Raw genomic sequence first — 54298 nt, 5'->3', positions numbered from 1 at the left:
CGCCGTTGCCCGCCTTCGGGAAGTACGGATCCCGCAACCCCGAGGCACCCGGCCGCCCGTGCACGGGGCTGCCCGTACACCCCGCGACCAGGGCGAGCAGGGCCGCGGCGGCGGGCACGGCGAGGCGGCGGCGGGTGAGCCGGGCGGGACGGGCAGACGCGCGGATATGCACGGAGCCGATCCTAGGGGGCGCCTTGTCGTACTACGGTCCGGTTCGGCCTCGCGGGGGCGAGGCCGAACCGGACCGAGGGGAGCCCAGAAGGCGGAGGCCGGGGGAGGTGGCGGGAGGGGACTACTTCTCCAGGGCCTCGACGCCCGCCTTCGCGTACTTCTCGTCCAGGTCCCCGCTCGGCGCGCCCGCCACACCGATGCCCGCCACCGGCGCACCGCCCGCCTGCACCGGCGTGCCACCGCCCAGGAACAGCGTCCCGGGAATGTCCTTCAGGTTCGGGGCCTGGGCCAGCCGCCCCACCAGCACCGACGTCGGAGCGTTCCACGACACCGCCGTGAAGGCCTTGCGCTGCGCCGACTCGTACGACTGCGGGCCCGCACCGTCACCGCGCAGCGTGACGATGGTGTTGCCGTTGCGGTCCACGACCGCGACCGTCACCTTCTGGTTCTCCTTGCGGGCCGCCTCCAGCGCCGCCTGCGCCGCACGAGACGCCGCGTCCACGGTCAGGTGCGTCGTGGTGGTGAAGTTCTTGTCGCTCACCTCGCCGTCCTTCTTCGCCACGGCGGCCGCCGGAGCCGACTCGGGCTGCGCGGCACTGGCGCTGACCGCGCCGAAGGTCCCGGCGCCGAGCGCGACGGCGAGGGCGGTACCGGTCAGAACGCGGGTGCGGGTCTTCATCTCTGCTGCTCCTGCTGGGTTGCCGGGTGCGGGGACATCGGGTCCTTGTGCTGCATCCAGCCTCGCCCCGAAACCCCCGCCCGCCCGTCCCCGTACCGGCTCGCACCCGCTGCCCCACCGGTCGACCCCCGTATCGTCCGATCGGCTGATGCGCACCCGCCCGCCGCCCCGCTTGGCTGGACGGCGCCATCGCCCGCCGCCGGGCACGATGGAGCAAGAGACCGACCCGGGAGCCCGCCGTGACCCACGTGACCCGAGCGCCGTCGCGGAAGGCCGACACCCGCATGCTGGCCACCGTCATGCACACGGCGTTCTTCCTGCTGCTCGGCGCATCCGTCGCCCGCTTCCTGCTGCGCCACCCCGGCTCCCCGAACACCCCGTGGATCATCGCCCTCAGCGCCGCGCTCGCCCTGCTGTACGTCCTCGGCCCCGCCCTCGGCCCCGCCCTGGGAGCCACACCCACCCTCCGCCGGCTGACCTGGCTCGGACTGGTCGTCACCGCCTGGGTCGTCCTCGTCGTCCTCGCCCCCAGCTTCGCCTGGTGCGCCGTCCCCCTCTTCTACACCGCCCTGCGCACCCTCCCACCCCGCGCCGCCATCGTCCTGGTCGCCCTCCTCACCGTCTTCGTCGTCGCCGCCCAGCTGAAGCTGTCCCACGGCTTCGACCCCAACCTCCTCCTCGCCCCACCCGCCATCGCCGCACTGGCCACCGCCGTCTTCGTCCACATGGAACGCCAGGCCCAAGCCCAGCGCGCCCTCATCGACGACCTCATCCGCACCCGTCGCGAACTCGCCGCCACCGAGCGCCGCGAAGGCACCCTCGCCGAACGCCAGCGGCTCTCCATGGAAATCCACGACACCCTCGCCCAGCACCTCTCCAGCCAGCAGATGCTGCTCCAGGCCGCCGACCGCGTCTGGGACGGCGACCCCGCCACCGCCCGCGCCCACGTCCGCACCGCCACCGGCATCGCCGCCCGCGGCCTCGCCGAAGCCCGCCGACTCGTCCACGACCTCGCCCCGCCCGAGCTCGCCGGCGGCGCAGGCCTCGCCGACGCCCTGCGCGCCCTCGACGCCGGCCCCGACATCGACGTCCGCTTCCACCTCGAAGGCACCCCCGCACCCCTGCCCGACCGCGTCCAGTCCGCCCTCCTGCGCGTCGCCCAGGGCGCCCTCGCCAACGTCCGCGAACACGCCCACGCCCGGAACGCAGCCCTCACCCTCAGCTTCCTCGGCGACCAGGTCGTCCTCGACATCGCCGACGACGGCCACGGCTTCACCGAACCCCGCACCCCAGGCAGCGACGACCGCGGACACGGACTCCCCGCCATGCGGGCCCGCGTCGGCCAGCTCGGCGGCACCCTCACCATCGAATCCACCGCCGGCGAAGGCACCGTCCTGTCCGCAGCCATCCCCCTGGAGCACCACCCGTGACGACCCTCCTGCTCTGCGACGACCACGCCGTCGTCCGCGCCGGCCTGCTGGCCCTCCTCGGCAGCGCCCCGGACATCGAAGTCCTCGGCGAGGCCGGCAGCGGCGAGGAAGCCGTCGCCCTCGCCGCCCGGCTCCAGCCCGACGTCGTCCTCATGGACCTCCAGCTCGGCGAAGGCATCGACGGCGTCGAAGCCACCCGCCGCATCACCACCGCCGAAAACCCGCCCCACGTCCTCGTCCTCACCACCTACGACACCGACGCCGACATCACCCGCGCCATCGGAGCCGGCGCCACCGGCTACCTCCTCAAAGCCGAACGGCCCGAGGAACTCTTCGCCGCCATCCACGCCGCCGCAGCCGGCCGCACCACCCTCTCGGCACCCGTCGCCAGCCGGGTCATGGCCGCCATGCGCGGCACCCGCCCCACCCTCACCGACCGAGAACTCGACATCCTGGGCCAGCTCGCCCGCGGCCTCGGCAACCGCGACATCGCCCGCGCCCTGTTCATCAGCGAAGCCACCGTCAAAACCCACCTGGGCCGCATCTACGACAAACTCGGCGTCGACACGCGGGCGGGCGCGGTGGCGGTGGCAAAGGAACAACGACTCCTGCCGTAACGGGGGGCCGGGGCGCACACTCCCCCACCCCCGCCAGCAGACCCGGCCCCGGGCCGGCCCGACATCCCAGGCCTAGGCCCCCTGCAGCCGGCCGCACCGTCCGCAGGGGCCGACCGGCGCCCGGACCGGGACCGCCGCCCGGACCGGGACCGCCCCCCGCCCACTCCCGCACCCACCCGTGACACCATCGGATACGTGCTCGACATCGGCTACTCCCTCTCCCGGCGCTTCCCGGACCCCCCGCAGACCGACTACCGCTCCGCGGACGTCCACTCCCTGCGCCACGACCTCTTCTGCGGGGACGTCTACCTCGCCGACACCGTCTCCGACCGGGAATTCTCCACAGCCTGGGGATGGGTGCCCGTACTGGACTTCGCCTGGGCCCTGTGCGACATCGTCGAGCGCCTCGACGAGGACCCGCGCGGCAGCCGCTCCGCCGACCGGCGCTTCGCGGAGCTCGACTTCACCGAGTCGACGGACCGCATGCTCTTCGAGCGGCGCTTCGGGTGGGTCGACATCGAGGCGGACTGGATGCCGCCCGAGGAAGAACCGCTGACCTTCAGCCACAAGCTGCTGCGCCGCGAGGCCCGCGACTTCCTGCACGACCTGATCGCCGACCTGATCGACATGCACGAGTCCCTGGCCGACAACCCCATCATCTGGACCCTCCAGTCCCGCTTCCCCCGCGTCCCGGCCTGACCGAACCCGCACCGGGGCCCCCGGCCGGGCCTGGACCCGGCCCGAGCGCGCGGGGGGCGCCGGCGCGGCGCTGGCCGAGTACGGCACGGCCCGAGTGTGGCGCGGGCGCGACCCGAGCACGGCCCGAGTCCGCGGGGCGGGCGCAGACACGGTCACGGGTACCTGGGCCGGTGCGGGGACGGGGTGCAGCCGCGGGTACGCGTCCGGCGCGGGTACGCGTCCGGCGCGGGTACGCGTCCGGCGCGGGTACGCGTCCGGCGCGGGTACGCGTCCGGCGCGGGTACGCGTCCGGCGCGGGTAAACCGCTGCGCGGAGCCGCTTCCCCACCCCGCCCCTTCCCGCTGTGCCCGATAGCGGCTTCGCCGCGTGCGGGGCCTGCGGCCCCGGCCCCGCCTGGGGCCCGGGCTCCGCCCGGCCCCCGTTCCGTGCGCTCCGCGCCGGGTGCGCTCAACCGCCGCGCGGGCTGGATCTCCCGCTCCGTGCCGGTGCGCTCAACCGCCGCGCGGGCAGGGTGCCCCGCCCAGCGGCCCAGCCGCCACCAACGGCCAATCTCCAGCCGACCTGCACACCCACCCCGAGGACACGCCCAATCCCCCCACCGCGCCGCCTGAGACGAGCGTCCAGCAAATCCACCCCCGTCGGCGATTGAGGCGCGGGGTCCGGGGCGGAGCCCCAGCAAGCCCGGGTGCAGCCCCGCCCCACAGCTGGGGCCACGGGCCAGCGCATCCAGCCGTGGCCGACGCTCGAAACGGGCCCGGCAAACTCAGCCTCGCCGGCGATTGAGGCGCGAGGTCTGGGGCGGAGCCCCAGCAGCCCGGGCGCAGCCCCGCCCCACAGCCGGGCCAGGAGGCCAGCGCATCCACCCCCGGCCGACGCCCGAGACGGGGCCCGGCAAACTCAGCCCCGCCGGCGATTGAGGCGCGGGGTCCGGGGCGGAGCCCCGATCTTTGAGCCCCGCCGGCGGTTGAGGCGAGCGGGGGCCGGGGCGGAGTCACGGGATACGGAGAAAGGGTGGGGCGGGGACGGGCTCCGCGCAGCGGCCGGCACCGCCATCCGCACCGGCCGGGCTACGGGACGACCCGGAGGCCCAGCTGGGCCGCCAGGGCCGGGGCCAAGTCCAGGAGTTGGGCCGGGGTGATCACCGCCCCGGCTAACGACTCGACACCCCGCACAACCTCCAGCTCCACCGCCCCCCGCACATCCACATCCACCATCCGCGCCCCCGCCACGTCCGCCCCCCGCACCACACACCCCCGAAACTCGACCCGCTCCAGCACCGCCCCCGCAAAATCCGGCTCCACGAGCACACACCCCTCGAACACCACATCCCGCAACCGCGCCTGCCGCAGGTTCAAGCAGTCGATCTTCCCGCCCCGGAACACCACCCGCTCCAACACCGCCCCGTACAGCTGCACCCCACCCAACCGCGCATCCACCAGCTCCACGTCCCGCAACGAGGCCCCGGACAGGTCCGTCCCCACACCCCGGACCCCCTCCCACACCGAGTCCAGCACCCGCGCCTTCGCCAACCCCGTCCCGTCCAGCACGCACCCCCGCAGCGCGCAATCCATGAACCGCGCCCCGACCCCCTCTTGCCCGCTCAGGTCCGCCCCCGCGAACTCCACCGCGTCGTAATCCCCCTCCGGCTCCAGAACGCCACCGGCCGGCCACCCGCCCAGCTCCGGCAGCCGCACCTCCGGTCGCCGCGCCTTCTTCACCGTCTGCTGCTGCCCGCGTCGCGTCGCCATCCCCCCATCGTGCCCGCCACCACCGACAACGCCCCCCACACACAGCCGCATCAGCCGCATCAGCCGCACCTTGACCTCGACTCCACTTGAGGTCGGAGGGTGGCCTCCATGAACACCACCACCACCGCCACCACCATGCGCGCCGTCCGCCTCCACGCCTTCGGCCCCGCCGACAACCTCACCCCCGAACACACCGAAGCCCCCACCCCCGCCCCCGGCCAAGTCCGCATCGCCGTCGCCGCCGCCGGCGTCCACCTCCTCGACACCACCCTCCGCCAAGGCATCCAGGGCCCCGCCCCCACCCTCCCCGAACTCCCCACGATCCCCGGCCGCGAAGTCGCCGGCACCGTCGACGTCCTCGGCCCCGGCACCGACCCCGCCTGGCTCGGCCGCCCCGTCGTCGCCCACCTCGGCTTCGCCCCCGGCGGTTACGCCGAATACGCCGTCACCGACGCCGCACGCCTCCACCACATCCCGCCCGGCCTCGACGCCGCCCAGGCCGTCGCCATGATCGGCACCGGCCGCACCACCATGGGCATCCTGCAGTTCGCCGACCTCGGCCCCGACTCCATCGCCCTCGTCCCCGCCGCCGCCGGCGGCATCGGCACCCTCCTCGTCCAGTACGCCCGCCACGCCGGCGCCACCGTCATCGCCCTCGCCGGCGGCCCCGCCAAAACCGCCACCGCCACCGCCAACGGCGCCCACCTCGCCCTCGACTACACCCGCCCCGACTGGCCCACCGCCGCACGCGCCCACCTCGACGCCCTCGGCCGACCCGGCGCCACCGTCCTGTTCGACTCCGTCGGCGGCACCACCGCCCGCGCCGCCCTCGGCCTCCTCGCCCCCGACGCCCGCCACCTCGTCTTCGGCTGGTCCTCCGGCGCCCCCGCCCCCCTCACCGACACCGACCGCGCCGACCTCGAGACCCGCCGCATCACCACCCACAACGTCCTCGGACCCGCCATGCTCCAAAAAGCCGGCACCGACAACCCCCTCCGACTCCTCGAAACCCGCGCCCTCGCCGAAGCCGCCGCCGGCCGCCTCCGCCCGGCCCTCCAGCGCTACCCCCTCGACCGGGCCGCCACCGCCCACCACGACCTCGAAACCCGCGCCACCACCGGCAAAGTCATCCTCGAACCCTGAAGCCGCCCCTCAGCCGGAACCCAACCGCCGCAACGCCCCCTCCGCCAGCCGGTACACCGTCCACTCGTCCTGCGGCCGCGCCCCCAAGGCCTCGTAGAAAGCGATCGTCGGCTCGTTCCACTTCAACACCGACCACTCCAGCCGCTCATACCCCCGCTCCACACACAACCGCGCCAACTCCCCCAGCAACGCCTTCCCGTACCCGCCCCCACGCGCCCCCGGACGCACGTACAGATCCTCCAGATAGATCCCGTGCACCCCCCGCCACGTCGAGAAGTTCAAGAACCACAACGAGAACCCGACCGGCTCCCCCTCCCCCGACACCGCCACATGCGCAAACGCCGCCGGCCGCTCCCCGAACAACGCCTGCCGCAACTGCTCCTCCGTCGCCCGCGCCTCGTGCGGCACCCTCTCGTACTCCGCGAGCTCGCGGATCATGGCATGGATGACGGGAACGTCTTCGACCTCAGCACAACGGATCATCCCCGCAGCCTAGGCCCGCCCCCCGGGCCTCCACAGGGCCCACCCCGCCCGCCCCCGCACCCACCAAACCGCCAGGTCCCCGCCCCCGAAACCCGACACCCCGACCCTGGACGCCCCTCCAGAACCCCGTGTACCAACTCCCCCATGACCATCAACGGCGGCATCTCCTTCTGGCACGCGACGACCGCCACCCCCACCCGGCCGCCCCGCACCCCCCTCACCGGCGACACCACCGCCGACGTCGCCATCGTCGGCGGCGGCTACACCGGCCTGTGGACCGCCTACTACCTCAAGACCTCCGCCCCCGACCTCCGCATCACCGTCCTCGAAGGGAAGTTCTGCGGCTACGGGGCCTCCGGCCGCAACGGCGGCTGGCTCTACAACGGCATCGCCGGCCGCGACCGCTACGCCCGCCTCCACGGCCACGCCGCCGCACAACGCCTCCAACAGGCCATGAACGCCACCGTCACCGAGGTCATCGACACCGCCGCCAAAGAAGGCATCGACGCCGACATCCACCACGGCGGCGTCCTCGAAGTCGCCCGCACCCCCGCCCAACTCACCCGCCTCAAAGCCTTCCACGCCGCCGAACTCGCCTTCGGCGAAACCGACCGCCAACTCCACGACGCCGCCGCCACCCGCGCCCGCATCGACATCGCCGACGCCGTCGGCTCCACCTGGACCCCCCACGGCGCCCGCATCCACCCCCTCAAACTCGTCGACGGCCTCGCCGCAGCATGCGAACGCCTCGGCGTCGTCATCCACGAGTCCACCCCCGTCACCGACATCGCCCCCCGCCGCGCCACCACCCCCTACGGCACCGTCCGCGCCCCCTTCGTCCTGCGCTGCACCGAAGGCTTCACCGCAGGCCTCAAGGGCCACAAGCGCACCTGGCTCCCCATGAACTCCTCGATGATCGTGACGGCCCCCCTCCCCGACTCCACCTGGGACCGCATCGGCTGGACCGGCGCCGAAACCCTCGGCGACATGGCCCACGCCTACATGTACGCCCAGCGCACCGCCGACGGCCGCATCGCGATCGGCGGCCGCGGCGTCCCGTACCGCTACGGCTCCCGCACGGACCACGACGGCACCACACAACCCTCGACCATCGCCGCGCTCACCCGCCTCCTGACCGACTTCTTCCCGGCCCTCGCGGGCGTGGAGATCACCCACGCCTGGTCGGGCGTCCTCGGCGTCCCCCGCGACTGGTGCGCCACCGTGGCCCTGGACCGCGCCACGGGCCTCGGCTGGGCCGGCGGCTACGTCGGCTCGGGCGTCGCCACCTCGAACCTGGCGGCCCGCACCCTGCGCGACCTCGTCCTGAACGACACCACGGAGCTGACCGCCCTGCCCTGGGTCAACCACCGCGTCCGCCACTGGGAGCCGGAGCCCTTCCGCTGGCTCGGCGTCCAGGCCCTGTACGCGGCCTACCGCGAGGCCGACCGCCGCGAGGCCGCCACCCACACCCCGACGACGACCCCACTGGCCCGCCTGGCAGACCGCATCTCGGGCCGGCACTGACCACGTCCGCACAAGCGGAAGGCCCCGGATCTTTGATCCGGGGCCTTCCGCTTGTGTACGAATTTCCTGGCCCGGCAAGCCGCTGACCTGGGATGGAGCCCCCTGTCGGATTCGAACCGACGACCTACGCTTTACAAGAGCGCCGCTCTGACCGGACTGAGCTAAGGAGGCACATGTGACACTGCACAGCGCAGAATCGCCTTCACTTTACACACCCCAGAGCCCTGACCGCGAAGAACTTTCCGGCCTCCGTAACCTCTCGCCCTCCAGTTCGTTATCCGTACTGAAGTGCACGTCCGACTATCGGAGTGTCGGGCTGGGGAGGGGCCGTGACGGAAGCTGCAGCTCAAGGAACCCGCATCGTGGGAGACGAGGCCCCTACCCGAACGAGTCCCAAGCAGAGCAGTTGAGGAGGACGTTCGGAGCCTGTCGGTGGGTCTCCAACGAGGGACTGGCCCTGCGGGTGAGCGCCTGGCAAGAGCACCACGTATCGGTCGGCTTTGCCGAGACATCGCGGGCGTTGACCGGCTGGCGGCGCGCCAGCGAGACCTCCTGGCTCCAGGACGTCTCCTCGACCGTGCTCCAACAGGCGCTGCGTCACCTCGATACTGCCTTCACCCGCTTCTTCAGGGGCATGGCGAACTACCCGAAGCCGAAGCGCAAGCATCGATCCCGAGACTCGGCCACCTACGTCCGTACGGGCTTCCGCTGGCACGAGGATCCCGAGCGGCCCGGGACCGGGCTTCATAGCCCTGGCCAAGCAGACCGAGCCCCTCGACATACGGTGGTCGCGCCCGCTCCCCGCCGGGGTGCACCCGGTGAAGCTCACGGTGACCCGTGACCGCGCCAGCCGATTCTTCCTGTACGTCCTCGTCGAGGAGCAGATCCGCGAGAAGATCGCCAAGCTCTACGCCTTGATCAGCGACGTACGCAAGGACCAACTCGACCAGCTCACCACCCGCCTCGTGCGCGAGAACCAAGTGCTCGTGGTGGAAGGCCTGGCGGTCGCCAACTGATGCGGTCCGCTTCCGGTCCGGGCAGGCGACGGAAAGCGAAACTCAACCAATCGATCACCGACGCGGCGTGGGGAACGATTCTGGCCATGCTTCGCTACAAGTGCGAGTGGTACGGTCGCACGCTGGTGATCGTCGACCGCTTCTTTCCCTCGACCCGTCGCTGTTCGGCGTGCCACGCGAGGGGTAACCGGCTCGATGTGTCGATCCGCTCGTGGACCTGCGGGAAGTGTGGGACTGTCCACGACCGCGACGTCAACGCCGCCCTGAACCTGCGGGACGAAGGCCTTCGGTTGTACTGGTCGGTGGCGATGGCCCTCCCGCCGGGCCGGGTGCCGCCGGCCGTGATCCGGGCCTCGGAACTGCCAGAGTGTGTGGTCGCCTGAACCACGCAAGAGAACAGGCCGGCGGGCCGTCGGTTTCAGCCTGTGGAGTTCGCGTCAGTCCACGTGGTGGGGTCCTCAGGGCCTCGTCTCACGGCAGCGGACGGCGAAGCAGGAAACGTTGCTCGCGAGTGCGACGACTGGGTCCAAGAGCGGTGCTCTTGCCCAGAAGGTCAAAAGGGATCTGCTCTGCCCTTGCTGAACCATTCCGGCAGAGGTGGAAGTCACCCCGGGTCGGGTGCTGACAGGAGGCGCAGCGGCAGGTAGCGTCGGGCGGAAGTCCGCTTCTGTGGACTAGACCCATTACTTCCTTCCACTCGGATCGTCCGGCACGTTCCTGCCGGTAGAAGGGATGCATCACCATGGCTTCCGTCACCTTCGACAAGGCGACCCGGCTCTACCCCGGCGGGGACAAGCCCGCCGTCGACGAGCTCGACCTGCAGATCGAGGACGGCGAGTTCCTCGTCCTCGTCGGCCCCTCCGGCTGCGGCAAGTCCACCTCCCTGCGCATGCTCGCGGGCCTGGAGGACGTCAACGGGGGCGCCATCCGCATCGGCGACCGCGACGTCACCCACCTGCCGCCCAAGGACCGGGACATCGCGATGGTGTTCCAGAACTACGCGCTGTACCCGCACATGACCGTCGCCGACAACATGGGCTTCGCCCTGAAGATCGCCGGCGAGGACAAGGCCACCATCCGCCGCAAGGTCGAGGACGCGGCGAAGATGCTGGACCTCACCCAGTACCTGGACCGCAAGCCCAAGGCGCTCTCCGGCGGTCAGCGCCAGCGCGTCGCGATGGGCCGGGCCATCGTCCGCAAGCCGCAGGTCTTCCTGATGGACGAGCCGCTGTCGAACCTCGACGCCAAGCTCCGCGTCTCCACCCGTACGCAGATCGCCGCGCTCCAGCGTGACCTGGGCATCACCACGGTGTACGTCACGCACGACCAAGTCGAGGCCATGACGATGGGCGACCGGGTGGCGGTGCTCAAGGACGGCCTGCTGCAGCAGGTGGACACCCCGCGGAACATGTACGACCGTCCGGCGAACCTGTTCGTGGCCGGGTTCATCGGCTCTCCGGCCATGAACCTGGTCGAGGTTCCGATCACCGACGGGGGCGTGAAGTTCGGCGACAGCGTCGTCCCGGTGTCGCGCGAGGCGCTCGCGGCGGCCGCGGACGCGGGCGACCGGACCGTGACGGTCGGCGTGCGTCCGGAGCACTTCGACATCGGTACCGAGGGCGGTCTGACGATCACGGTGAACGTGGTCGAGGAGCTCGGTGCGGACGGGTACGTGTACGGCAGCACCTCCAAGGCCGACGGCGGCCAGGACATCGTGGTCCGCGTGGGCGGCCGCCAGGTCCCGGAGAAGGGTTCGAGCCTGCACGTGGTGCCGCGGGCCGGTGAGATCCACGTGTTCTCGACCTCGTCCGGGCAGCGGCTGTCCGACTGATCCCGCGCAGAGGCAGACGCGCAGATGCACTCGAAGGGGCGCTCCCGCCGGGGCGCCCCTTCGGGCATGCTGTGCCGGGTGGGCGGATCGGGCATTCGCCGCCGGTCGTCAACCCGGGATTCGAAAGATCACGTCGAACGATCCCCCGACCGGGTGACCAACTGTCGCCATGCCATCACCGAACGCTACTCTCGCCTTCGTGACCCACACTGCCCGCCGAATCGGCCGTTCCCTCGCCCTGGTCCTGCCCGTCGTCCTGGTCCTGTCCGGGACCCTCGCGGTCACCATGGTTCCCTGGGCGGACAATTCTTCGTCCAGGATCCTGACCGCCTCCGCCGAGGACGTCTCCGTCCCCGCGAAGCCGCGCGCGCCGCAGGACGTGCTGCGCGACAAGCTGCTGGGGGAGCTCCAGCAGGGCGAGACGCCGGGTGACGTCCTGACGCACCTGCAGCAGGAGGTGGACAAGCGGCCGTCGCTGGCCGGCCACTGCATGGGGATCGCGCGGGCGCTGGGGCGGGCCGCGGTGGAGGCGTACGGGCCGACGAAGGCGCAGTCGTTCGCGCGGCCCGTGTGCGACACCTCGTACGCGACCGGTGTGGCTTCCATGGGCTGAGGGCCTGGTTGCGGGGCTGGGCCTCTACGCTGGCGCCCATGACCGACGTACCTCCCGCTCCCCGTTCCGATTCCGATGCTTCCGCGGCCGCGATTCCGGCCGCCCTGTCCCAGGCGCCCACGCAGGCGGTGGTCCTGGCGGGCGGCCAGGGGTCGCGGCTGCGGCCGTATACGGACGACCGGCCGAAGCCGATGGTGGAGATCCCGGGGACCGGGGTGCCGATCATCGGGCACCAGCTGGCGTGGCTGGCCGCGGAGGGGGTCACCGATGCGGTGGTCTCGTGCGGGCACCTGGCCGAGGTACTGCAGGACTGGCTGGCCAAGGCCGATCTGCCGTTGCGTGTGACGACGGTGGTGGAGGCGGAGCCGCTGGGTCGCGGTGGAGGTCTGAAGTACGCGGCGCGGCATCTGCCGCATCCGGAGCGGCCGTGGTACGCGACGAACGGGGACATCTGGACGCGGTTCTCGTTGCGGGAGATGGCGGCGTTCCATGCGGAGCGGGGGGCGACGGCGACGCTGGCGTTGGCGCGGCCGCGGATCCCGTGGGGTGCGGTGGAGACGAACGAGTTCGGACAGGTGCTGGATTTCATCGAGGCTCCGCCGTCGCCGTATCTGATCAATGCGGGGGTGTACGTGTTCGCTCCGGAGTTCACGGCGTTGCTGCCGGATCTGGGGGATCACGAGCGGACGACGTTTCCGCGGTTGGCGCGTGAGCGGCGGTTGGCGGGTTTCCCGCTGCCTCAGGGCGCGTACTGGCGGGCGATCGATACGGCGAAGGATCTGACGGAGGCGGCGCGGGAGTTGGCGGGGCAGGGCGGTTCCTGAGGTCTCCTGAGGGCTCTTGAGGGCTCTTGAGGGCTCTTGAAGTCTTGGACGACTCTTGAGGTCTCCTGACGCCTCTTGAGGCCTTCTCAGCTCCCTGCGTGCGTGCGTTGCGTGCGTATGTGGGAAAGGGCCGGGGCCCGGTGCGCTGTTGCGCGCCGGGCCCCGGCCCTTGGTGGTGCGGGGGGTGTGTCAGCCGAGGAGGCCGCCGACGAGGCCGGGCTTCTTGGAGGGGGTTTCGCCGCCCGAGGTGCTTCGGGTGCCGCTGCTGGAGGAGGTCGGGGCCTTGGGGGCGGTCTGCTTGGTGGTGGTGCCGCTGGTCTGGCTGCCGGCGGCGCCGCGGCTGGCGGCGGGCGACTGCGAGCCGGTGCCGGTGGTTTCGCGGGTGGTGCCGGCGGTGCGGCCCGGCTTGGTGGAGGGGGCGGTGGCGCTGGGGGTGGGTTCGGCGGGCTTGGTGGGCTGCTGGCTGGTGGGCTGCTGCTGGGGCTTGCCGGGTGCCTTGGGCAGCGGGGAGCCGGGGAGGTAGTTGCTGGGTTCCTGGCCGGGTCCGGGGACGGTGACGACGGTGCTGGAGCGGACGGCGCCGCCGAGGAGGGAGCCGGTGAGGAGGGTGAGTCCGCAGACGACGGTGGCCATGACGGCTCCGCGGCGCAGGACGCGGCGGCGCAGGGTCCAGAGGTCGGAGCGGGGTCCGAGGGTGCGCCAGGCTTCGCCGGCGAGGCGTCCGTCGAGGGAGTAGACGGGGGCGCCCGCGATGATCAGGGGGCTCCAGGCGGCGAGGTAGATGATGTCGGGCGCGTCGTAGGCGGGGACGGTCTTCCAGCTGACGGTCATGAGCAGGGCGGCGGACAGGAGTGCGCCGAAGCAGGCGGCGAAGCGCTGCCAGAGGCCGAGGACGGTGAGGACGCCGACGATGACCTGGAGGAAGGCGACGGTGAGTCCGGCGCCGACGGGGTGGGCGAGGGCGAAGTCGCGCAGGGGTTCGGCGAGGGCCCAGGGGTGGAGGGTGCGCAGCCAGGTGACCATGGATCCGCGTTCGCCGCCGTCGAAGTAGACGGGGTCGCAGAGTTTGCCCATGCCGGCGTAGATGGAGATGAAGCCGAGGAAGACGCGCAGGGGGAGGAGGACGACGCCGAGGTTCATGCGGCGGCCGGGGTAGTAGGAGGCGTGGCCGCGGTTGTCGGTGGCGGTGCGGCGGGTGGCGTCCTGCGGGGGGCCGTCGGTGTACGGGGTGTCGGTGTACGGGCCGGCGTGGTGGGCGCCGTCGTCGTACGCGTCGTGGTCGTACGGGTCGTGGTCGTACGGGCTGTGGCCGTACGGGCTGTGGCCGTACGGGGTGTGGCCGGCGGGGCCGGCGGGGTGGGGCAGGTCGCGTGCGGCTGTGAGGGGGCGGGTTTCGTCCGCTTCGCGGTCGCGGTAGCTGCGTTGTCCGATGACGGTGGGGGTGGGGACGGTGTCGCCGGCGAGGTCGTGGGCGAGGTCGACCCGGGGGATGACCTGGGTGGCGCCGCCGTCGTAGTCGTCGTGTCCGCGGCCGTGTTCGCGGACGGCCTGGAGGAGTCCGCCCATGGCGGCGGTGTCGCCGGGGGCGGATTTGCCGCTCCAGACGACGGGGGCGCGGCGGCGGGCGGCCCCCGCGCCGGCGGCGGCGCCGACTGCGGTGAGGGCGCCGCCGAGGGCGGGGACCCGGCCGGGTGCGTTCGCGGGCTTGGAACGCGCGCTCGGGCTCGGTGCGAGCCGCACGCGGAAGCTGGCGTGGTTGACGATGACCTGTGCGGGGTCGCACGGCACCTTGACCATGCTCAGCGCGGGCTGGTCGTCGAACCCTGACGTTCTGGTGTCCACACTCATCTAACCGAGTGATCAGTGTTTAGGACACTGCCTTGACGGCAGGGATGTGTCCGAGGCCCGTCAAGATCAAGCCACCCCGCCCGGAACGGGCGGGGTGACACGCTCACGGGTCACGGTGCGTGAGCCAAGTGGCACAACCTGCGGGGGCCGGGACGTGCCGGTGGGCTCGTGCGGCGGCCGGTTCAGGCGCGGCGGCGGGCGGCCTCGTAGAGGACGACGCCCGCGGCGACTCCGGCGTTGAGGGATTCGGCGCCGCCGGGCATCGGGATGCGGACGAGGTAGTCGCAGTTCTCGCCGACGAGGCGGCCGAGGCCCTTGCCCTCGGAGCCGACGACGATGACGACGGGGCCGGCGAGGGCGTCGAGGTCGGCGACGGAGTGCTCGCCCTCGGCGGCGAGGCCGACGATGGCCAGGCCGGCCTTCTTGTACTCCTGCAGGGCGCGGGTGAGGTTGGTGACGCGGGAGACCGGGGTGCGGGCGGCGGTGCCTGCGGAGGTCTTCCAGGCGCCGGCGGTCATGCCGGCGGCGCGGCGCTCGGGGATGACGACGCCGTGGCCGCCGAAGGCGGAGACGGAGCGGACGATGGCGCCGAGGTTGCGCGGGTCGGTGACGCCGTCGAGGGCGACGATGAGCGGGTCCTCGCCGTTGTCGTAGGCCTCGGCGGTGAGGTCCTCGGGGTGGGCGTACTCGTAGGGCGGGACCTGGAGGACGAGGCCCTGGTGGTTGAGGCCGCCGGTCATGCGGTCCAGCTCGGGGCGGGGGGCCTCCATCAGGTTGATGTTGCCGCGCTCGCCGGCCAGCTTGAGCGCCTCGCGGACGCGCTCGTCGTTGTCGATGAACTGCTGGACGTACAGGGTGGTGGCGGGTACGCCGTCGCGCAGGGCCTCGAAGACGGGGTTGCGGCCGACGACCATCTCGCTGGTGCCCTTGGGGCCGCCGCGGCGGGGGGCGGGGCGGCGCTTGGCGGCCTGCCTGGCGATGGCGTTGGAGATGCGGAAGGCCTTGTGGCCCTTGCGGTCCTCGGCCTTGGGCGTGGGGCCCTTGCCCTCCAGGCCCTTGCGCCGCTGACCACCGCTGCCGACCGTGGCGCCCTTCTTGTTGGACGTGCGGCGGTTCCTGCGCTGGCTGTTCCCGGCCATGACCTCTACCTGTTTTCGTTGGTGCTGCGGTACGTACGTATGAAGAGTGTGCCGCCCGGAGGCCCGGGCGGCACAACAGAGCTGGTCCGGGCGGTGTCGCCTCAGCGGGGGCCGAGGGTCCAGCGGGGACCGGTGGGGCTGTCCTCGATGACGAGACCGGACTGCTGGAGCTGGTCGCGGATGGCGTCGGCGGTGGCCCAGTCCTTGCGGGCGCGGGCGGACTCGCGCTGCTCGAGGACGAGCCGTACGAGGGTGTCGACGGCGCCGTGGAGCTCCTCGCCGCGGTCGGTCTCCTCGGACCAGTGCGGGTCGAGCGGGTCGAGGCCGAGGACGCCGAGCATGGCGCGGACCTCGGCCAGGCGGGCGATCGCGGCGTCCTTGTCGTCGGCGGCGAGGGCGCTGTTGCCCTGGCGGACGGTGGTGTGGACGATGGCGAGGGCCTGGGGGACGCCGAGGTCGTCGTCCATGGCCTCGGCGAAGGCGGGCGGCACCTCGGGGGCGGGGTCGACGGTCTTGCCGGCCTTCTCCACGACGCGCTGGCAGAAGCCCTCGATGCGGGCGAAGGCGGACTCGGCCTCGCGCAGGGCCTCCTCGCTGTACTCGATCATCGAGCGGTAGTGCGGGGTGCCGAGGTAGTAGCGCAGGACGATGGGGCGCCAGGTCTTGACCATCTCGGAGACGAGCACCGAGTTGCCGAGGGACTTGGACATCTTCTCGCCGGCCATGGTGACCCAGGCGTTGTGGACCCAGTACGTGGCGAACTCGTCGCCGTAGGCCTTGGCCTGGGCGATCTCGTTCTCGTGGTGCGGGAAGATCAGGTCCAGGCCGCCGCCGTGGATGTCGAAGGCCTCGCCGAGGTACTTGTGTGCCATGGCGGAGCATTCCAGGTGCCAGCCGGGGCGGCCGCGGCCCCAGGGGGTCTCCCAGGAGGGCTCGCCGGGCTTGGCGGCCTTCCACATGGCGAAGTCGCGGGCGTCGCGCTTGCCGGTCTCGCCCTCGCCGGAGGGCTGGAGCAGGTTGTCGAGCTCCTGGTTGGACAGGCTCAGGTAGCCGGGGTAGGAGCGGACGTCGAAGTAGACGTTGCCGTCGGCCTCGTAGGCGTGGCCGCGCTCGATGAGGCCGCGCATCATCTCGATCATCTCGGGTACGTGGCCGGTGGCGCGGGGCTCGTAGGTCGGGCGCAGGCAGCCGAGGGCGTCGTAACCGCTGTTGAACGCGAGTTCGTTCTCGTAGCCGATGGACCACCAGGGGCGGCCCTGCTCGGCCGACTTGGCGATGATCTTGTCGTCGATGTCGGTGACGTTGCGGATGAAGGTGACGTCGTGGCCGCGGTAGGCGAACCAGCGGCGCATGATGTCGAAGTTGAGGCCCGAGCGGATGTGCCCGATGTGCGGGGCCGCCTGCACGGTGGCACCACAGAGGTAGATCGAGACGCAGCCCGGGACGAGCGGGGTGAAGTCGCGGATCTGCCGGGCGCTGGTGTCGTACAGGCGAATGGTCACGGGATCCAGGGTAGTGGGCCGGTGGCAGTGCCCCGCGACCCTTTGGGGGCGCGGGGCGGTTTGTCGTCCCGGTCGTGTCGTGCGGGGCCGTCCGGTACGGGCGGTCAGGGCTGGTTTGTCCGGTAGACCAGGGCGGTGGCGATGGCGGCGAGGCCTTCGGCGCGGCCGGTCAGGCCCAGTCCGTCGGTGGTGGTGCCGGAGACGGAGACGGGGGCGCCCGCGGCGGCGGCGAGCGCCTTCTGTGCTTCGTCGCGCCGTTTGCCGATCTTCGGGCGGACGCCGATCACCTGGATGGCGATGTTGCCGATCTCGAAGCCCTCGGCGCGGACGATACGGGCGGCCTCGGCCAGGAGGGTGACGCCGGCGGCGCCGGACCACTCGGGGCGGGAGGTGCCGAAGTGGGCGCCGAGGTCGCCGACGCCGGCAGCGGAGAAGAGGGCGTCGCAGGCCGCGTGGGCGGCGACGTCGCCGTCGGAGTGGCCGGCGAGGCCGTCCTCGCCCTCCCAGAGCAGGCCCGCGCACCACAGTTCGCGGCCGGTCTCGAAGGCGTGGACGTCGGTGCCGATGCCGACGAGCGGGATCAGGGGGGCGCCTTCGGGGCTAGTACGCATCGGTGGCCCTCCTGCGGGCGAGTACGGCCTCGGCGAGGACCAGGTCGAGCGGACGGGTGACCTTGAAGGCCTCTTCGTGGCCGGGGACCACCATGACGGTGGTGCCGAGCCGTTCCACCATTGCGGCGTCGTCGGTGGCGCCCTCGCCGTTGACGGCGATGGTCTCGTGGGCCTTGACGAGCGTGGCGAGGTCGAAGCCCTGCGGGGTCTGGACGGCGCGCAGCCGGGCGCGCTCGGGCGTGGCGACGACCGGCTCGGGCTCGCCGGGTGCGGCGGCGGGCTCGACCTCCTTGACGGTGTCGGCCAGGGGCAGTGCGGGCACGACGGCGGGGGCGCCGTCGCGGACGGCCTCGACGACGGCGTCGACGGTGTCGACGGGGACCAGCGGGCGTGCGGCGTCGTGGATGAGGACGGAGGTGACGTCCGGCGGGAGGGCTGCGAGGCCGGCGCGCACGGATTCCTGGCGGGTGTCGCCGCCGGGGACGACGAGGACCTCGGTCCTCTCGGGCAGCGGGTGCTCGTCGAGGAGGTGGCGGACCTCGGCGGCGCCGTCGGACGGGGCGACGACGACGACCAGGGACACGGCCCGGGAGCGGGCCATGGCGCGGACGGCGTGGATGAGCATGGGGGTGCCCCCGAGGGCCCGCAGGGCCTTGGGGGCGCCGGGGCCGAGGCGTACCCCGCGGCCGGCGGCCGGGATCACGGCGGCCGTGCGGTGGGGACGCGGTTCGTCAGACATCAGTAGCTCCGAGCCAGGTTTGTGACTTCGGCCGACGTGGGTATGGCCTTGGGAGTGCCGGGTGCGACGCCCTCGCCCCTTCCGTGACGACCGGTCGAGCCGGCTGCCCGGACCCGGCACGGGTCAGTGATGAGTACGCGTACGCAGTGACGGTGCAGGCGGCCACGGCGGTACGGGCGGTACGGGCGGTACAGACAGAGACAGACATGCCGCAGCGCCCGGCAACAGCCCTCCCGTGTGGAGAGGGCTTGTCATCGGGCACCGCGGCACAACTGCGTTTGGGCTCGTCCGTCAGGACGCGAGAACCTCGTCGAGGAGGGCCTCGGCCTTGTCCTCGTTGGTGTTCTCAGCGAGCGCGAGCTCGCTGACCAGGATCTGACGCGCCTTCGCGAGCATGCGCTTCTCACCCGCGGAGAGCCCGCGCTCGCGCTCGCGGCGCCACAGGTCGCGCACCACTTCGGCGACCTTGATGACGTCGCCAGAAGCGAGCTTCTCCAGATTTGCCTTGTAGCGACGGGACCAGTTCGTGGGCTCTTCGGCATACGGTGCACGCAGCACCTCGAAGACCCGGTCCAGCCCGTCCTGGCCGACTACGTCGCGAACGCCGACGAACTCCGCATTGTCCGCAGGCACACGAACCGTCAGGTCGCCCTGGGCGACCTTGAGCACCAAGTAGGTCTTGTCCACGCCTTTGATCTGGCGAGTTTCGATGGCCTCGATCAGCGCGGCCCCGTGATGGGGATAGACCACGGTGTCGCCAACCTTGAACGTCATGTGACAGGTACCCCTTCCGTGGCTATCCAGGGTAACACGAGAACTGACTGTTATGAATGGCGTTTTCGCAGGTCAGGGCACATCTCGGGGCTTGACAACAGCGGCGGGAACGTGCTGCGGAGGGCTTCCGGAGGGGGGTATTCGCAGGTCGGAGGCGCTGTGCGGACCGGGTGAAACGGCCACGCTACACCCGGGCGGGTACCCCACCAGTGTGACGTACGTCCTGTTTTGCCGGGTTCGAAGCCGGGAAACCGAACTACTCCGTTCGACTGGGGGCCACCCGTACGGAGCGGTTCCGGCCCAATCCTGGAATTGATCACGGAGAGCCGTTCGAAGGAATCCCGGAATTGATCACAGGCCCCCGGGAGGGTGATATGCGGATGGCATGTGAACGGGGCACGAGGGCGGGCGCGGGCACCGGCGAACACCACGGGGAAGAGCACGGGGAAGAGCACGGCGAGGGCCGTGGCGAAGACCAGGGCGAAGAGCATGCGGAATGGAAGATCGCGGGGGCGGCGCAGGGCCGCCCGTGCGCTGCGGAGGGTCGGGTGCGGGGGCGGGGCGGCGGCTCGGTAACCTAAGCGCGCTGACACACCCTTAGGGCGGCTTTACCTCAACCGCCCCGAGGCCGCCATCCTTCCGTTCCGTACGTCCAAGGAGTTGCCGCCGCCGTGAGCCGCAGCCTTCGACGCGGCGCCCTCGCCGCCACCGCCGTCGTGTTCTCGATCGCCTCGCTGGCCGCATGCGGTGCGGGCAGCGACGCGCAGACGCTCCAGATCAAGCCGGACAACGCCGCCGTCACCAAGGGCGACATCAAGGTCCAGAACGCGCTGGTGATCACCCAGGGCGGCAAGGACAAGAAGGGCGGCCCCGCGGTCGTCTCCGCGACGGTCTTCAACCAGGGCGACAAGCCGCAGACCATCGACGCGATCACCCTGCCGGGCGGCAAGGCCAAGGTCACGCTCAAGGGTTCCGAGGGCGGCGCGGGCAAGGTCGTCGTACCGGCCGGCGGCTCCGTCGTCATCGGCGGCAAGGGCAACGCGTCCGCCGTGATCGAGGGCGGCAACGAGGCCGTGAAGAACGGCGACGCCCAGAAGGTCGTCTTCCAGCTGAGCAACACCGGCGACGTCGAGCTCGCTGCGCTCGTCGTCCCGAACACCGGCCTGTACGCCGGCTTCGGCCCGACCGAGGCCCCGGCCGCCGGCCCCTCCGCCTCGGGCAGCCCCGCCGCCGCGCCGTCGGGCTCCCCGGCCGCGTCCCCGGCCGCGTCCCCGTCCGGCTCCCCGGCCGCCGGTGCGAGCCCCGCCGCGTCGGGCTCCCCCGCCGCGGGCGCCACCCCGGCGGGCTCGCCGTCGGCCTCGGCCTCGCACGCCGCCGGCCACTGAGCCCGGGCAGCACAGCGAAGTACGTACGGGAAGGGCCCCGTCCGCCGATGCGGACGGGGCCCTTCCCGTGGCTGCACGCCCCCTGAGCAGGGGCCAGGGGGGCTTAGGGCTCGAACTTGTAGCCGAGGCCGCGGACCGTGACCAGGTAGCGCGGGGCGCCCGGGTCCGGCTCGATCTTGGCGCGCAGGCGCTTGACGTGCACGTCGAGGGTCTTGGTGTCGCCCACGTAGTCCGCGCCCCAGACCCGGTCGATCAGCTGCATGCGGGTCAGTACGCGGCCCGCGTTGCGCAGCAGCATCTCCAGCAGGTCGAACTCCTTGAGCGGGAGGTCCACCTTTGCTCCGGCGACGGTGACCACGTGCCGGTCGACGTCCATGCGCACCGGGCCCGCCTCCAGGGCGGCCGGGGTGACCTCCTCCGGCTCGCCGCGGCGGCGCAGGACCGCGCGGATGCGGGCGACCAGCTCCCGCGAGGAGAAGGGCTTGGTGACGTAGTCGTCGGCTCCTATTTCCAGCCCGACGACCTTGTCGATCTCGCTGTCCTTGGCCGTCACCATGATCACGGGGACGTTGGAGCGGCCGCGCAGCTGCCGGCAGACCTCCGTGCCGGGCAGGCCCGGCAGCATCAGGTCGAGGAGGACGAGGTCGGCGCCGTTGCGCTCGAACTCGTCGAGCCCGTCGGGCCCGGTCGCGGCGATCGCGACCTCGAAGCCCTCCTTGCGGAGCATGTAGGACAGGGCGTCGCTGAAGGATTCCTCATCCTCGACGACGAGCACTCGGGTCACGGAAGGACCTCCGGGGCAGGGATGGCTGGTTCTGGTTCAGGCTGGGGTCGGGTGGCTGGGGGCGGGGGCCGGTTCCGCCGCGGGGGCGGGCCGGTCCGAGGGGGCGGCCGATTCCGGGAGCCGCAGGGTGAAGGTGGAGCCCTGACCCTCGGAGCTCCACACGGAGACCTCCCCGCCGTGGGAGGCCGCGACATGCTTCACGATCGCAAGGCCCAGTCCGGTTCCGCCGGTCGCGCGGGAGCGGGCCGGGTCGACGCGGTAGAAGCGTTCGAAGATGCGCTCGCGGTCCTTCTCGGGGATGCCGATGCCCTGGTCGGTCACGGCGAGCTCGATCAGGTCGCCGCCGGGGGCGGTGACCCGGCGCGCGGCGATGCCGACGCGGGTGCGGGCGGGGCTGTAGTTGACGGCGTTCTCGACGAGGTTGCCCAGCGCGGCGGCGAGCTGGCCGCGGTTGCCCCAGACGAACAGGTCGGCGGTGCCGCCGGAGGCCATGGTGATCTGCTTGGACGAGGCGGTGTGGCGGCAGCGGTCGATGGCCTCGGCGACGAGCGTGTCCACGCGGACGGGCTCGGCGTCCTCCAGGGGGTCGTCGTTCTGGACCCGGGAGAGGTCGATGAGCTCCTGGACGAGGTTGATCAGGCGGGTGGCCTCGATCTGCATGCGGCCGGCGAAGCGGCTGACCGCCTCGGGGTCGTCCGCGGCGTCCATGACGGCCTCGGACAGCAGGGAGATCGCGCCGACCGGGGTCTTCAGCTCGTGCGAGACGTTCGCGACGAAGTCCCGGCGCACGGCTTCGATGCGGCGGGCCTCGGTGAGGTCCTCCACCAGCAGCAGCACGAGCCGGGAGCCGAGCGGGGCGACGCGCGCCGAGACCGCGAGGGCCTCGCCGCGGCCGGTGCCGCGCCGGGGCAGGTCGAGCTCGACCTGGCGTATCTCGCCGTCGCGGCGGGTGTCGCGGGCCATGTGGAGCATGGGTTCCACCGCGAGCTTGCCGCCGCGGACGAGCCCGAGGGCGTACGCGGCGGAGCTGGCCTTGACGACGGCGTCGCCCTCGTCGAGGACGACGGCGGAGGAGCGGAGCACGGACAGGACGGTGTCGACGCCGGGCGGGAGCACCGCGTTGATGTCGGGGCGCATGGAGCTCCGGGTGGGGCGGGCCTGGTCGCGCTCGCTCCAGCGGAACGCCAGCATCGCGATGACGCCGGTGCAGACACCGGCGATCGCTGCAGCTGCGGCGACCGCCGCGTTCACGTCCATGTGTCCAGGTTAAGCAGGCTCAAGAGCACTTCCACAGCCGTTCGGGTGGCACCTCGAACAGTCGTCGCCCAGAGTTCACCGTGACGACGGAGTTGATTCACTTCGGGTGCCGGAGTCGGACGCGTTCGCCGCTCACCGTGGCACCGTGGGGCATAGGCCGCACCGGCCCGGGCCCCGGGCACCAGCGCAGTAGGTCAAGAGAGGGACACCCATGCGTGACGCGTACCACGAGGAACTGGACTCGATCGGGGAGGGCCTCGTCGAGATGGCCCGGCTGGTCGGCTCCGCCATCGGGCGGGCCACGACGTCCATGCTCGACGCCGACCTGAAGCTCGCCGAGAGCGTCATCGCGGCCGACCAGAAGATCGACGACCTCCAGCACGACCTGGAGGCCCGCGCCATCGCGCTGCTGGCCCGCCAGCAGCCGGTCGCCACCGACCTGCGCATCGTCGTCACGTCGCTGCGCATGAGCGCCGACCTGGAGCGCTCCGGGGACCTGGCCCAGCACGTGGCCAAGCTGGCCCGGCTGCGCTTCCCGGACACGGCCGTCCCGCGGGACCTGCACGCGACCATCCTGGAGATGGGGCAGCTGGCTCAGCGCCTGATGGCCAAGGCCGCCGAGGTGATCATCACCAAGGACGTCGACCTGGCGCTGCAGCTGGAGACGGACGACGACGAGATGGACCAGCTGCACCGCACGCTGTTCCAGCACCTGATGGACGACCGCTGGAAGCACGGCATCGAGACGGCCGTGGACGTGACGCTGCTGGGCCGCTACTACGAGCGGTTCGCCGACCACGCGGTCTCGGTGGCCAAGCGCGTGGTGTACCTGGTGACGGGCGAGCACGCGGACGAGCTGCAGCAGCCGACCGAGCCGGTCTGAGCCCCAGTGCGCCGTTGACGCGCCGGTGCGGCTGGGCATGAATGAGGGCGAGGCAGTACGTGCGCCTACCCCCCGTACACCGCCTGCGAGGAGGATCCATGCCCGAATCCCCCGTCCCCGTCACCCCGGAGCACGAGCAGCCGCCGACGCCGCAGCCGCTGCGCCTGCCGCTGCTCGCGGCCTGCGGCTGCGGCTCGGGCTGCGGCTGCGGCTGCCAGTCCGGCGCCCCCTGCCAGTGTGGCGGGTGACGGCGCCGTCGCGCGTAACACGTGGGGCCCCGGCCCGGGCAGCGCCCGGCCGGGGCCCCACGTCACACCTGCCGGCCGTGGCCCGCGCGGCCCGCCCCGCCCGCCCCGCCCGCGCCGTCGCGCGGGGCCGTGCAGACGACGTTCCAGTCGGGGGACGCATGGGCCTCCACCACGTAGGACCGCTCCGCCCCGGGCACCCCCTCGCACATGCCGCGGTCGAGCTCCCCCTCGAACACGCGGAGCACCACCTCGCGGGCCGCGGGCTCCGCGCACCCGACCGGGTCGGGGTCCTCCTGCGCCGCGCCGGTCAGGCAGTCGCCGGCCCGTATGTGCAGCAGCCGCCAGTCCTCGATGAGCGCGAAGCCGAAGACGGCGACCAGCGCCGCGACGCAGACTCCCCCGCACACCCGGTTGACCGTTTTCCGTATGTTCCGCATCCCCGTCGGCACCCCCATGCCGAAGATCCTGTCAGCCCGCCGCCCGTACGCCAACGCCAAAGGCCCCTGCTCCGGCGGGATGCACCGCCGGCAGGGGCCTCGACTGACGACTGTCCTCTGTTACTTCTTCTTGCCCTGGTTCTTGACGGCCTCGATGGCGGCCGCGGCGGCCTCCGGGTCGAGGTAGGTGCCGCCCGGCGTCAGGGGCTTGAAGTCGGCGTCGAGCTCGTAGGAGAGCGGGATGCCGGTCGGGATGTTCAGGCCCGCGATGTCGGCGTCGGAGATGCCGTCGAGGTGCTTGACCAGGGCGCGCAGGGAGTTGCCGTGCGCGGCGACCAGGACGGTGTGGCCGTCGAGGAGGTCCGGGACGATCGCGTCGTACCAGTACGGGAGCATGCGGACGACGACGTCCTTGAGGCACTCGGTGCGCGGGCGCAGCTCCGGCGGGATGGAGGCGTAGCGCGGGTCCTCGGACTGGGAGAACTCGGTGCCGTCCTCGAGGGCCGGCGGCGGGGTGTCGTACGAGCGGCGCCACAGCATGAACTGCTCCTCGCCGAACTCGGCGAGGGTCTGGGCCTTGTCCTTGCCCTGGAGGGCGCCGTAGTGGCGCTCGTTCAGGCGCCACGAGCGGTGGACGGGGATCCAGTGGCGGTCGGCGGCCTCGAGGGCCAGCTGCGCGGTGCGGATGGCGCGCTTCTGGAGCGAGGTGTGCACGACATCGGGGAGCAGGCCGGCGTCCTTGAGCAGCTCACCGCCGCGGACCGCCTCCTTCTCGCCCTTCTCGTTGAGGTTGACGTCCACCCAGCCGGTGAACAGGTTCTTGGCGTTCCACTCGCTCTCGCCGTGGCGGAGGAGGATCAGCTTGTACGGTGCGTCGGCCATGCGTCCGAGCCTAATGGACGCGCCGGGGCCGCTGCGCGCGGTGCCCGGGGGGCCGGTGGATTGACGCCGGGCGTCAATCCGGTGGCCTGGGGCGGCCGGTGATCGTAGGGTGCGGGAGGCAGCAGGGCCACTTACATCGCCGGGGGGATTCCGTATGTCCGTGGGAAGTCTGAGACGTGCGTTGCGCGAGAGCGTGGCGGGGCTGCCACGGGAGTTCTGGTGGCTGTGGACGAGCACGCTGGTCAACCGGCTCGGCGCCTTCGTCGCCACCTTCATGACCCTGTACCTGACGCTGGAGCGGGGCTACTCGGCCTCGTTCGCGGGACTGGTCGCGGCCCTGCACGGGCTGGGCGGCGTGGTCTCCGCGCTGGTGGCGGGGGTGATGACCGACCGGCTGGGGCGGCGCCCGACGCTGATGGCGGCGAACGTCTCGACCGCGCTGTCGGTGGCGCTGCTGGGGTTCATGGAGCATCCGGCGGCGATCGCCGCGGTGGCGCTGCTGGTGGGCATGGCCTCGAACGCCTCGCGGCCGGCGGTGTCCGCGATGATGGCCGACATCGTCCGGCCCGAGGACCGGGTGCGGGCCTTCGCGCTGAACTACTGGGCGATCAACCTGGGCTTCGCGATCAGCGCGATGGCGGCGGGGCTGGTCGCCGAGTACAGCTACCTCGCCGGGTTCCTCGGTGAGGCGGCGCTGACGCTGCTGTGTGCGGTGCTGGTGTACGTGAAGCTGCCGGAGTCCCGGCCGGAGGCGGCCGGGGCGGCGGGTGGCGGCGGCGCCCTCGCCGAGCCGGCGGTGGGGCTCGGGAGCGTGCTGCGCGACGGGCGGTTCATGGGTGTGGTCGGGCTCTCGTTCCTGATCTCGCTGATCTTCACGCAGGGGTCGGTCGGGCTGCCGGTGGCGATGGGGGCCGCGGGGTTCTCGCCGGGGGACTACGGTCTGGCGATCGCGGTGAACGGGCTGCTGATCGTGGCCCTGCAGATCCCCGTCACCCGGTTCATCGAGCACCGGGACCCGCAGATGCTGCTGGTGGTCTCGGCGCTGCTGGCGGGGTACGGGTTCGCGCTGACGGCGTTCGCGGGGTCGCTGTGGGCGTACGCGCTGACGGTGGGCGTGTGGACGCTGGCGGAGATCGTGAACTCGCCGACGCAGATGGGGCTGGTGGTGCGGCTGTCTCCGGTGCGGGGGCGGGGGCGGTACCAGGGGGTGTACACGATGTCCTGGTCGGTGGCGTCGCTGGTCGCGCCGCTGACGGCGGGGCAGGTGATCGACCGGTTCGGGGCGGCGTGGCTGTGGGGCGCCACCGGTGTCCTGGGCACCGTGACGGCGGTGGGCTACTGGCTCCTGATGCGCCGCCTCCCCCACGAGCCGAGCCCCTTCGCCGCCGCGGGCCCCCCGCCCACCACTGCCGAAGCCCCGGCCTCGGCCCCGGCTCCGGCTCCGGCTCCGGCTCCGGCTCCGGCTCCGGCCACCCAGCCCTAGCCCCGCGGCCCGCGTCCGGCCACTCGCGCAGTTCCCCGCGCCCCTGAGGCCTCTTCCAGTCCGTCGGGTGCGGGCCGTGCGTGGTTGCTCGCGCAGTTCCCCGCGCCCCTGGGGGGCCTCCCCCAGTCCGTCACGTGCGGGCCGTGCGTGGTTGCTCGCGCAGTTCCCCGCGCCCCTGGGGGTGCTGCCCTGATCCGTTGGGTGCGGCCGGTTTTCATGCGGCCCCGGGACCCCCGCCAGGGGCGCGAGGAACCACACACGCCCCGCAGACGACCAGGCACCGCCAGCCCCAGGGGCGCGGGGAACTGCGCGCTCAGCCCCGCACTGCCCGCAGACGAACGGGGACGGCCGGACCCCCAGGGGCGCGGGGAACTGCGCGCTCAGCCACCCACTGCCCGCAGACGAGCGAGGACCGCCGGACACCCCAGGGGCGCGGGGAACTGCGCGCTCAGCCACCCACTGCCCGCAGACGAGCGAGGACCGCCGGACACCCCAGGGGCGCGGGGAACTGCGCGACCAGCCACCCACTGCCCGCAGACGGGCGGGGGCGGCCGGAGGTCGGGGTTAGGGGGTCGGCTGGGTCAGGTGGCGGAAGGCGTCCAGGTTGCGGGTGGATTCGCCGCGGGCGACCCGCCACTCGTACTCCCGCCGGATCGCGCTCGCGAAACCCAGCTCCAGCAGCGTGTTGAAGGCGCCGTCGGCGGCTTCGAGGACCGTGCCCAGCAGCCGGTCCAGGTCCTCCGGGGTGACCACCGACAGCGGGAGGCGGGCCGTGACGTAGATGTCGCCGAGGCGGTCCACCGCGTACGCCATCCCGTACAGCTTCAGGTTGCGTTCCAGCAGCCACCGGTGGACGCCGGCCTCGTTCTCGTCCGGGTGCCGGATGACGAATGCGTTGATCGACAGCGAGTGCCGGCCGATCTTGAGCGAGCAGGTCGTGGACAGCTTGCGCGTGCCGGGCAGCTGGACGACGTACGCCCCCGGCTCGGGGCTCTCCCAGCTCAGTTCCGCGCCGTGGAGCGCGCTCTCGATGATCGCGGCGGTGTCAGCCATGGTGGGAGCGTACGCGACGGCGGTGATCATGCATGGCCGCGGTGTACACGTCGGCCGTGCCGCCGGCGGCGGTGTCCCAGCCGAAGAACCCGGCGTGCCGTGCGGCCTCGCCGCCCATGCGCGCGCTGAGCCCGGGGTCGTCGACGAAGCGCCGCAGCTCGCGGGCGTAGTCGACCGGGTCGTGGCCGGGGACGAGTATGCCGGTGACGCCGTCGTTGACGGCGACGGGCAGCCCGCCGACCTCCGCGGCCAGTACGGGCGTGCCGGTGGCCTGGGCCTCGATCGCGACGAGCCCGAAGGACTCGCTGTAGGACGGCATGACCAGCACGGACGCCGCCCGGAACCAGTCCGCCAGCCGGTCCTGGGCGACGGGCGGATGGAAGTGCACGAGGTCGGCGATGCCGAGCCGGGCGGCGAGCTTCTGCAGGCCCTCGGGCTTGGCGAGGCCGCTGCCGCTGGGGCCGCCGACGACGGGGACGAAGAGGCGGCGGCGCAGCGAGGGGTCCTGGCCGACGAGCTCGGCGACCGCGCGCAGCAGGACGTCGGGGGCCTTGAGCGGCTGGATCCGGCCGGCGAAGAGCGGTATGACGGCGTCCTGCGGCAGGCCGAGGCGGGCGCGGGCGGCGGCGCGGCCGTCGCCGACGGTGAAGCGGTCGAGGTTCACGCCGGGGTGGACGACGGCGACCTTGCCGGGGTCGGCGTCGTAGTGCCGGACCAGCTCCTCGGCCTCCTCGGTGGTGTTGGCGATGAGCCGGTCGGCGGCGGCGACGATCTGGGTCTCGCCGATGACGCGGGCGGGCGGTTCGGGGGTGTCGCCCTCGGCGAGGGCGGCGTTCTTGACCTTGGCCATGGTGTGCATGGCGTGGACGAGGGGGACGCCCCAGCGCTGGGCGGCGAGCCAGCCGACGTGGCCGGAGAGCCAGTAGTGGGAGTGGACGAGGTCGTAGTGGCCGGGGCGGTGGCCGGCCCAGGCCTGCATCACGCCGTGGGTGAAGGCGCACAGCTGGGCGGGGAGCTCCTCCTTGGCGAGGCCTTCGTAGGGGCCGGCGTCGACGTGCCGGACGAGGACGCCGGGGGCGAGCTCGACGGCGGGCGGCAGGCCGCCCTCGGTGGCGCGGGTGAAGATCTCGACGTCGATGTTGATCGCGGCGAGGCGCTTGGCCAGTTCGACGATGTAGACGTTCATCCCGCCGGCGTCGCCGGTCCCGGGCTGGTGCAGGGGCGAGGTGTGCACGCTGAGCATGGCGACGCGCCGCGGCTTGCGGTGGTGGCCGACGGCCGGGATGCGCAGGCGGGGCGCGTCGTGGCGGGTGCCGCGGACGGCGGCGATCCGGCCGCCGAGGCGGGACACGTACTGGCTCAAGGGGAGCAGTTCCTCTCGCTCGGGCGACTTTCGGACGACTTGCGGACGGCTGGCTTACGGCTTGCTGACGACGGCGACCACGGGCGCGGCATGCGCGGGCATGCCGACGGGGCGCACCGGGCGCTCTTCTAGGAGTGCAACCCGGACGGCCGCCCCGCGCATTCCGGCCGGGGCGGATTTTTCCTTCGTGATCTGCCCGGTTTTCCTGCGGTGGGTGCCCTCCGCTTACGCTCGGCGCATGTCCCAGCACTCCACTTCGCCCCCGGCACGTACCGGCGGCACGGGCCGCAGCGGCCGCGGCGGCGGCCAGGGCCGCCCGGTGGGGACGGTGACGCGCGGTACGACGAACCCGAACCGGCTGCGCCGCATGGACCGCTGGATCGCGGCGGTGCACGGCCCGGCGCTGCGGCGCGCGCAGGCGCCGGTGGCGGTGGACCTGGGCTACGGGGCGGCGCCGTGGACGGCGGTGGAGCTGCTGGCGCGGCTGCGGGAGGCGGCGCCGGGGGTGCGGGTGGTCGGCATCGAGATCGAGCCGGCGCGGGTCGCGGCGGCGAAGCCGTACGAGCGCGAGGGGCTCGCGTTCCGGCACGGCGGGTTCGAGGTGCCGCTGGAGGGTGGGGCGCGGCCGGCGCTGATCCGCGCGGCGAACGTGCTGCGCCAGTACGACGAGGAGCAGGTGGCGGCGGTCTGGGAGCGGCTGTGTGCCCGGCTGGCGCCGGAGGGGTTGCTGGTGGAGGGCACCTGCGACGAGATCGGGCGGCGGCACGTGTGGGTCGCCTTGGGGCCCGAGGGAGCGCGCACGGTGACGTTCGCGACCCGGCTGGGCTCCCTGGAGCGCCCCTCGGATCTGGCGGAGCGGCTGCCGAAGGCGCTGATCCACCGCAATGTGCCGGGCGAGCCGGTGCACGCGTTCCTGCGGGACTTCGACCGGGCCTGGGCGGCGGCCGCGCCGTACGCCTCGTACGGGGCGCGGCAGCGCTGGATCCGCACGGCGCGGGCGCTGGCGGCGGACTGGCCGCTGACGGACGGTCCGAAGCGGTGGCGGCAGGGGGAGCTGACGGTGCGTTGGGAGGCGCTGCGCCCGGAGGGGTGAATGTGGGCGGTCGGGGAACGGGTTGCCGGGGTGGACCGTTGAGCTGTCCGGGCCGGATATGGGGGACTGGTCCGGGACGGGGCGGAAGATCCGGAGAGCGCCCGTGAGGGTGTTGGTTTTCTCCGAGTCGTGGCACCATCCCGAGGGCAGCGAAAGTTACTGATGAATAGTCAGATTCGCATCTGGGGGGAACCATGGGGACCGTGGAGCCGAGGCGGCGGCGCAGGAGCAGCGGCAGCGCCTCCGCCCTGACGCTGCTGTGCGCGGCGGCGCTGCTCGCGGTGACGGCCCTGACGGGGACGGCGCAGGCCGCGCCGCTGCCCGAACCGGGCGCCACGTCCCTGGAGCAGGTCCGCAAGGACATCGAGGACCTCTACCGCCAGGCGGGCACGGCCACCGACGCCTACAACCTGGCCGAGAGCGAGGCCAAGGCCCAGTCCGACAAGATCGTCGAGATCGCCAAGCAGGTCGTCGCCGGCCAGGACCGCATCACCTCCCTGAAGAACCGCGCCGGAGCCGCCGCGCGCGCCCAGTACCGCTCGAACGGGCTGCCGCCCCAGGCCCGGCTGGCGCTGAGCGGCAGCCCGAGCCAGTTCCTCGACGGGGCGGACCGGATCCGCCAGGGCGAGAAGGCCACCACCGACCTGCTGTCGGAGATGAACCGGACGCAGACCGCCCTGCAGCAGTACGCCAAGGACGCGAACGCCGAATGGCAGAAGCTCGAGGCGAACCGGGTCAAGAAGGAGGCCTCGAAGAAGGAGATCGAGGCCAAGATCAAGGCGGCGGAGGAGCTGGAGAGCAAGCTCCAGGCCGAGGAGAAGGCCCGGCTGCTCCAGCTGGAGCAGGACGCCCAGTACCAGGCGCAGACGGCCTGGCTCTCCACGGGCGTGCTGAAGGAGATCAACAGCTCGGCCTCGGAGGCGGGCAAGAAGGCGGTGCAGTTCGCCACCGCCCAGATCGGCAAGCCGTACGTCTGGGGCGCCGTGGGGCCGAGCTCGTACGACTGCTCCGGGCTGACCTCGCAGGCCTGGAAGGCGGCCGGCCGGGGCATCCCGCGCACCTCGCAGGAGCAGCTGCGGCTGCTGCCGAAGGTCGCGATCAAGGACATGCGGCCCGGCGACCTGATCATCTATTTCGACGACGCGAGCCACGTCGGGATGTACGTGGGCGACGGCGCGATGGTCCACGCCCCGCGCCCCGGGCGCAACGTCACCCTGGCCGGCGCCGGCTCGATGCCGATCAAGGCGATCGTCCGCCCGGACGCGTAAGGGGCGGGTGCCCGAAGCCCGACGGCGGGGCCCGGATGCCCGCAGAGCCGAGGCCCGGGTGCCCGCAGAGCCGAGGCCGGATGCCCGCAGAGCGGGGTGCCGGGTGCCCGCAGGGCGGGGGCCCGGCGCCGGCTTCGGCGTCCCGACGCAACCGCCCGGGTGTGGGCAACGTCTCGCTGGGCGGGACGAGGACGTCCCCCGCCGTGACGTTGGTCATTCGGCGAGGAGGATTTTCCCCCGCAACAACGGCATATGACGCTGTCCCCGGCCGGGAGCACCATTCCGCTCGGCAGCCGCGGCCCGCTAGGGTCGGCCGGACGAGCGCACCCTCGGGGGGAGGGAAGGAACCGGAGACGATGCCCGTACCCGTACCGCGGCAGAGGGACACCCCCGCCACGGAGAGCGGTCAGGCGGTCCTGCCCCAGGCATCCCTGACCCTGCTGGTGATCGAGGACGACCCCGCCGGCGGACTCACCGTCCCCGAGATCCTCGACGCCGACCGGCACCGCATCCGGCTGCGCACCGCCCGCAATCTCACCGAGGCCGCACGGCTGCTCACCCCGGACGTCCACTGCATCCTGCTGGACCTGGCGCTCCCGGAACCGGGGGCCGCCTCCCGCGCCCAGGCCGCCGCTGCCGCCGCCTCCAACGGCTCGGCCGCGGGCGGGGACGACGACGCCCCCGCCGCCGCGGACCAGCTCGACACCCTCCGCCGGGTCCTGGCCCTCGCCCCGCGCCACGCGGTGCTCGTCCTGACCGCCGAGGCCGACGCCGAGCGCGCCGCCGAGGCCGTGCGCGTCGGCGCGCAGGACTTCCTCTTCCGCGACGAACTGGACGGCCGGCTGCTCAGCCGCGCCATCCGCTACGCGGTGGAGAGAAAGCGGGCCGACATCGCCCAGTACAAGCTTGCAGAATCGAAACTGCGGGCCCAGGAGAACGCCCGCCTCGAACGCGGCCTGCTCCCCACCCCGCTGCTGGAGGGCTCCGACCTCCGCTTCGCCGCCCGCTACCGCCCCGGCCGCAGCCGCGCCCTGCTCGGCGGCGACTTCTACGACACCGTCCGCACCCCCGACGGCACCGTCCACGCCATGATCGGCGACGTGTGCGGCCACGGCCCCGACGAGGCCGCCCTCGGCGTCGAGCTGCGCATCGCCTGGCGTGCCCTGACCCTCGCGGGCCTGTGCGGCGACGACCTGCTGGCCACCCTGCAGGAGGTGCTGGAGGTGGAGCGCCCCTGCGAGGAGATCTTCGCGACCCTGTGCACGGTGGACATCTCCCCCGACGGCCGCCGCGCCGGCCTGTGCCTGGCCGGCCACCCGGCACCGCTGGTGTCCAGGCCGGGCCGCCCCGCGCGCCTGCTCCCGTACGAGAACAGCGGCCCGGCCCTCGGCCTGCTGCCCAAGGCGCGCTGGCCGCGCCGCCAGGTCGAGCTGGGCGGCACCTGGAGCCTGATGCTCTACACCGACGGCCTGATCGAGGGCCGCATCGGGGAGGGCAAGGAGCGGCTCGGCCAGGACGGGATGGTCGAAATGATCAACCGGCACATCGCGCGCGGGCTGAGCGGCGAGGGCCTGCTGGAGGCGTCCGTCACCGAAGCCCGGCGTCTGAACGGCGGCGAGCTCACCGACGACGTGGCCGTCGTCCTGCTCTCGCGCAACGCGGCCTGACCCCCGGCGCCGGCCGTCGCCGGGTCGGACGTGGGCCGCTACGGGCCCGGAGCGGCCACCGGGTCACCGGCCGCCGTTGTAGGGCCCGTACGGTCCGTCGCTGCTGCTGCCGCCCCGGCGCCGGCCGCCGCCCGAGACCTGCTTGAGCGCCGGCCGGACGTCGACGAAGAACACGATGGTCGCCACCAGACCGGCGATCTGCAGGAAGAGCATCCCCAGGAAGAAGTCCACCACCACGGTGACCCCGAGGATGACCAGCCAGAACGTCTTGGTCTGCTTGTCGGCGGCGCGGTACGCGTCCTCCCGGGCCAGCAGTGCGAGGACGAAGGCCACGACGGCGAGCGCCAGCATGGCGAACCCGAGCAACGGGAGCACCCCGTTATCGAACCCGTTCATCAACATCGACTCGACCGCCTTCTCACGCGTCGCACGTCTGGTGCCCTCCGCCTCCACGCTACCGGCAGAGCGGCCTTCCCCCCACGACAACGGGCCGGACACCGCACAGGTGCCCGGCCCGCCATCCGTGAGGCGTCACCCGTGGCCGCTCAGGCCTCGTCGAGCGCGGCCTTCTTCGCGGGGGTCTTGCGGGTCGTGGTCCGGCGCGCGGCCGGCCTGTCCCCGCCCTCGCCCTCACCCTCGGCGGACGCGTCGGCCGAGGCCTCGGCCGCGGAGGGCGCCGGGTCCGGCTCGACCGCGACCGCGATGTCGACGATCTCCTCCGACACCCCGCCGCGCCAGGTCCGTACGGCCTGCTCACCGCGCTCGGCGACGCGGTCGTAGGTCTCCTTGGCGCGCACCGCGTACTCGGCGGCCACCCCGACCCCGCGCAGCGCCAGGTCCTGGGCCGTCTCGCCGATCCTCTTGGCGTCGATCGCGCCGATCACCTCGGCCACCTTGGCCGTGACGGCCTCCTGCGCCTCCCGGGCCTTCTGCTGAACGATCTTCGGGTCGGTGTTCTTCACCGCCTCGATGCGCGCGGGCGCCTCGGCGCGCAGCTGCTCGATGAGGCCGGGCACCTTCTTGGCCTGCTCCACCGCGATGTCGGCGGTGCCGGCGGCGAAGTAGAGCGGGGTCGGGTCGGCGAGGGTCTTCTTCAGGTCATCGGCGATGGCCATGTGGCTGGTCCTCCCGGATCAGTTCAGTTCGTGTGGTGCTTCTCTTCGCCCGCGGCAGCCGGCTCGGCCTCGGTGTCGGTCTCGGCCGCGTTCTCCTTGCGGAACGACTCGTAGATCTGGAGCAGCACCTGCTTCTGCCGCTCGTTGATGGACGGATCGGCGAGTATGGCGGCCCGCGTCTCCACCTCGTCCCGGTCCCGCTCGTCGAGGATCCCGGCCTGCACGTAGAGCGTCTCGGCGGAGATGCGCAGCGCCTTGGCGAGCTGCTGGAGGATGTCCGCGCTCGGCTTGCGCAGCCCGCGCTCGATCTGGCTCAGGTACGGATTCGACACCCCCGCCGCGTCGGCCAGCTGCCGCAGCGAGAGCTGGGCGTGCCGCCGCTGCTCGCGGAGGTACTCGCCGAGATTTCCGACGTTGAGCGATCCCATGGCCCCGATCCTGCCGCACTCTGCTAACTATTGCAAGCACCTGCTTGCAATAGCACCCATCGGTGCGCGGCGCGGCGCAGTTTGATCTACTCCTCGGACGAGCCGCCGGAGCAGGGAGAAGAAGAGCAATGGGCGTTCTGAGCGACTACTTCCGCGCGGCGGACGCCGCATCGGTCGTGCAGGCGCTGGAGCAGGCGGACGGCGGGTCCCCGCTCTTCACGAAGCCGCCGGTGTTCGACGGGGTCGAGGCCAAGGGCGTGGATCCGGCCGTCGTGCTCGCGCAGCTGATCGCCGCCATCCGCCAGGTCGAGTGGCGGGTGGATCTGGTGGAGGAGACGACCGTGTGGCCGGCGTCCCCGAGCCCCGACCCGGACGGCCCTGCGGACGATGACGACCCCTGGGTGACGGGGCCGTGGGTGTCAGAACTCCACCTTCCGGCACGGGACGCCCTGGCAGGGGTGCGCGACTGCGACATACCGGCCGCCGTCGCCCGATGGGTGCGGGCCGAGGAGCTGCAGGGAGCGCGCTGCGAAGACATGCAGCCCCTGGCCGAAGAGCTCGTCCTGCTGGCGAGGCGGGCCCGGAGCGCCGATGAGCGGCTCTACTGCTGGATGTCGCTGTAGGGCGTCGGCGGATGTTCGAGCTGTTGCCCGGGGTCGGGGTGGGGTTGCCCGGTGGGGCCGGGGTGCTGGGGTTCGGGGCGGGGCCGGACGAGGTGCGGGAGGTGCTCGGCCGGCTCGGGGCGGTCCGGGATGCTGCCGGGGGGCCGTGGGCGTACCGGGTGCGGTGGGGCGGGGTCGAGGTGACCGCCCGGCCGGGCGGCGGGGCGGGGCTGGAGGCCGTGACCCTGGCGGGGAGGGGCGTTCCCGTCGTGCTCGGCGACATCGACCTGCTCGGCTACCCCGCCGCCGAGGTGGTCGAGGCGCTCGGGGAGGGCCCGCACCCCGGGCTCCGGCTCGGCAACGCCGACCCGGCCCGCCCGCTGCCCTCGGTCACGCTGCGCGTGGAGCCGCCGTCCGACGGGCCGGAGGTCGACATCGAGGCGTACGCCGCCCTGTGGACCACCGAGCGGGACGCGTGGCGGCTGGAGGACACCGGCAGCGGGTACGTGATCGTGCTGAAGGGGGACCCCGGCATGGAGCTGGCGGTCTGTCACCCGGGGCTGGCCGAGGAGCTCGTCGCGCGGATGCTCGCGGCCGGCGTCGAGGTCGTCACCGTGTGAGGGGCGGGGGGCGGCGTGAAGCCCCTGGCGAGGAGGCGGACCGCCAGGGCCAGCTCCCAGGCGAAGACCGGCAGGGCGGCCAGGGAGCCCCAGGCCGAGAGCTGTGCGTAGGCGCCGAACAGGACCGCGACCGCCGAGGCGAAGATCAGCGGGCCGCCGACCAGGCCGAGGACGGCGACGGGGCGCGGCACCAGCCGCGAGCGGTACATCAGGTGGGCGACCAGCGTCGTGTTGGCGCCCAGGACGAAGTTCGGGCCGAGCAGGAACGTCCAGTCGTGGACCGCCACCAGGGCCCGGCCGGCCACCAGGAGCGCGTCCGGAGTCCCTGCCTGCGGCGGACTGGCGCGCAGGGTCGTGACCGCGAGGAGGGCGACGATGCCGACGCAGATGACGGCCGCCTCGAGCGTGCGCAGGCCCAGGTAGCCCACCGCGGCGCCTTCGCCGTACCGGCGGGCGGCGGGGTACAGGGCGAGGGCCGTGCCGACGACCGCCAGGGCGAGCACCACCTCGCACAGGGCGCCCAGCAGGACGCGGGTGTCCGGGCCGGCGCCGGTGACGTAGGCCGCGTCGTGCAGGAGGGGGCCGTACAGGACGAGGCCGCCGATCGAGGCGACGTGGGTGAGTAGGAAGCACAGGCCCGCGGCGGTCGCGAGCCTTCTCGGGGGCGGGGCGGTCATGGGCGCTCCTTCGCTGCGACATGAGGTGTACGGCGTACACCGACGGCGCCACGGTAGGGTGTACGGCGTACACTCGTCAAGGAGCGGGAGGGGCTGGGGAGATGACCGGGCAGAGCAGCGGCGGGCGCCGCACGCCCCTCAGCAGGGACCGGGTCCTGCGGGCCGCCGTCGCGTTCGCCGACGGGTCCGGGATCGATGCGCTGAGCATGCGCAGCCTCGCGCAGGAGCTCGGCGTCGTGCCGATGGCGCTGTACAAGCACGTGGCCAACAAGGAGGAGCTCCTCGACGGCATGCTCGACGCGGTCCTCGCGGAGATCGGCCCGACGCCGGGCGGCGCCGCCTGGAAGGCGGCCGTACGGGGGCGGCTGCTGTCGGCCCGGGAGGTGCTGCTGCGCCACCCGTGGGCCCCGCAGGTCATCGGGTCGCGGAGCGGGCCGACGCCCGGGGCGCTCGCCCATCTGGACGGCGTCATCGGGCTGTTCCTCGCCGGCGGGCTCAGCGCCGACCTCACGCACCACGCGATGCATGCGCTGGGCAGCCGGGTGTGGGGGTTCACGCAGGAGCTGCTGCCCGCCGGTACGGAAGCCGAGCAGCAGGAGCAGCAGGAGCAGCAGGCGGCCCTGCTCGCCGCCCGGTATCCGCACATCGCCGGGATCGTGGCCTCCCGGGCGCACGACGCCGGGTCGGTCGTGGGCGGCCAGGGCTGCGACGACCGCTTCGAGTTCGAGTTCGCCCTCGACCTCCTCCTCGACGGGATCGAACGCCTCCACGCGCAGGGCTGGAGCTCTCAGCCGCGGTGACGGCGGCGGTACGAGACCGTCACCGCGGCCAGCAGCGGGGCCCAGGCGACCAGGGGGAGGTAGAGGAATCCCGCCACGGTGGCGCCGAGCGGGGTCATGTCCGGGTGCGGCAGCGTCCACCACAGGGCGAACGGGGTCCAGGCGACGGCCAGGGCCGCGGCCCCCGCGCCCGCCACGGCCGTGACGGCCCGCGGCGGGACCCGCCGGCCGCGCCACCGCGGGAGCGGCCGCACCAGTGCGAGGGTGAGCAGGGCCAGCAGCTCGGTGCCGATGCTGAGGCAGACGACGTACAGGCGGCCCCAGCCGGGTATGCCGGCGGCAGCGTAGCCGGCCTCGGTGTACCCGGCCGTGAACCCGGCCGCGAGCAGCAGCCGCCAGATGCCGGACGGCAGCGTCACCAGGGCCACGGCATGCGCGGCCCACACCGTCCAGCGGGGTGCGGGCGCGGCGGGGTGTTCGGCCTGAGGAAGCGTCATGCGGTCCAGCGTGCCGCGGGGTTGGGCGCGGGGCGTCGGCCGCGCGGCGGGCTTCGCGCTATGCCCTTGGAGGAGCCCCCGAAGCCACCCTCCCCCGCACGGGGGACCCCGGGCTCCGCCGGGCACCGGGCTCACCGGCCCGGACCCGCGCCTCAAACGCCGGCGAGGCTGAACGTGCCGACCCCGGCTTCGAAAGCCCAGGGGCAGCCGACCGGGGCCGGCTCGGCGCCGCCTGCCTTGGGAGCGGGGGTGGGCCATTCCAGCGCCGGACCGCGGCCTTCGAACGCCTGCCGGTGGCCAACCGGGGCCGGTCGGCGCAACCTGCCTTCGAAGCGGGAGGTCGGCCACTCCAGCCTCGCCGCGTTTGAGGCGCGGGGTTTGGGGCAGCACCCCAGAAGCCCAGCCGGCTCCGCCGACGCCTGGGACCGGGGGGCCTGCAATCCCAGCCTCGCCGGCGTTCGAGGCGCGGGGTTTGGGGCGGCGTCCCAAGGAACCCGGCTCCGCCGGGCACCGGGCACCGGCCCGGACCCGCGCCTCAAACGCCGGCGAGGCTGGAGTGGCCGGACCCCGGCTTCGAAAGCCGATGGGGCTGGTGGTGCCGGACCCGGGTCGAAAGCCGGGGGGGCTACGCGGGGCGGGTGGCTGTGGTCACCGTGGCGTGGAAGGTCTCCGAGGTCGTCGTGCGGGGAGCCAGGCCCGCTGCGGCCAGGGCGCCGGCCGTGCGGGTGGCCTGGTGGGCGCTGGTCTCGATCAGCAGGTGCCCGCCCGGCGCCAGCCACGGCAGGGCGCCCGCCGCGACCCGGCGGTGGACGTCCAGCCCGTCCTGCCCGCCGTCCAGCGAGACGAGCGGCTCGTGGTCGCGGGCCTCCCCCGGCAGCAGCGGGATCTCCCCCGTCGGCACGTACGGCGCATTGACCACCAGCACGTCCACCCGCCCCCGCAGCCCCTCCGGCAACGCCTCGTACAGGTCGCCCTGGTGGACGAGGCCCCCGTACGGAGCCACGTTCAGCCGCGCGTACGCCAGCGCCGCCGGGTCGATGTCCGCCACGTGCAGCTCCACCCCGGCGCCCAGCTGCGCCGCGACGGCCGCGCCGAGGGCGCCCACCCCGCAGCACAGGTCCAGCACCACCGCGCCGGGCCGACCGGCCGCCAGCGCCACTGCCTCGTGCACCAGGAACTCGGTGCGCCGGCGCGGTACGAACGCCCCCGCCCCCACCCGCATCCGCAGCCCGCAGAACTCTGCCCAGCCGACGACGTGTTCCAGCGGCTCGCCGTCGGCCCGGCGGGCCACCAGGGCCGCCAGGTGGGCGTCGTCCTGCGCGGCCGCGACCAGCAGTTCGGCCTCCTCCTCCGCGAAGACGCAGCCCGCCGCGCGCAGCGCGTCCACCACCGATGTCATCGAAGCCATCCCCACCCCTCCATGTTCCCGCAGGTCAGAAGAGGTCCGGGCACCAGGGGCGCCGGGCCGTCCGGAACACCGCGTCCGCCAGCTCCAGCGCGCCCGGCCGCTCCTCGGCCACCTGCCCGAGCGCGCCGAGCCGTACCGCGGACTCGTCGCCGAGGTAGAGGGAGCCGAGCGCGGCCGCGCCGAGGGTGAGGTCCGCGGGCTCGTCGGTGCGGGTGCAGGTCCCCTTGCCCGTGTCGAGCCGGTAGCGGCCGGCGGCCGGCCCGCCCGGGTCGGCGACCTCCAGGACGAGGGTCGCGGGCACCGCGTACGTCCGCGCGCCCAGCGCCCGTACGACGTCCAGCACCCGCACCCACAGGAAGTCCGCGGCGGTCACCAGCCGGGCCGAACGCGGGTCGGGCAGCAGCCGGGCGACCAGGTCGTCGGGGGCGCGGTAGCCGGTGCGGACCTTCAGCACCCAGTCGATGGAGCACAGGAAGTGCCACAGGGCGCGCTCGGCGGCCGGGGTGGCCGCGAGCAGTTGCTTGACCTGCAGCGTGTTCAGCGGGACCTTCGCGTCCGTCCAGTGGTCGTCGGCCACGTACGCGACCAGGCCCTGCACCTCGCCGTCCGCCGCCCGGTACACGGCGTGCATCTTGGGCCGGTAAGGGCGGAAGGACATCTCCTCCACGCCCGTGGTCAGGTTCCACCACCGCTGGTCGCGGCTGACCATGCCGTGGCGTTCGGACCGCATCCGCCCGTGCAGCCCGGGGCCCACCCGGCGCGCCTCGGCGACGTCGACGATCTCGATGCGGCCGCCGTCGCCGGGCCCCGACCAGCGCGGGTCGAGTCCGGTGCGCGGGACGTCGATCTCCCACTCCGAGACCGAGGCGGCGGGCCCGTACCCGTACCGCCCGTAGATCGGGTATTCGGCGGCTATGAGCGTCGACAGCACGTCCCCGCGGGCGACGGAGGCGGCCAGCTCGGCGGCCATCATCCGGGTCAGCAGGCCCTGGCGGCGGTGCGTGGGCAGGACGGTGACGTTGGTCAGGGCGCTGGAGGTGACCGCGGCCCCGCCGGGCACCGTCACCTCCTGCCGGAAGGAGCGCAGGGTCGCCACGCACGCACCGGTGTCGGGGTCGAAGGCGCCGTGGGCGCGGGTGAGGTCGCTGTACCGGGCCCGCTGGGCGACGTCGGAGTCGGTCACGGGGGAGGCGGCCAGGAAGCCGGTGTTCACGGTCCGCAGCCAGGCGGGGAGTTCGGATTCGGCGATCGGCCGGACGTCAGCGCTCATAGCCGGTCACGCTAATCGGCCCGCCCGCGCCGCGTCGCCGCAATTTCCCCCCGCCCCCGCGCGGTGCCCCCTCATACCAGGAGGTCGTCCACCTGCGCCTCGCCGTCCCGGTAGCGCCGGGTGATCTCCGCGGTGCAGTCGTCCACCGTGCGCTGCAGCTGCTGCCGGCGCCGCGAGACCTGCTGCTCGTAGCCGACCAGGGCGGCCATCGCCTCGTGCAGTTCGCCGTCCGTGCGGGCGTCGAGGTCCGACAGCTCGACGTCGGAGAGCATCTGCGCCGCCAGCAGCCGGTACTCCTCGCTGTGCGGGGTGCCCAGCGTGACGTGGCGGGCGGAGGCGCTGCGTCTGCTCGGGGCGTCGGCGAGGATCTCCGAGAGCCGGTCCACCACCGGCGGTTCGGGAGCCGCCGGGGCCTCCGGGTCTCTGCGCCGGGCCAGTTCGGCCCGCAGGATGTCGATGCGGCCCTGCAGGAGTCTGCGTACGTAGCTCAGGTCGGCTTCGTCGCGCTGGGCGTCGCGGCGCAGCGCACGCAGCTCCGGCAGCCCCAGTGCGGTGGCGGGCGTGGTCGGCGCCTGCTCGTCCGGGGTGCGCTGCGCGGGCGGCGCCAGCGCAGGAGGTGCAGCGGGTGCAATAGGTGCAGCGGGTGCAGTAGGTGCGGGTGATACGGGTGTGGAGGTACCAGAAGGATTCATGTGACGTGTCCGTCCCCTCGACCGGTGCATGGGGTCTCCTCCGGCCCCTGGGGCCGGAGGGAAGCACCGCCTGCGTGCATCGTGCCACTCCCCGTGGTGCCGGGGCGTCCGGTGCCACCCGATCGGCCCTGGACAGGTGCGCGCCTGGTACACAGGTGGTATGCGAGCAGTGGTGCAGAGGGTGGACGGCGCGCGCGTCGTCGTGGCCGGCGAGACCGTGGGCGAGATCGTCGGCGAGGGGCTGTGCGTCCTGGTGGGCGTGACCCACGACGACACGCCGGAGAAGGCGGCGCAGCTGGCGCGCAAGCTGTGGTCGGTGCGGATCCTGGAGGCGGAGAAGTCCTGCAGCGACGTGAACGCGCCGCTGCTGGTGATCTCCCAGTTCACGCTGTACGGGGACGCCCGCAAGGGCCGCCGCCCCACCTGGAACGCGGCGGCGCCCGGTCCGGTCGCCGAGCCGCTGGTCGACGAGGTCGTCGCACAGCTGCGGGCGCTCGGGGCGACGGTGGAGACGGGCCGGTTCGGGGCGGACATGCGGGTCTCGCTCACCAACCACGGCCCGTTCACCGTCATCGTCGAGGTCTAGCCAGAACCCGTAGCCGCTACGGCGCGACCACGACCTCCTGCGCGGCGGCCGTCTTCCCGGCCAGCAGCGGCGCGTCCACCGGCACGTTCCGCTTGACCAGGGCGAGGGCGATCGGGCCGAGCTCGTGGTGGCGCACCGCGGTGGTCACGAAGCCGAGCTGGCGGCCCTCCTCCCCGTCGGCGGCGAGCCGGACCGGCGCGCCGTGCGGCGGCAGGTGCACCTCGGAGCCGTCCAGGTGCAGGAAGACCAGGCGGCGCGGGGGCTTGCCCAGGTTGTGGACGCGGGCCACCGTCTCCTGGCCGCGGTAGCAGCCCTTCTGCAGGTGCACGGCGGTGCCGATCCAGCCGAGCTCGTGCGGGATGGTGCGGTGGTCGGTCTCCAGGCCGAGCCGCGGCCGGTGCGCCTCGACGCGCAGGGCCTCGTACGCGAGGAGCCCGGCGGCCGGCCCGTGCGCGGCGGCGAAGGCCTCGAGCCCGGCGCGGGGCAGGAACACGTCCCGGCCGTGCGCGGTCTCCCGTACGACGTATTCCTTGGGCAGCTCGGCGATGGAGCCGGCCGGCAGGTGGACGACGGCGAAGTCGGCGGTGCGGTCGGCCACTTCGACCCGGTAGAAGAACTTCATCGACTCCAGGTAGGCGATCAGCGCCTCCTGGGTGCCGGGCTCGACGTGCGCCCAGACGGTCTCGCCGTCGTCGACGAGGTAAAGCGCGTGCTCGATGTGGCCGTTCGCGGAGAGGATCAGCGCCTCGGTGGCCTGTCCGGGCGGGAGTTCGGTCACGTGCTGGGTGATCAGCAGGTGCAGCCAGCTCAGCCGCTCCGGTCCGGTGACGGTGACGACCCCGCGGTGGGACAGGTCGACGAAGCCGCGGCCGTCGGCCAGGGCGCGCTGTTCGCCGTAGAGCTCTCCGTAGTGGGCGGCGACGCCCTCGTCACGGCCTTCGGCCTGCACGGCGCCGGGGAGGTTCAGCAAAGGGCTGGTCATGGGGCCAAGCCTACGACCCTGCTATGCAGGAGCGTCACGGTGTTTGGCGGCGTCCTTGCGGCAGAGCCCGAAGATCGCGAAGTGCTTCATGTCGGTCTCGAAGCCGAAGGTGGCGCGGAGCTTCTCGGTGAACTCGGCGGCGATGTCCACGTCCGCCTCGATCACCTCCTGGCAGTCCCGGCAGACCAGGTGGATGTGGTGGTGCCGGTCGGCGAGGTGGTAGGTGGGGGCCCCGTGCCCGAGGTGGGCGTGCGAGACCAGCTTGAGCTCCTCCAGGAGCTCCAGCGTGCGGTAGACGGTGGAGATGTTGACACCGGAGGCGGTCTTGCGCACGTGGGCGAGGATCTCGTCCGGCGTCGCGTGCTCCAGGGTGTCGACCGCTTCCAGCACGAGCTGGCGCTGCGGGGTCAGCCGGTATCCGCGCTGCCGCAGGTCGCTCTTCCAGTCCACGCTCTCGGGGCTCTCGGGCTTCGCAGCGCTCTCGGGGCTCTCGGGGCTCACCACCCGGCCAGTGTAAGCGTGCGAAGGGGACCCCGGGCCGGCCCGAGGTCCCCTTTCGAAATCATGATCAGCGGAAGAAGGCGATGCCGTCGTCCGGCATGTCCGGGAGGTTGCGCGCCATCTCGGCGACCTCCTCGGGCGTGACGACCTTCTTCAGCTGGGCCGACATGTACGGGCGCAGCTCAACCTCGGGGGTGGCCTTCTCGCCGACCCACATCAGGTCGCTCTTGACGTAGCCGTACAGGCGCTTGCCGCCGCTGTACGGGCCGGAGGCGGCGGTGCGGGCGACGGCGTCGGTGGCCAGGTCGATCTGCGGCTTCTGGTCGGCGAGCTCGCCGTACCAGACCTCGACGACGCCCTGGTCGCGGATCATGACGACCTCGACCTTGCGGTCCTTGTCGATGCGCCAGTAGCCGGACTCGGACTCCAGCGGCCGCACCTTGTTGCCCTCGGTGTCGAGGACCCAGGTGCGGGACGTGTACTCCAGGAAGTCCCGGCCGTCGTGGCTGAAGACGACTTCCTGGCCGAAGTTGCACTTCTCGTCACCGGGGAAGTCGAAGACGCCCGCGCCCTCCCAGGTGCCGAGGAGGAAGGCGAGGGGGACGAGACCGGGGTTCAGGTCGGACGGGATCTGGATCATGAATGGCTGCTCAGGCGATCTGTGGGAGGGGGCTTGCGGGTCCGGGGGCGGCCGATCCGGGGATCAGCGCTGGCCCTGGTACAGCTTCTTCACGGCGAGGCCGGTGAAGGCGAGGACGCCGACGCAGACCAGGACCAGCAGGGAGGTGAAGAGTGCCTCAAGCACGGGGTGCTCCTCGGAGGGTTTCGGTTGGCGGGTACGGGCCGGTCCCCAAGCCTACTGGCCGGGGGACCGCCGCACTCCGTGAGGTAGGCCGCAGCCCGTCACCTCGCCCGGACGGCCCCCCGGGCCGGCCCCGGCGCCTCAGCCCAGCAGCTGGCTCTGCAGGATGACCGTCTGGTGGAAGGGGACAGTGGCCACCTCGCCCTTGCGGCTCTGGATGACCACGGCCTGCACATCGCCCATCTGGAGGCAGCCGAGCTTGGTCTGTTCCTCCCCTAGGACGGGCTTCGTCTCCTGGTACATGCTAATGGCGCTGGTGCTCAGGGTGCCTGCACCCGCGAAGCCCTGGCCGGTGGGCCGCGTGATTTTGGCCTTGCTCCAGGCCGGGTCCAGCTCCAGGGCCGAGACGCCTTCCAGTCGGACGCCTGCGTTGCAGCCGGGGAAAGTGGCGACAAAGCCCGCCGAGTGAAAGCGCAGCAGGTAGATGCGGGTGCGGGTGCCCTCCGGCATCGTCCACCCACGCGCAGTGATCTGACGGAGTCCGTCCCACTCGAGGCTCTGCTTGATCTTTTTCCGCGCGTCGGGCGCGTATTCGAGCAGGAAGACGTCGGGCGAGAGCTCTCCGTCCTTGTTCCCCTTGAGCGCCTCATCGGGCCGGGCCCCTGCGGGTGCGGGCAGCACCAGCCCGACCAGCGCCGAGTAGTGCGTTGGGGTCTGGTTTTCCGGGCCCTCGGCCGACGGAGCCCCGGCCGGCGGCTTGGGTATGACGAGCGGCGGGTAGGCCCAGCGGCCGTCAGTTCTTGTGGCGAGGCCGGGGAGGTCGGTGCGCTCGGCTCGGGTCACCCCGAAGGCGACGCCGGCACCGACACCGCCGAAGACGAGGAGGGCTGCCGTCCAGCGCAGAGCGGCACGAAGGCCGCGGCGGCTGCCTTTCGGTTCGGCCGGAACCGTCCCTGCGTCCCCCGCCTCCCGCCTCGCCTCCGTGTCCGGCTCGGCACGTTCGGTGCTGTTCACGCTCACACGGACTCCCCGGAGGACTTCAGATGGTTCAACTGCTGCTTGAACAGGGAAGCGGCCTGGCTCGCGGAGAAGTCCTTGGACCCGTACATCCTGAAATGCACCAGAACATCCCCTTCCACGGCCACACAGTCGACTGAGTTGATCTTGTCTCTCCCCGCCTCACCCTCCGCGTGCAGCCTGCACTTGGCCTGCGGAAAGCCGTCGATTTTCGGACCTTGGGGGTCGTCACCCGTCAGTTCGAGGAGCCTCCTGGAGAACGCCGTGAAAGGGGCGGAGGCCTGAGGATCCGCCTGGGCGAGGTGGATCTCGGCGGCCACCCCGCCGAAGCCCGGCCCGGCCGCCAGCGCATAGCTGCGCCCCGCCACGCCCTTGAACTTCACGCCCGCCAGTGCCTTGTCCCGCTCGTCCCGTTCGGCGGCGGAGAGGCCCATGCGGCCGTCCTTGAAGGTTTGCGTCGCCCGTTCTCCGAAGACGACAAAATCGTTGCCCTCCGGGCCGAGGTCTGGGCCGGGCCGGTAGCGCTCGGGCAGGGGCAGCAGTCTGCCCATCAGCCCATCGGCCGACGCGGCCTCTGGGGCCGGTTTCGGCGATCCTCCAGGTACGGCGCCGGTGCGGGCCCAGTACTGCGTTTCGGCTGTCCGGTCGGCATGGCCGAGCCACGCCGAGGCCCACCAGGCGCCGCCGGCCAGAACGGCGAGCAGGGCAACCGCCGAGGCGAGTACCACCGGCTTGCGGTGCAGCTTGCCCGTCATGTTCCGCTGGTCGCTCACAGTCGCTCCAACTGGCGCTTGGCAAGGTCGACGATGTCGCCCTCATCGATGTCGCCCCGGTTGTTCACGTAGGTCACGTCCATGACGACATCACCGCGGCGGGCGATGGCGCGGGCCGACTTGAGCGGGAAATGGCCTGGGTCGGCATGCGCCTCGGAGTCGACCCACAGGTGGCCGAACTCGGCCGGCGCGCCGGGCAGGTCCTTGCCGAGGTTGCCCGCGTAATCCTTGCCGGCCATGTAGCCATGGGATTTCTGGAAGCTCACAGCCCCGGCACGGTCGTGGAACTGGAGCAGCCGGATCTCGACGAAATCGCGGTCGCCCTCGGACCACCGCACGGTGGCGATGCGTCGCACACCGTCCCGGATGATGCTGCCCAGGCCTTCGACGGGCTTCTCGAAGTAGTCCGCGGCGAAGGCGTCCGGGGACTGGACACCGTTGAACTCGACCTTTGCTCCGCCAGGAGCGGGCACGAGCAGCTTCGTCAGGTCCTCGTCCGTCTTGTGCCAGCGGTTCGCGTTGATGGAACGCAGGCTCGTCGAGTCGTTCGATAGCTGCGCCGCAGGCCGCGCCGGTCGCTGCTCGAGCGGCGGCAGCGGCGTCGGCTTGCGCCCGTACTGGATGGCGTAGCCGGTGACGGTGCCCGCGAGGACACCGAGGGCGGCCCCGGCCGCGATCACGGCGACGCTACGGCGGCCCGGGCCGCGGCGCGGGGCGGTCGGCTGCGCGGACGGCTGCGCGGCCGGCTCCGGGGCGGGAGCCGGCGTCGGCCCCGGTTCTTCCCGCAGGTCGGCGGCGGTCTGTTCGTGTTCCAAGAAGGTCCCCCCACAGGACTGTGGGCACGGATGACCACCGTGCACAGTCTTGACATGTACCGGAGGGGAGTGGTTGTGCGGAACCGTATTACGTTTCGGTACGGCGGGACATCAGTCCTTGCGGGGCGGCTTTCCGTCCAGTTCGTCCCACCACTCGTCGGACTTCGGGTCGCCCGTCGGGTCGTCCCACCAGCGGTCGTCCGGGCCGCGGCGGTTCGCGACCATCGCGGCGACCGGCGGGATGACCATGGCGACCACGCACAGGGCCACGGCCGCCTCGACCGAGAACAGCCGCACGAAAGCCCAGGCGGACACGAAGAGGAACAGGCATCCGCCCATGAGGAGGAAGTAGGCGCGGCGCCGCCGGGCGTACATGCCTCCAGAGTAGGGCGGGCAGGCGGACGGCGCGAAGGGCCGCACCCCGTTCCAGTGGCGTCCAACCCCCGGGGGTGCGGCCCTTCGGCCGGCTTGCGTTGCGCTCGCTGTCAGGCGGGGCTCAGACCGCGATCGCCACGTCCGTCACGCCGCCGGCCTCGGCGACGACCACGGCGCGGTCCGCCTGGCCGCCCGGGACGAGCGCCCGCAGCGTCCAGGAGCCGGTCGCGGCGTAGAAGCGGAACTGACCGGTCGCCGAGGTCGGGACCTCGGCGGTGAACTCGCCGGTCGAGTCCAGCAGCCGCACGTAGCCGCTGACGGGCTCGCCGCCACGGGTCACCTGGCCCTGGATGGCCGTCTCACCGGGCTTGAGCGTCGAGAGGTCGGGCCCGCCGATCTGTGCTCCACACATGTTCTCTGTCCTGTCCTAGAGAGGTCGTACTCGTTCTACGGGGCGTCGCGTGCCCGGGATTACTTGTTGGCGCCCAGCTCGATCGGCACGCCGACCAGGGAGCCGTACTCGGTCCAGGAGCCGTCGTAGTTCTTGACGTTCTCCTGGCCCAGCAGCTCGTGGAGCACGAACCACGTCAGGGCCGAGCGCTCACCGATGCGGCAGTAGGCGATGGTGTCCTTCGCCAGGTCGACCTGCTCGTCCTCGTAGAGGGCCTTGAGCTCGTCGTCGGACTTGAAGGTGCCGTCGTCGTTGGCGTTCTTCGACCACGGGATGTTGCGGGCGCTGGGCACGTGGCCGGGGCGCTGCGACTGCTCCTGCGGCAGGTGGGCCGGGGCGAGGAGCTTGCCGGAGAACTCGTCGGGCGAACGGACGTCGACCAGGTTCTGGGCGCCGATGGCGGCGACGACGTCGTCACGGAAGGCGCGGATCGAGGTGTCCTGCGGCTTGGCCTTGTACTGGGTGGCCGGGCGGTTCGGGACCTCGGCGCCGTCGACCAGGTCGCGGGAGTCGAGCTCCCACTTCTTGCGGCCGCCGTCGAGGAGGCGGACGTCCTGGTGGCCGTAGAGCTTGAAGTACCAGTAGGCGTAGGACGCGAACCAGTTGTTGTTGCCGCCGTAGAGGACGACGGTGTCGTCGTTGGCGATGCCCTTGGCGGAGAGGAGCTTCTCGAAGCCCTCCTGGTCGACGAAGTCGCGGCGGACCGGGTCCTGGAGGTCCTTCTTCCAGTCGATCCGGACGGCGTTCGCGATGTGGTTCTTGTCGTACGCGGCCGTGTCCTCGTCCACCTCGACGATGACGACGTTCGCGTCGTTCAGGTGGGCCTCGACCCAGTCGGCGTCTACGAGGACGTCGCTGCGGCTCATGGTTTTCTCCTCCGGGGCAGTGTGCGGCGGGGCGGTGCGGGCGCTCGCTGGAATCGCCTGCGGGTGCTGCTGGTGCGTGCCGCGGGGCGGCGCTCCCGGATGCACTGCGCGGGGAGGCGTCAGTGGGCAGGGGGGAGCGGCTGTGCTGCGGTCACGCGGGAAGGACGGTCGTCCGGCGGGTGGAGCGGATGCGCTCTCAGGTCACATGGATCGACAGAGCATGGCGGCGACGCGACACAGGTCTACTGCCCGTCGCTTCGTGAGGTCCGCCTGCAGATGCTTCATAGCCATGGATCGTAGGGACGAACCGGCCGCCCTGTCACCGGCGTGTCATATTCCGAGACAGGATCGTCCGGATTTTGGGATCGGATGGCCCGGGAGCGGCCGCCGCACGGCCCCCGGACCCTTCCGTACGGCCCGCCCTTCTACGGATCGGACCGCGGCGTCTCACGATCCGGCCAGCGCCAGGTCCGTACCGCTCAGCTTCAGGTGGATGCCGGACTCGTCCGAGGTCAGCCCGGTCAGCTGGAGCCCGACCGGCAGGCCGTCGTCGAGGCGGCGGTCGAAGTCGGTCTTCTTGCGGACCGCGCTCTCGATGCCGGGGATGCCCTCGCCCGGCACCGCATCGGCCCGGACGCGGACGAACTTGCCGCCGCCGCCCTTGCCGGCCCCGCCGCCCTGGCCCTCCTTGGCGTCCACGAGGGTGATGGTGGAGACCACGCTGCGCGTGAAGGTCTGCCCCAGGACGTTCACCGAGGCGGTGACCTTGACCTTGTCCGGCGCCCCGCCGTAGGTCAGCTTCGCCCCGCTCTGCGAGGCCTCGGTCAGGTCGGGGTAGGTGATCAGCGCGGAGCCCTCGGCGCGCTGCGCGGTGCCGCCGCTGTAGTCCCCGTTCAGCTTCACCCCGCGGAAGGTGGCGTCGAGCTGCGTCAGCCGCGTCTTGCGGCCGTCCGCGACGGCGTCGACGCCCTTGAGCTTCAGGTCGACCCGCTCGAGGTCGTGGCTGAGCGCCTGGGTCAGGAACGGGAACCCGTGGATGTCGACCTCCGCGGACCCGGCCAGCCCTTGGCGGGCCTGTATCCGGTCGGCCAGCCGGTCCTCCGCGTAACCGACGGCGAACCGGTCCGCCGCCACGAACAGACCGCCCAGCACCACTGTGATGATCACGACGAAGCGCAGGAAACGCACGTGCCTCTCCCCCTGATAGACCGGAAACGAACGTGCGTCCTAGTGGACCATGGTCGGCCGCCGCAGGCCGGGAGCCGGGGCCGACGGCCCGCGGCGGCCGTCAGCCCACCACCCGGCCGATCAGGTACACGGCGGGAGCGGCGGCCGCGAGCGGCAGCGCCACACCGGCCGTCATGTGCACGAACTTCGACGGGTAGTCGTACGCCGCCACGCGCAGCCCGATCAGCGCGCACACCCCGGCGGCCAGGCCGAGCAGCGCCCCGCCCACCCCGATGGAGGTCAGCCCGCCGACCGCGACGCCCGCACCGGCGGCCGCGGCCAGCGAGACCCCGACCGACGCCGCGGGCGGCAGCGGGACGGCCCGTACGAACGCGGCGACCGCGACGGCGGCCGCGCCGACGGTGACGGCGGCGGAGTCCGCGGCCAGGTAGCCGGCGCACGCGATGGCGAGGGCGGCGGAGGCCACCGAGGCCATCAGGCCGTACATCCGCTCGTCCGGGTCGGCGTGGCTGCGCAGCTGCAGGACCAGCGTGAGCAGCACCCACACGCCGAGGGTGCCGATGATCGCGCCGGGGCCGTACGCCGCGTCCACCGCGAAGACGGCGCCGTCGGCGACGAGCGCGCCCAGGAAGGCGAGGGCGATGCCCTGGCGGGCGGGCCACATGCCGTTGAGCCGGAACCAGCCGGCCGCGGTGAGGCCCTGGAGGACGACCAGCGGCGCGAGCAGCGCGAGGTCCGCGACGGCTGCGGCGCCGGCGAGCAGCAGACCGAGGGCGGCGGTGAGTATCGCCGACTGCGGGCCCGGGTCGATGATCGGCGACAGGCCCTCGGCGCGGGCCCGGGCCGGGTCGACGGCGCGCATGGTGTTCCCGCCGAGGGTGGCCGGCGAGTACTCCGGCTCCTCCTGCGGAGCCGGCTGCGCGCCGGGGGCGGCGTCGGCGGCTGCCCGGTGGGTGTGCGGGACGTGCGGGACGTGCGGGGTCTGCACGGGCTGCGGGGTCTCCTCGGGGGCGGCCTGCGGCGGGAGGTAGGCGGTGGTCTCGGCCCAGTCGGGCCCGGGGGCGGCGGCGGAGGCCCGGGCGGGCGCCGGGGAGACCGGTGCCTCGTCGCGGAACCAGCCGTCCGGGACCGCGCCGGTGCCGCCGGGGCCTGCGGGGGGAACCGGCGGGAGATAGGCGGTCTCGGCGGCACTGAGGGGGCTCTCCTGCACGGGCGGCAGGTAGGCCGTCTCCGCGGCGCTCAGGGGCGCCTCCTGCACGGGCGGCAGGTACGCGGTCTCGGCGGCGCCCAGGGGCGCCTCCTGCACGGGCGGCAGGTACGCGGTCTCGGCGGCGCCCAGGGGCGCGCCGCCCTGCACCGGCGGCAGGTACGCCGTCTCCGCGGCCCAGTCCTGGACCGGGGCGGACGCCGGAGCCGGGGCGGCCGGTGCCTCGTCCCGGAACCAGCCCTCGGGCACGGCGGGGGCGGCGGGCGCGGAGAACTGCTGCCCGGCCGGCCCGGGCTGCGGCTTCGGGTCGGCGGGCCCCGGGTACGGCGGGAGGTAGGCGGTCTCGGCGGCGCTCGGGGGCGCCTCCTGCACGGGCGGCAGGTACGCCGTCTCCGCGGCCCAGTCCTGGACCGGGGCGGCGGCCGGAGCCGGGGCCGGGGCGGCCGGGACCTCGTCCCGGAACCAGCCCTCGGGCGCCACGGCCTGGCCGGGCGCCGCGCCCAGCCGCGGCTGCACGGGCTGCTGGACCGGCGGCTGCACGGGCTGCTGGACCGGCTGGTAGCCGGTGTCCCAGGTGTCCGCCTGCCAGGTCTGCGTCCCGTACGGATCGGGATCCCGCGGCCCGTAACCCTGGGCCTGGGGCTGCTGCTCCTCGGGAGTGCCGGGAGTGTTCGGAGTGCTCATGGGGCTCCGCTCACCCGCCCGCGAACGGCGGGAGCACCTCGACGGTGCCCCCCTCGGTCAGCAGGACGGCATCGTGCGGGCGCTTGCCCACGGGCTCGTCGTTCACGAGGAAGGAGCAGCGCAGCAGCACCCGGGTCAGCTCCCCGGGGTGGCGTTCCCGCACGGCGTCGAGCGCCTCGGCCAGTGTCCGCGCCGAGTACGGCTCCTCCGCCGTGTGGGCCGCGGCCTTGGCCGCCGCCCAGTAGCGGATGGTTCCGGTTGCCACTGCAGCTCCTATCGTCGGCTCTCTACCGTCGGCCTCCATGATGACCCCTCCCGGCCGCAGGTCCGGTGTGCCTCCGCGCGCCCGGCGTGCGCCCGGGCGGCCCTGCGCATGTCCGCCGAACGGGTGAAACCGGGGCATACGCTGGGTACCGGGGTGGCGCGAACCACAGAAGAGGTGGAGGTGGAAGCCTCGGCCTGCCACCGGCAGGTGGGCTATTCTGCTGGCGAGAGGATCCGGGCAACGTTGCCCCCGGGTCCTTTTGTGCTTTCAGCACGTTGAACGGACCGAGAACAGTGGCACCCGACCGGGCCTCAGGGCGCGGGGACCGGACGGCCGCCACGCACTGCGCACCACGTACGAAGCAGTACCGCGAAAGTCCTCGACGGGACCGAGGAGGAACCGACGTGACGGACCAGCGAACCGTGCACCATCGACCGACCCGGGCAGGTGGTCGGGCATGAGCTCCCTCCTGCTGCTGACCAACGCCCTCCAGCCGTCCACCGAGGTGCTGCCGGCCCTCGGCCTGCTGCTGCACAACGTGCGCGTGGCCCCGGCCGAGGGGCCGGCCCTGGTGGACACACCCGGCGCGGACGTCATCCTCGTCGACGGCCGCCGGGACCTGCCGCAGGTCCGCTCGCTGTGCCAGCTGCTGCGCTCCACGGGGCCCGGCTGCCCGCTGATCCTCGTCGTCACCGAGGGCGGCCTCGCGGCCGTCACCGCCGACTGGGGCATCGACGACGTCCTCCTCGACACCGCCGGCCCGGCCGAGGTCGAGGCCCGGCTGCGGCTGGCCACCGGCCGCCAGCAGCTCGGCTCCGACGACTCCCCCATGGAGATCCGCAACGGCGACCTCTCGGTCGACGAGGCCACGTACTCGGCGAAGCTGAAGGGGCGGGTCCTGGACCTCACCTTCAAGGAGTTCGAGCTCCTGAAGTACCTCGCCCAGCACCCGGGCCGGGTCTTCACCCGCGCCCAGCTCCTGCAGGAGGTGTGGGGCTACGACTACTTCGGCGGCACGAGGACCGTGGACGTGCACGTACGGCGGCTGCGCGCCAAGCTCGGGCCCGAGCACGAGTCGCTGATCGGCACCGTCCGCAACGTCGGCTACCGCTTCGTCACCCCGGAGAAGGTCGAGCGGGCCGCCGCGGAGGCCGCGGCTCAGGAACCTCCGGGAGGCTCCTCGGAGGCGGTAGCCCACATGGAGGAAGAGCGTGTGACGGTCCACTCCACAGGACGCCCTGCCCAGAGGTAGGTCACCCCGCGTAGACTCCGGGGCGTGGCCAAGGTGACGCGGGATGACGTGGCGCGACTTGCGGGTACTTCAACCGCCGTCGTGAGCTACGTCATCAACAACGGACCCCGGCCGGTCGCCCCGGCCACGCGCGAGCGTGTCCTCGCCGCGATCAAGGAGCTGGGCTACCGCCCGGACCGGGTCGCCCAGGCGATGGCGTCGCGGCGCACCGACCTCATAGGCATGATCGTCCCGGACGCACGCCAGCCGTTCTTCGCGGAGATGGCGCACGCGGTCGAGCAGGCTGCCGCCGAGCGCGGAAAGATGGTGCTCGTCGGGAACTCCGACTACCGGGACGAGCGCGAGGTGCACTACCTGCGCGCCTTCCTCGGCATGCGGGTGTCCGGGCTGATCCTGGTCAGCCAGGGCATGAGCGAGCGGGCCGCCTCCGAGATCGAGGCGTGGGACGCGCGGGTGGTGCTGCTGCACGAGCGGCCGGAGGCGATCGACGACGTCGCGGTCGTCACGGACGACATCGGCGGCGCACAGCTGGCCACACGCCACCTTCTCGAACACGGGCACGAGTACGTCGCCTGCATCGGCGGCATCGAGAACACGCCGTCGGTCGGCGACCCGGTCGCCGACCACGTCGAGGGCTGGCGCCGGGCGATGCTGGAGTCCGGCCGCTCGGTGGAAGGCCGCCTCTTCGAGGCGCCGTACAACCGCTACGACGCGTACCGGGTGGCTCTGGAGGTCCTGGCGGGCCCGGACCGGCCGCCGGCCATCTTCTGCGCGACGGACGACCAGGCGATCGGTGTGCTGCGGGCCGCCCGCGAACTCCGCATCGACGTCCCCGGCGACTTGGCCGTCGCCGGCTTCGACGACGTCAAGGAAGCCGCCCTGACGGACCCGCCGCTGACGACGGTCGCCTCGGACCGCCCCGCGATGGCTCGCGCGGCCGTGGACCTGGTCCTCGACGACGGCCTCCGGGTGGCCGGCTCCCGCCGCGAACGCCTGAAGCAGTTCCCCTCGGCCCTGGTGATCCGCCGGTCCTGCGGCTGCGTCTGACTCCGTCCGGCCCCGAACTCCGGCTCGGCCCCGAGCCCCGGCCCGGCACCGGGCCGGGCGCCGCCGCTGCGCGGAGCCGTTTCCCCACCCCGCCCCTTCCCGAAACGCCTCAATCGCCGGCGCGGCTCAAAGATCCGGGGGCTCCGCCCCCGCACCCCCGCGCCTCAAACGCCGGCGGGGCTGATTTCAGCCCCGCCGGCGTTTG

General features: G+C 72.8%; 61 protein-coding genes and 1 tRNA gene (1 of these 62 cut by a window edge). 24 read left to right on the top strand and 38 right to left on the bottom strand.

Annotation, left to right across the window (positions count from 1 at the left end; genetic code table 11):
* Both AB0F11_RS22310 and AB0F11_RS22305 read right to left on the bottom strand, forming a co-directional pair.
* On the bottom strand, positions 1-172 hold the start of the coding sequence (locus tag AB0F11_RS22310; protein ID WP_362176404.1) for a M1 family metallopeptidase. The gene continues 1277 nt to the left of window position 1, outside the view; the window shows 172 of its 1449 coding nt (coding positions 1-172); the start codon lies at positions 170-172; the stop codon falls past the left edge of the window.
* Between the two features lie 120 nt (positions 173-292).
* Positions 293-850, bottom strand: a complete 558-nt coding sequence (locus tag AB0F11_RS22305) for a heme-binding protein (RefSeq protein ID WP_362176401.1) — start codon at positions 848-850, stop codon at positions 293-295.
* Positions 851-1134: 284 nt separating this feature from the next.
* Between AB0F11_RS22305 and AB0F11_RS22300 the strand changes: the two genes are divergently transcribed.
* The 3 genes from AB0F11_RS22300 (at position 1135) to AB0F11_RS22290 (ending at position 3596) form a co-directional block, all read left to right on the top strand.
* Positions 1135-2280: a sensor histidine kinase gene (locus tag AB0F11_RS22300; RefSeq protein ID WP_362176490.1), complete on the top strand. Its 1146-nt coding sequence runs from the start codon at positions 1135-1137 to the stop codon at positions 2278-2280.
* Entirely contained in the window at positions 2277-2897 is a 621-nt protein-coding gene (locus AB0F11_RS22295) for a response regulator transcription factor (RefSeq protein WP_362176398.1), read from the top strand. Before AB0F11_RS22300 ends, AB0F11_RS22295 begins: the two co-directional genes overlap by 4 nt.
* A 195-nt stretch (positions 2898-3092) precedes the next feature.
* Positions 3093-3596: a hypothetical protein gene (locus AB0F11_RS22290; protein WP_362176395.1), complete on the top strand. Its 504-nt coding sequence runs from the start codon at positions 3093-3095 to the stop codon at positions 3594-3596.
* A gap of 1067 nt (positions 3597-4663) precedes the next feature.
* On the opposite strand, the gene AB0F11_RS22285 is transcribed toward AB0F11_RS22290, so the two are convergent.
* On the bottom strand, positions 4664-5344 hold the full coding sequence (locus AB0F11_RS22285; RefSeq protein ID WP_362176392.1) for a pentapeptide repeat-containing protein: 681 nt from the start codon (positions 5342-5344) through the stop codon (positions 4664-4666).
* A gap of 135 nt (positions 5345-5479) precedes the next feature.
* Between AB0F11_RS22285 and AB0F11_RS22280 the strand changes: the two genes are divergently transcribed.
* Positions 5480-6487 carry a zinc-binding dehydrogenase gene (locus tag AB0F11_RS22280; RefSeq protein ID WP_362176487.1) on the top strand — a complete coding sequence of 336 codons (1008 nt, stop codon included), beginning with the start codon at positions 5480-5482 and terminating at the stop codon, positions 6485-6487.
* Positions 6488-6496: 9 nt separating this feature from the next.
* On the opposite strand, the gene AB0F11_RS22275 is transcribed toward AB0F11_RS22280, so the two are convergent.
* Complete coding sequence (locus AB0F11_RS22275; RefSeq protein ID WP_362176389.1) at positions 6497-6970, bottom strand: GNAT family N-acetyltransferase; 474 nt, start codon at positions 6968-6970, stop codon at positions 6497-6499.
* A gap of 144 nt (positions 6971-7114) precedes the next feature.
* On the opposite strand from AB0F11_RS22275, the gene AB0F11_RS22270 reads away from it, so the two are divergent.
* The gene (locus tag AB0F11_RS22270; protein ID WP_362176386.1) at positions 7115-8494 is read left to right on the top strand and encodes an FAD-binding oxidoreductase; all 1380 of its coding nucleotides are present in this window, start codon (positions 7115-7117) and stop codon (positions 8492-8494) included.
* 93 nt (positions 8495-8587) lie between these two features.
* On the opposite strand, the gene AB0F11_RS22265 is transcribed toward AB0F11_RS22270, so the two are convergent.
* A tRNA-Thr gene (locus tag AB0F11_RS22265) sits at positions 8588-8665 on the bottom strand.
* Positions 8666-8669: 4 nt separating this feature from the next.
* Between AB0F11_RS22265 and AB0F11_RS22260 the strand changes: the two genes are divergently transcribed.
* The 6 genes from AB0F11_RS22260 to AB0F11_RS22235 all read left to right on the top strand — a co-directional run bounded on the left by AB0F11_RS22260 (position 8670) and on the right by AB0F11_RS22235 (position 12778).
* Entirely contained in the window at positions 8670-9335 is a 666-nt protein-coding gene (locus tag AB0F11_RS22260) for a transposase (protein ID WP_362176383.1), read from the top strand.
* Positions 9313-9510 (top strand): transposase, encoded by a 198-nt coding sequence (locus tag AB0F11_RS22255; RefSeq protein WP_362176380.1) that lies wholly within the window; start codon positions 9313-9315, stop codon positions 9508-9510. The genes AB0F11_RS22260 and AB0F11_RS22255 overlap by 23 nt, the downstream gene beginning before the upstream one ends.
* Positions 9510-9893 carry an RNA-guided endonuclease TnpB family protein gene (locus tag AB0F11_RS22250; RefSeq protein ID WP_362176377.1) on the top strand — a complete coding sequence of 128 codons (384 nt, stop codon included), beginning with the start codon at positions 9510-9512 and terminating at the stop codon, positions 9891-9893. The genes AB0F11_RS22255 and AB0F11_RS22250 overlap by 1 nt, the downstream gene beginning before the upstream one ends.
* Positions 9894-10252: 359 nt before the next feature.
* On the top strand, positions 10253-11341 hold the full coding sequence (gene ugpC / locus AB0F11_RS22245; protein ID WP_362176374.1) for a sn-glycerol-3-phosphate ABC transporter ATP-binding protein UgpC: 1089 nt from the start codon (positions 10253-10255) through the stop codon (positions 11339-11341).
* A gap of 199 nt (positions 11342-11540) precedes the next feature.
* Positions 11541-11954 (top strand): hypothetical protein, encoded by a 414-nt coding sequence (locus AB0F11_RS22240; protein WP_362176371.1) that lies wholly within the window; start codon positions 11541-11543, stop codon positions 11952-11954.
* A gap of 104 nt (positions 11955-12058) precedes the next feature.
* A complete protein-coding gene (locus tag AB0F11_RS22235) occupies positions 12059-12778 on the top strand; it encodes a nucleotidyltransferase family protein (RefSeq protein WP_362176484.1) in 720 nt (239 codons plus the stop codon).
* A gap of 189 nt (positions 12779-12967) precedes the next feature.
* Here AB0F11_RS22235 and AB0F11_RS22230 read toward each other — a convergent pair whose 3' ends face one another.
* The 6 genes from AB0F11_RS22230 to AB0F11_RS22205 all read right to left on the bottom strand — a co-directional run bounded on the left by AB0F11_RS22230 (position 12968) and on the right by AB0F11_RS22205 (position 19391).
* Complete coding sequence (locus AB0F11_RS22230) at positions 12968-14626, bottom strand: DoxX family membrane protein (protein ID WP_362176368.1); 1659 nt, start codon at positions 14624-14626, stop codon at positions 12968-12970.
* A gap of 182 nt (positions 14627-14808) precedes the next feature.
* The gene (rlmB, locus tag AB0F11_RS22225) at positions 14809-15765 is read right to left on the bottom strand and encodes a 23S rRNA (guanosine(2251)-2'-O)-methyltransferase RlmB (protein ID WP_362176365.1); all 957 of its coding nucleotides are present in this window, start codon (positions 15763-15765) and stop codon (positions 14809-14811) included.
* 101 nt (positions 15766-15866) lie between these two features.
* Positions 15867-17267 carry a cysteine--tRNA ligase gene (gene cysS / locus AB0F11_RS22220; protein WP_362176362.1) on the bottom strand — a complete coding sequence of 467 codons (1401 nt, stop codon included), beginning with the start codon at positions 17265-17267 and terminating at the stop codon, positions 15867-15869.
* A gap of 104 nt (positions 17268-17371) precedes the next feature.
* Positions 17372-17878 (bottom strand): 2-C-methyl-D-erythritol 2,4-cyclodiphosphate synthase, encoded by a 507-nt coding sequence (gene ispF, locus AB0F11_RS22215; RefSeq protein ID WP_362176359.1) that lies wholly within the window; start codon positions 17876-17878, stop codon positions 17372-17374.
* Positions 17868-18617 (bottom strand): 2-C-methyl-D-erythritol 4-phosphate cytidylyltransferase, encoded by a 750-nt coding sequence (gene ispD / locus AB0F11_RS22210; protein WP_362176356.1) that lies wholly within the window; start codon positions 18615-18617, stop codon positions 17868-17870. Before ispD ends, ispF begins: the two co-directional genes overlap by 11 nt.
* A gap of 291 nt (positions 18618-18908) precedes the next feature.
* Positions 18909-19391: a CarD family transcriptional regulator gene (locus AB0F11_RS22205; RefSeq protein ID WP_003953493.1), complete on the bottom strand. Its 483-nt coding sequence runs from the start codon at positions 19389-19391 to the stop codon at positions 18909-18911.
* A gap of 671 nt (positions 19392-20062) precedes the next feature.
* Here AB0F11_RS22205 and AB0F11_RS22200 point away from each other — a divergent pair.
* Complete coding sequence (locus tag AB0F11_RS22200) at positions 20063-20776, top strand: DUF461 domain-containing protein (RefSeq protein ID WP_362176353.1); 714 nt, start codon at positions 20063-20065, stop codon at positions 20774-20776.
* 103 nt (positions 20777-20879) lie between these two features.
* Here AB0F11_RS22200 and AB0F11_RS22195 read toward each other — a convergent pair whose 3' ends face one another.
* Both AB0F11_RS22195 and AB0F11_RS22190 read right to left on the bottom strand, forming a co-directional pair.
* Positions 20880-21560, bottom strand: a complete 681-nt coding sequence (locus tag AB0F11_RS22195) for a response regulator transcription factor (RefSeq protein ID WP_007265514.1) — start codon at positions 21558-21560, stop codon at positions 20880-20882.
* 36 nt (positions 21561-21596) lie between these two features.
* A complete protein-coding gene (locus AB0F11_RS22190) occupies positions 21597-22817 on the bottom strand; it encodes an ATP-binding protein (RefSeq protein WP_362176350.1) in 1221 nt (406 codons plus the stop codon).
* Positions 22818-23028: 211 nt separating this feature from the next.
* On the opposite strand from AB0F11_RS22190, the gene phoU reads away from it, so the two are divergent.
* Both phoU and AB0F11_RS22180 read left to right on the top strand, forming a co-directional pair.
* A complete protein-coding gene (gene phoU / locus AB0F11_RS22185) occupies positions 23029-23700 on the top strand; it encodes a phosphate signaling complex protein PhoU (RefSeq protein ID WP_361916154.1) in 672 nt (223 codons plus the stop codon).
* Positions 23701-23798: 98 nt separating this feature from the next.
* The gene (locus AB0F11_RS22180) at positions 23799-23948 is read left to right on the top strand and encodes a hypothetical protein (protein ID WP_362176347.1); all 150 of its coding nucleotides are present in this window, start codon (positions 23799-23801) and stop codon (positions 23946-23948) included.
* 62 nt (positions 23949-24010) lie between these two features.
* On the opposite strand, the gene AB0F11_RS22175 is transcribed toward AB0F11_RS22180, so the two are convergent.
* Both AB0F11_RS22175 and AB0F11_RS22170 read right to left on the bottom strand, forming a co-directional pair.
* Positions 24011-24403 (bottom strand): hypothetical protein, encoded by a 393-nt coding sequence (locus tag AB0F11_RS22175; RefSeq protein WP_362176344.1) that lies wholly within the window; start codon positions 24401-24403, stop codon positions 24011-24013.
* Positions 24404-24505: 102 nt separating this feature from the next.
* Positions 24506-25267, bottom strand: coding sequence for a phosphoglyceromutase (locus AB0F11_RS22170; RefSeq protein ID WP_362176341.1), 762 nt, complete (start codon positions 25265-25267; stop codon positions 24506-24508).
* A gap of 154 nt (positions 25268-25421) precedes the next feature.
* Between AB0F11_RS22170 and AB0F11_RS22165 the strand changes: the two genes are divergently transcribed.
* Entirely contained in the window at positions 25422-26750 is a 1329-nt protein-coding gene (locus AB0F11_RS22165; protein WP_362176338.1) for an MFS transporter, read from the top strand.
* Positions 26751-27314: 564 nt separating this feature from the next.
* On the opposite strand, the gene AB0F11_RS22160 is transcribed toward AB0F11_RS22165, so the two are convergent.
* Positions 27315-27803, bottom strand: coding sequence for a YbjN domain-containing protein (locus AB0F11_RS22160; protein WP_362176334.1), 489 nt, complete (start codon positions 27801-27803; stop codon positions 27315-27317).
* On the bottom strand, positions 27796-29166 hold the full coding sequence (gene mshA / locus AB0F11_RS22155) for a D-inositol-3-phosphate glycosyltransferase (protein ID WP_362176331.1): 1371 nt from the start codon (positions 29164-29166) through the stop codon (positions 27796-27798). The genes AB0F11_RS22160 and mshA overlap by 8 nt, the downstream gene beginning before the upstream one ends.
* A gap of 367 nt (positions 29167-29533) precedes the next feature.
* Here mshA and AB0F11_RS22150 point away from each other — a divergent pair, with 367 nt between their 5' ends.
* From AB0F11_RS22150 to AB0F11_RS22140, 3 genes are all read left to right on the top strand, one after another.
* A complete protein-coding gene (locus tag AB0F11_RS22150; RefSeq protein ID WP_362176481.1) occupies positions 29534-30259 on the top strand; it encodes a class I SAM-dependent methyltransferase in 726 nt (241 codons plus the stop codon).
* 194 nt (positions 30260-30453) lie between these two features.
* Positions 30454-31527 (top strand): NlpC/P60 family protein, encoded by a 1074-nt coding sequence (locus AB0F11_RS22145; RefSeq protein ID WP_362176328.1) that lies wholly within the window; start codon positions 30454-30456, stop codon positions 31525-31527.
* 356 nt (positions 31528-31883) lie between these two features.
* Entirely contained in the window at positions 31884-33194 is a 1311-nt protein-coding gene (locus tag AB0F11_RS22140; protein WP_362176325.1) for a PP2C family protein-serine/threonine phosphatase, read from the top strand.
* Positions 33195-33257: 63 nt separating this feature from the next.
* Here AB0F11_RS22140 and AB0F11_RS22135 read toward each other — a convergent pair whose 3' ends face one another.
* The 3 genes from AB0F11_RS22135 to AB0F11_RS22125 all read right to left on the bottom strand — a co-directional run bounded on the left by AB0F11_RS22135 (position 33258) and on the right by AB0F11_RS22125 (position 34737).
* The gene (locus tag AB0F11_RS22135) at positions 33258-33596 is read right to left on the bottom strand and encodes a DUF2516 family protein (protein WP_361919126.1); all 339 of its coding nucleotides are present in this window, start codon (positions 33594-33596) and stop codon (positions 33258-33260) included.
* 143 nt (positions 33597-33739) lie between these two features.
* Positions 33740-34309: a hypothetical protein gene (locus AB0F11_RS22130; protein WP_362176322.1), complete on the bottom strand. Its 570-nt coding sequence runs from the start codon at positions 34307-34309 to the stop codon at positions 33740-33742.
* Positions 34310-34332: 23 nt separating this feature from the next.
* Positions 34333-34737 carry a helix-turn-helix transcriptional regulator gene (locus tag AB0F11_RS22125; RefSeq protein WP_362176319.1) on the bottom strand — a complete coding sequence of 135 codons (405 nt, stop codon included), beginning with the start codon at positions 34735-34737 and terminating at the stop codon, positions 34333-34335.
* 128 nt (positions 34738-34865) lie between these two features.
* On the opposite strand from AB0F11_RS22125, the gene AB0F11_RS22120 reads away from it, so the two are divergent.
* Positions 34866-35360: a hypothetical protein gene (locus tag AB0F11_RS22120; RefSeq protein WP_362176317.1), complete on the top strand. Its 495-nt coding sequence runs from the start codon at positions 34866-34868 to the stop codon at positions 35358-35360.
* A gap of 11 nt (positions 35361-35371) precedes the next feature.
* Positions 35372-35959 (top strand): hypothetical protein, encoded by a 588-nt coding sequence (locus AB0F11_RS22115; RefSeq protein WP_362176314.1) that lies wholly within the window; start codon positions 35372-35374, stop codon positions 35957-35959.
* Here AB0F11_RS22115 and AB0F11_RS22110 read toward each other — a convergent pair.
* Entirely contained in the window at positions 35890-36636 is a 747-nt protein-coding gene (locus AB0F11_RS22110) for a DUF4386 domain-containing protein (RefSeq protein WP_362176311.1), read from the bottom strand. The two genes, AB0F11_RS22115 and AB0F11_RS22110, sit on opposite strands and share 70 nt — an antisense overlap.
* A 101-nt stretch (positions 36637-36737) precedes the next feature.
* Between AB0F11_RS22110 and AB0F11_RS22105 the strand changes: the two genes are divergently transcribed.
* Entirely contained in the window at positions 36738-37436 is a 699-nt protein-coding gene (locus AB0F11_RS22105; RefSeq protein WP_362176308.1) for a TetR/AcrR family transcriptional regulator C-terminal domain-containing protein, read from the top strand.
* Here AB0F11_RS22105 and AB0F11_RS22100 read toward each other — a convergent pair.
* The 4 genes from AB0F11_RS22100 to AB0F11_RS22085 all read right to left on the bottom strand — a co-directional run bounded on the left by AB0F11_RS22100 (position 37424) and on the right by AB0F11_RS22085 (position 41282).
* Positions 37424-37912 (bottom strand): hypothetical protein, encoded by a 489-nt coding sequence (locus AB0F11_RS22100; RefSeq protein ID WP_362176305.1) that lies wholly within the window; start codon positions 37910-37912, stop codon positions 37424-37426. The genes AB0F11_RS22105 and AB0F11_RS22100 overlap by 13 nt on opposite strands.
* 625 nt (positions 37913-38537) lie before the next feature.
* Positions 38538-39320 carry a putative protein N(5)-glutamine methyltransferase gene (locus AB0F11_RS22095; RefSeq protein ID WP_362176302.1) on the bottom strand — a complete coding sequence of 261 codons (783 nt, stop codon included), beginning with the start codon at positions 39318-39320 and terminating at the stop codon, positions 38538-38540.
* A 25-nt stretch (positions 39321-39345) separates the two neighbouring features.
* A complete protein-coding gene (locus tag AB0F11_RS22090) occupies positions 39346-40590 on the bottom strand; it encodes a GNAT family N-acetyltransferase (RefSeq protein ID WP_362176299.1) in 1245 nt (414 codons plus the stop codon).
* A gap of 71 nt (positions 40591-40661) precedes the next feature.
* Positions 40662-41282, bottom strand: a complete 621-nt coding sequence (locus tag AB0F11_RS22085) for an AmfC protein (protein WP_362176295.1) — start codon at positions 41280-41282, stop codon at positions 40662-40664.
* A 160-nt stretch (positions 41283-41442) separates the two neighbouring features.
* Between AB0F11_RS22085 and dtd the strand changes: the two genes are divergently transcribed.
* Complete coding sequence (gene dtd, locus AB0F11_RS22080; protein ID WP_361919198.1) at positions 41443-41868, top strand: D-aminoacyl-tRNA deacylase; 426 nt, start codon at positions 41443-41445, stop codon at positions 41866-41868.
* Between the two features lie 16 nt (positions 41869-41884).
* Here dtd and AB0F11_RS22075 read toward each other — a convergent pair whose 3' ends face one another.
* The 13 genes from AB0F11_RS22075 to AB0F11_RS22015 all read right to left on the bottom strand — a co-directional run bounded on the left by AB0F11_RS22075 (position 41885) and on the right by AB0F11_RS22015 (position 51794).
* Positions 41885-42850, bottom strand: coding sequence for a folate-binding protein (locus AB0F11_RS22075; RefSeq protein ID WP_362176292.1), 966 nt, complete (start codon positions 42848-42850; stop codon positions 41885-41887).
* 21 nt (positions 42851-42871) lie between these two features.
* A complete protein-coding gene (locus tag AB0F11_RS22070; protein ID WP_362176289.1) occupies positions 42872-43354 on the bottom strand; it encodes a transcriptional repressor in 483 nt (160 codons plus the stop codon).
* 64 nt (positions 43355-43418) lie between these two features.
* The gene (locus tag AB0F11_RS22065; protein ID WP_361919202.1) at positions 43419-43991 is read right to left on the bottom strand and encodes an FABP family protein; all 573 of its coding nucleotides are present in this window, start codon (positions 43989-43991) and stop codon (positions 43419-43421) included.
* 303 nt (positions 43992-44294) lie between these two features.
* Positions 44295-45167 carry a hypothetical protein gene (locus AB0F11_RS22060; RefSeq protein ID WP_362176286.1) on the bottom strand — a complete coding sequence of 291 codons (873 nt, stop codon included), beginning with the start codon at positions 45165-45167 and terminating at the stop codon, positions 44295-44297.
* A gap of 2 nt (positions 45168-45169) precedes the next feature.
* Positions 45170-45943 carry a hypothetical protein gene (locus tag AB0F11_RS22055; protein ID WP_362176283.1) on the bottom strand — a complete coding sequence of 258 codons (774 nt, stop codon included), beginning with the start codon at positions 45941-45943 and terminating at the stop codon, positions 45170-45172.
* Positions 45940-46758, bottom strand: a complete 819-nt coding sequence (locus AB0F11_RS22050; protein WP_362176280.1) for a hypothetical protein — start codon at positions 46756-46758, stop codon at positions 45940-45942. Before AB0F11_RS22050 ends, AB0F11_RS22055 begins: the two co-directional genes overlap by 4 nt.
* Positions 46759-46869: 111 nt before the next feature.
* Positions 46870-47133 (bottom strand): DUF3099 domain-containing protein, encoded by a 264-nt coding sequence (locus AB0F11_RS22045; protein WP_362176277.1) that lies wholly within the window; start codon positions 47131-47133, stop codon positions 46870-46872.
* A gap of 121 nt (positions 47134-47254) precedes the next feature.
* On the bottom strand, positions 47255-47545 hold the full coding sequence (locus AB0F11_RS22040; protein WP_361919211.1) for a DUF1416 domain-containing protein: 291 nt from the start codon (positions 47543-47545) through the stop codon (positions 47255-47257).
* Positions 47546-47604: 59 nt separating this feature from the next.
* On the bottom strand, positions 47605-48450 hold the full coding sequence (locus AB0F11_RS22035; protein ID WP_362176274.1) for a sulfurtransferase: 846 nt from the start codon (positions 48448-48450) through the stop codon (positions 47605-47607).
* Positions 48451-48651: 201 nt separating this feature from the next.
* Positions 48652-48735: an Ms5788A family Cys-rich leader peptide gene (locus tag AB0F11_RS22030; RefSeq protein ID WP_362176478.1), complete on the bottom strand. Its 84-nt coding sequence runs from the start codon at positions 48733-48735 to the stop codon at positions 48652-48654.
* Positions 48736-48897: 162 nt separating this feature from the next.
* Positions 48898-49638, bottom strand: a complete 741-nt coding sequence (locus tag AB0F11_RS22025; protein ID WP_362176271.1) for a DUF2993 domain-containing protein — start codon at positions 49636-49638, stop codon at positions 48898-48900.
* A 100-nt stretch (positions 49639-49738) separates the two neighbouring features.
* Entirely contained in the window at positions 49739-50953 is a 1215-nt protein-coding gene (locus AB0F11_RS22020) for a hypothetical protein (protein WP_362176475.1), read from the bottom strand.
* 586 nt (positions 50954-51539) lie between these two features.
* Positions 51540-51794 carry a MoaD/ThiS family protein gene (locus tag AB0F11_RS22015; RefSeq protein ID WP_179173447.1) on the bottom strand — a complete coding sequence of 85 codons (255 nt, stop codon included), beginning with the start codon at positions 51792-51794 and terminating at the stop codon, positions 51540-51542.
* A 457-nt stretch (positions 51795-52251) separates the two neighbouring features.
* Here AB0F11_RS22015 and AB0F11_RS22010 point away from each other — a divergent pair, with 457 nt between their 5' ends.
* Positions 52252-53046 carry a response regulator transcription factor gene (locus AB0F11_RS22010; RefSeq protein ID WP_362176268.1) on the top strand — a complete coding sequence of 265 codons (795 nt, stop codon included), beginning with the start codon at positions 52252-52254 and terminating at the stop codon, positions 53044-53046.
* A 24-nt stretch (positions 53047-53070) separates the two neighbouring features.
* Positions 53071-54093: a LacI family DNA-binding transcriptional regulator gene (locus tag AB0F11_RS22005; RefSeq protein WP_362176265.1), complete on the top strand. Its 1023-nt coding sequence runs from the start codon at positions 53071-53073 to the stop codon at positions 54091-54093.
* Positions 54094-54298: the final 205 nt, after the last annotated feature.

Source organism: Streptomyces sp. NPDC032472 (assembly GCF_040636955.1).
Taxonomy (GTDB): domain Bacteria; phylum Actinomycetota; class Actinomycetes; order Streptomycetales; family Streptomycetaceae; genus Streptomyces.
Note: the sequence above shows the minus strand (reverse complement) of the source record. Positions and strands in the feature narration are given on the sequence as shown.

Coding starts and splice junctions, on each gene's coding strand:
- AB0F11_RS22175 (WP_362176344.1), bottom strand. CDS start 24,403: ATGGGGGTGCCGACGGGGATGCGGAACATACGGAAAACGGTCAACCGG.
- AB0F11_RS22170 (WP_362176341.1), bottom strand. CDS start 25,267: ATGGCCGACGCACCGTACAAGCTGATCCTCCTCCGCCACGGCGAGAGC.
- AB0F11_RS22030 (WP_362176478.1), bottom strand. CDS start 48,735: ATGAAGCATCTGCAGGCGGACCTCACGAAGCGACGGGCAGTAGACCTG.
- ispF (WP_362176359.1), bottom strand. CDS start 17,878: ATGCGTACTAGCCCCGAAGGCGCCCCCCTGATCCCGCTCGTCGGCATC.
- AB0F11_RS22035 (WP_362176274.1), bottom strand. CDS start 48,450: ATGAGCCGCAGCGACGTCCTCGTAGACGCCGACTGGGTCGAGGCCCAC.
- AB0F11_RS22285 (WP_362176392.1), bottom strand. CDS start 5,344: ATGGCGACGCGACGCGGGCAGCAGCAGACGGTGAAGAAGGCGCGGCGA.
- AB0F11_RS22150 (WP_362176481.1), top strand. CDS start 29,534: ATGGACCGCTGGATCGCGGCGGTGCACGGCCCGGCGCTGCGGCGCGCG.
- AB0F11_RS22085 (WP_362176295.1), bottom strand. CDS start 41,282: ATGAATCCTTCTGGTACCTCCACACCCGTATCACCCGCACCTACTGCA.
- AB0F11_RS22075 (WP_362176292.1), bottom strand. CDS start 42,850: ATGACCAGCCCTTTGCTGAACCTCCCCGGCGCCGTGCAGGCCGAAGGC.
- AB0F11_RS22125 (WP_362176319.1), bottom strand. CDS start 34,737: ATGGGATCGCTCAACGTCGGAAATCTCGGCGAGTACCTCCGCGAGCAG.
- AB0F11_RS22160 (WP_362176334.1), bottom strand. CDS start 27,803: ATGGCTGACACCGCCGCGATCATCGAGAGCGCGCTCCACGGCGCGGAA.
- ugpC (WP_362176374.1), top strand. CDS start 10,253: ATGGCTTCCGTCACCTTCGACAAGGCGACCCGGCTCTACCCCGGCGGG.
- AB0F11_RS22205 (WP_003953493.1), bottom strand. CDS start 19,391: ATGACGTTCAAGGTTGGCGACACCGTGGTCTATCCCCATCACGGGGCC.
- AB0F11_RS22130 (WP_362176322.1), bottom strand. CDS start 34,309: ATGGCCATCGCCGATGACCTGAAGAAGACCCTCGCCGACCCGACCCCG.
- AB0F11_RS22040 (WP_361919211.1), bottom strand. CDS start 47,545: ATGTGTGGAGCACAGATCGGCGGGCCCGACCTCTCGACGCTCAAGCCC.
- AB0F11_RS22010 (WP_362176268.1), top strand. CDS start 52,252: ATGAGCTCCCTCCTGCTGCTGACCAACGCCCTCCAGCCGTCCACCGAG.
- AB0F11_RS22165 (WP_362176338.1), top strand. CDS start 25,422: ATGTCCGTGGGAAGTCTGAGACGTGCGTTGCGCGAGAGCGTGGCGGGG.
- AB0F11_RS22275 (WP_362176389.1), bottom strand. CDS start 6,970: ATGATCCGTTGTGCTGAGGTCGAAGACGTTCCCGTCATCCATGCCATG.
- AB0F11_RS22270 (WP_362176386.1), top strand. CDS start 7,115: ATGACCATCAACGGCGGCATCTCCTTCTGGCACGCGACGACCGCCACC.
- AB0F11_RS22145 (WP_362176328.1), top strand. CDS start 30,454: ATGGGGACCGTGGAGCCGAGGCGGCGGCGCAGGAGCAGCGGCAGCGCC.
- AB0F11_RS22300 (WP_362176490.1), top strand. CDS start 1,135: ATGCTGGCCACCGTCATGCACACGGCGTTCTTCCTGCTGCTCGGCGCA.
- AB0F11_RS22105 (WP_362176308.1), top strand. CDS start 36,738: ATGACCGGGCAGAGCAGCGGCGGGCGCCGCACGCCCCTCAGCAGGGAC.
- AB0F11_RS22305 (WP_362176401.1), bottom strand. CDS start 850: ATGAAGACCCGCACCCGCGTTCTGACCGGTACCGCCCTCGCCGTCGCG.
- AB0F11_RS22140 (WP_362176325.1), top strand. CDS start 31,884: ATGCCCGTACCCGTACCGCGGCAGAGGGACACCCCCGCCACGGAGAGC.
- AB0F11_RS22280 (WP_362176487.1), top strand. CDS start 5,480: ATGCGCGCCGTCCGCCTCCACGCCTTCGGCCCCGCCGACAACCTCACC.
- AB0F11_RS22180 (WP_362176347.1), top strand. CDS start 23,799: ATGCCCGAATCCCCCGTCCCCGTCACCCCGGAGCACGAGCAGCCGCCG.
- AB0F11_RS22065 (WP_361919202.1), bottom strand. CDS start 43,991: ATGATCCAGATCCCGTCCGACCTGAACCCCGGTCTCGTCCCCCTCGCC.
- rlmB (WP_362176365.1), bottom strand. CDS start 15,765: ATGGCCGGGAACAGCCAGCGCAGGAACCGCCGCACGTCCAACAAGAAG.
- AB0F11_RS22230 (WP_362176368.1), bottom strand. CDS start 14,626: ATGAGTGTGGACACCAGAACGTCAGGGTTCGACGACCAGCCCGCGCTG.
- AB0F11_RS22120 (WP_362176317.1), top strand. CDS start 34,866: ATGGGCGTTCTGAGCGACTACTTCCGCGCGGCGGACGCCGCATCGGTC.
- ispD (WP_362176356.1), bottom strand. CDS start 18,617: ATGTCTGACGAACCGCGTCCCCACCGCACGGCCGCCGTGATCCCGGCC.
- AB0F11_RS22045 (WP_362176277.1), bottom strand. CDS start 47,133: ATGTACGCCCGGCGGCGCCGCGCCTACTTCCTCCTCATGGGCGGATGC.
- AB0F11_RS22110 (WP_362176311.1), bottom strand. CDS start 36,636: ATGACCGCCCCGCCCCCGAGAAGGCTCGCGACCGCCGCGGGCCTGTGC.
- AB0F11_RS22135 (WP_361919126.1), bottom strand. CDS start 33,596: ATGTTGATGAACGGGTTCGATAACGGGGTGCTCCCGTTGCTCGGGTTC.
- AB0F11_RS22095 (WP_362176302.1), bottom strand. CDS start 39,320: ATGGCTTCGATGACATCGGTGGTGGACGCGCTGCGCGCGGCGGGCTGC.
- AB0F11_RS22100 (WP_362176305.1), bottom strand. CDS start 37,912: ATGACGCTTCCTCAGGCCGAACACCCCGCCGCGCCCGCACCCCGCTGG.
- AB0F11_RS22115 (WP_362176314.1), top strand. CDS start 35,372: ATGTTCGAGCTGTTGCCCGGGGTCGGGGTGGGGTTGCCCGGTGGGGCC.
- phoU (WP_361916154.1), top strand. CDS start 23,029: ATGCGTGACGCGTACCACGAGGAACTGGACTCGATCGGGGAGGGCCTC.
- AB0F11_RS22250 (WP_362176377.1), top strand. CDS start 9,510: ATGCGGTCCGCTTCCGGTCCGGGCAGGCGACGGAAAGCGAAACTCAAC.
- AB0F11_RS22090 (WP_362176299.1), bottom strand. CDS start 40,590: ATGAGCGCTGACGTCCGGCCGATCGCCGAATCCGAACTCCCCGCCTGG.
- AB0F11_RS22190 (WP_362176350.1), bottom strand. CDS start 22,817: ATGGACGTGAACGCGGCGGTCGCCGCAGCTGCAGCGATCGCCGGTGTC.
- dtd (WP_361919198.1), top strand. CDS start 41,443: ATGCGAGCAGTGGTGCAGAGGGTGGACGGCGCGCGCGTCGTCGTGGCC.